Source organism: Trebonia kvetii (assembly GCF_007827045.1).
GTDB lineage: Bacteria > Actinomycetota > Actinomycetes > Streptosporangiales > Streptosporangiaceae > Trebonia > Trebonia kvetii.
In genome coordinates this window covers 111800-169470 of the sequence record NZ_RPFW01000012.1, presented here as the reverse complement: position 1 = coordinate 169470, position 57671 = coordinate 111800, and the positions used below count along the sequence as shown (strand labels likewise).

General features: G+C 69.1%; 48 protein-coding genes and 1 tRNA gene (1 of these 49 cut by a window edge). 29 read left to right on the top strand and 20 right to left on the bottom strand.

The window, feature by feature from the left end; all coding sequences use genetic code 11:
* Both EAS64_RS41575 and EAS64_RS41570 read right to left on the bottom strand, forming a co-directional pair.
* On the bottom strand, window positions 1-240 hold the start of the coding sequence (locus tag EAS64_RS41575; protein WP_145862217.1) for a class I SAM-dependent methyltransferase. 522 nt of this gene lie to the left of the window's left edge; only the first 240 of its 762 coding nucleotides appear in the window; the start codon lies at window positions 238-240; its stop codon lies off the left edge, out of view.
* A 35-nt stretch (window positions 241-275) separates the two neighbouring features.
* On the bottom strand, window positions 276-1475 hold the full coding sequence (locus EAS64_RS41570) for a glycosyltransferase family 4 protein (protein WP_222850011.1): 1200 nt from the start codon (window positions 1473-1475) through the stop codon (window positions 276-278).
* Window positions 1476-1746: 271 nt separating this feature from the next.
* Here EAS64_RS41570 and EAS64_RS41565 point away from each other — a divergent pair, with 271 nt between their 5' ends.
* Complete coding sequence (locus EAS64_RS41565; protein WP_222850010.1) at window positions 1747-3732, top strand: alginate lyase family protein; 1986 nt, start codon at window positions 1747-1749, stop codon at window positions 3730-3732.
* On the opposite strand, the gene EAS64_RS41560 is transcribed toward EAS64_RS41565, so the two are convergent.
* Together EAS64_RS41560 and EAS64_RS41555 are read right to left on the bottom strand one after the other, a co-directional pair.
* Entirely contained in the window at window positions 3628-4284 is a 657-nt protein-coding gene (locus tag EAS64_RS41560; protein ID WP_145862214.1) for a dTDP-4-dehydrorhamnose 3,5-epimerase family protein, read from the bottom strand. The genes EAS64_RS41565 and EAS64_RS41560 overlap by 105 nt on opposite strands.
* Before the next feature lie 73 nt (window positions 4285-4357).
* Window positions 4358-4930 carry a YdcF family protein gene (locus tag EAS64_RS41555; RefSeq protein ID WP_145862213.1) on the bottom strand — a complete coding sequence of 191 codons (573 nt, stop codon included), beginning with the start codon at window positions 4928-4930 and terminating at the stop codon, window positions 4358-4360.
* Between the two features lie 205 nt (window positions 4931-5135).
* On the opposite strand from EAS64_RS41555, the gene eno reads away from it, so the two are divergent.
* The 6 genes from eno (at window position 5136) to EAS64_RS41525 (ending at window position 9398) form a co-directional block, all read left to right on the top strand.
* Entirely contained in the window at window positions 5136-6416 is a 1281-nt protein-coding gene (gene eno / locus EAS64_RS41550) for a phosphopyruvate hydratase (RefSeq protein ID WP_145862212.1), read from the top strand.
* Between the two features lie 17 nt (window positions 6417-6433).
* Window positions 6434-6886: a septum formation initiator family protein gene (locus EAS64_RS41545; protein ID WP_145862211.1), complete on the top strand. Its 453-nt coding sequence runs from the start codon at window positions 6434-6436 to the stop codon at window positions 6884-6886.
* A 6-nt stretch (window positions 6887-6892) separates the two neighbouring features.
* Complete coding sequence (locus EAS64_RS41540; RefSeq protein WP_145862210.1) at window positions 6893-7402, top strand: DUF501 domain-containing protein; 510 nt, start codon at window positions 6893-6895, stop codon at window positions 7400-7402.
* The gene (locus EAS64_RS41535; protein ID WP_145862209.1) at window positions 7399-8394 is read left to right on the top strand and encodes a Ppx/GppA phosphatase family protein; all 996 of its coding nucleotides are present in this window, start codon (window positions 7399-7401) and stop codon (window positions 8392-8394) included. The genes EAS64_RS41540 and EAS64_RS41535 overlap by 4 nt, the downstream gene beginning before the upstream one ends.
* A gap of 206 nt (window positions 8395-8600) precedes the next feature.
* Window positions 8601-9278 carry a uracil-DNA glycosylase gene (locus EAS64_RS41530; RefSeq protein ID WP_281283396.1) on the top strand — a complete coding sequence of 226 codons (678 nt, stop codon included), beginning with the start codon at window positions 8601-8603 and terminating at the stop codon, window positions 9276-9278.
* Window positions 9279-9325: 47 nt separating this feature from the next.
* A tRNA-Leu gene (locus tag EAS64_RS41525) sits at window positions 9326-9398 on the top strand.
* Window positions 9399-9423: 25 nt separating this feature from the next.
* Here EAS64_RS41525 and EAS64_RS41520 read toward each other — a convergent pair.
* On the bottom strand, window positions 9424-9657 hold the full coding sequence (locus EAS64_RS41520) for a DUF4287 domain-containing protein (RefSeq protein ID WP_145862207.1): 234 nt from the start codon (window positions 9655-9657) through the stop codon (window positions 9424-9426).
* 190 nt (window positions 9658-9847) lie between these two features.
* A complete protein-coding gene (locus tag EAS64_RS41515) occupies window positions 9848-11065 on the bottom strand; it encodes an acetyl-CoA C-acetyltransferase (protein WP_145862206.1) in 1218 nt (405 codons plus the stop codon).
* 119 nt (window positions 11066-11184) lie between these two features.
* Between EAS64_RS41515 and EAS64_RS41510 the strand changes: the two genes are divergently transcribed.
* Window positions 11185-12567 carry a cystathionine beta-synthase gene (locus EAS64_RS41510; RefSeq protein ID WP_145862205.1) on the top strand — a complete coding sequence of 461 codons (1383 nt, stop codon included), beginning with the start codon at window positions 11185-11187 and terminating at the stop codon, window positions 12565-12567.
* Window positions 12564-13715: a cystathionine gamma-synthase gene (locus tag EAS64_RS41505; RefSeq protein ID WP_145862204.1), complete on the top strand. Its 1152-nt coding sequence runs from the start codon at window positions 12564-12566 to the stop codon at window positions 13713-13715. The genes EAS64_RS41510 and EAS64_RS41505 overlap by 4 nt, the downstream gene beginning before the upstream one ends.
* Here the strand turns inward: EAS64_RS41505 and EAS64_RS41500 are convergent.
* From EAS64_RS41500 to EAS64_RS41490, 3 genes are all read right to left on the bottom strand, one after another.
* Window positions 13712-14281, bottom strand: coding sequence for a DUF2269 family protein (locus EAS64_RS41500; protein ID WP_145862203.1), 570 nt, complete (start codon window positions 14279-14281; stop codon window positions 13712-13714). The two genes, EAS64_RS41505 and EAS64_RS41500, sit on opposite strands and share 4 nt — an antisense overlap.
* 28 nt (window positions 14282-14309) lie before the next feature.
* On the bottom strand, window positions 14310-16277 hold the full coding sequence (locus tag EAS64_RS41495; RefSeq protein WP_145862238.1) for a vWA domain-containing protein: 1968 nt from the start codon (window positions 16275-16277) through the stop codon (window positions 14310-14312).
* 124 nt (window positions 16278-16401) lie between these two features.
* On the bottom strand, window positions 16402-17853 hold the full coding sequence (locus EAS64_RS41490; RefSeq protein WP_439333643.1) for a sigma 54-interacting transcriptional regulator: 1452 nt from the start codon (window positions 17851-17853) through the stop codon (window positions 16402-16404).
* Window positions 17854-17927: 74 nt separating this feature from the next.
* Here EAS64_RS41490 and ilvA point away from each other — a divergent pair, with 74 nt between their 5' ends.
* Complete coding sequence (gene ilvA / locus EAS64_RS41485; protein ID WP_246116132.1) at window positions 17928-19148, top strand: threonine ammonia-lyase; 1221 nt, start codon at window positions 17928-17930, stop codon at window positions 19146-19148.
* 32 nt (window positions 19149-19180) lie between these two features.
* Here ilvA and EAS64_RS41480 read toward each other — a convergent pair whose 3' ends face one another.
* Both EAS64_RS41480 and EAS64_RS47025 read right to left on the bottom strand, forming a co-directional pair.
* Window positions 19181-20383 carry a nucleotide sugar dehydrogenase gene (locus EAS64_RS41480; protein WP_145862201.1) on the bottom strand — a complete coding sequence of 401 codons (1203 nt, stop codon included), beginning with the start codon at window positions 20381-20383 and terminating at the stop codon, window positions 19181-19183.
* A 142-nt stretch (window positions 20384-20525) separates the two neighbouring features.
* Complete coding sequence (locus tag EAS64_RS47025) at window positions 20526-21110, bottom strand: TetR/AcrR family transcriptional regulator (protein WP_342782120.1); 585 nt, start codon at window positions 21108-21110, stop codon at window positions 20526-20528.
* Between the two features lie 283 nt (window positions 21111-21393).
* Here EAS64_RS47025 and EAS64_RS41470 point away from each other — a divergent pair, with 283 nt between their 5' ends.
* Entirely contained in the window at window positions 21394-23016 is a 1623-nt protein-coding gene (locus tag EAS64_RS41470; protein WP_222850009.1) for an MDR family MFS transporter, read from the top strand.
* A 64-nt stretch (window positions 23017-23080) separates the two neighbouring features.
* Here the strand turns inward: EAS64_RS41470 and greA are convergent, their stop codons facing one another.
* Window positions 23081-23581 carry a transcription elongation factor GreA gene (gene greA, locus EAS64_RS41465; protein ID WP_145862199.1) on the bottom strand — a complete coding sequence of 167 codons (501 nt, stop codon included), beginning with the start codon at window positions 23579-23581 and terminating at the stop codon, window positions 23081-23083.
* Between the two features lie 358 nt (window positions 23582-23939).
* Here greA and mca point away from each other — a divergent pair, with 358 nt between their 5' ends.
* A complete protein-coding gene (mca, locus tag EAS64_RS41460) occupies window positions 23940-24821 on the top strand; it encodes a mycothiol conjugate amidase Mca (protein ID WP_145862235.1) in 882 nt (293 codons plus the stop codon).
* Window positions 24818-25117, top strand: a complete 300-nt coding sequence (locus EAS64_RS41455; protein ID WP_187366551.1) for a hypothetical protein — start codon at window positions 24818-24820, stop codon at window positions 25115-25117. The genes mca and EAS64_RS41455 overlap by 4 nt, the downstream gene beginning before the upstream one ends.
* Before the next feature lie 62 nt (window positions 25118-25179).
* Here EAS64_RS41455 and EAS64_RS41450 read toward each other — a convergent pair whose 3' ends face one another.
* Complete coding sequence (locus tag EAS64_RS41450; protein WP_246116131.1) at window positions 25180-26472, bottom strand: hypothetical protein; 1293 nt, start codon at window positions 26470-26472, stop codon at window positions 25180-25182.
* A 67-nt stretch (window positions 26473-26539) separates the two neighbouring features.
* Window positions 26540-27802 carry a serine--tRNA ligase gene (serS, locus tag EAS64_RS41445; protein ID WP_145862198.1) on the bottom strand — a complete coding sequence of 421 codons (1263 nt, stop codon included), beginning with the start codon at window positions 27800-27802 and terminating at the stop codon, window positions 26540-26542.
* Window positions 27803-27868: 66 nt separating this feature from the next.
* Here serS and EAS64_RS41440 point away from each other — a divergent pair, with 66 nt between their 5' ends.
* On the top strand, window positions 27869-28315 hold the full coding sequence (locus tag EAS64_RS41440) for a hypothetical protein (RefSeq protein WP_145862197.1): 447 nt from the start codon (window positions 27869-27871) through the stop codon (window positions 28313-28315).
* On the opposite strand, the gene EAS64_RS41435 is transcribed toward EAS64_RS41440, so the two are convergent.
* Window positions 28302-29105, bottom strand: a complete 804-nt coding sequence (locus tag EAS64_RS41435) for a TetR/AcrR family transcriptional regulator (protein WP_246116130.1) — start codon at window positions 29103-29105, stop codon at window positions 28302-28304. The two genes, EAS64_RS41440 and EAS64_RS41435, sit on opposite strands and share 14 nt — an antisense overlap.
* 170 nt (window positions 29106-29275) lie before the next feature.
* Between EAS64_RS41435 and EAS64_RS41430 the strand changes: the two genes are divergently transcribed.
* Complete coding sequence (locus tag EAS64_RS41430) at window positions 29276-31531, top strand: MMPL family transporter (RefSeq protein ID WP_145862232.1); 2256 nt, start codon at window positions 29276-29278, stop codon at window positions 31529-31531.
* 124 nt (window positions 31532-31655) lie between these two features.
* Here the strand turns inward: EAS64_RS41430 and EAS64_RS41425 are convergent, their stop codons facing one another.
* Window positions 31656-33122 (bottom strand): DUF4389 domain-containing protein, encoded by a 1467-nt coding sequence (locus EAS64_RS41425; RefSeq protein ID WP_145862196.1) that lies wholly within the window; start codon window positions 33120-33122, stop codon window positions 31656-31658.
* A 193-nt stretch (window positions 33123-33315) separates the two neighbouring features.
* On the opposite strand from EAS64_RS41425, the gene EAS64_RS41420 reads away from it, so the two are divergent.
* Complete coding sequence (locus EAS64_RS41420; RefSeq protein WP_145862231.1) at window positions 33316-33621, top strand: rhodanese-like domain-containing protein; 306 nt, start codon at window positions 33316-33318, stop codon at window positions 33619-33621.
* 13 nt (window positions 33622-33634) lie between these two features.
* Here the strand turns inward: EAS64_RS41420 and EAS64_RS41415 are convergent, their stop codons facing one another.
* On the bottom strand, window positions 33635-35773 hold the full coding sequence (locus tag EAS64_RS41415; RefSeq protein WP_145862195.1) for a RecQ family ATP-dependent DNA helicase: 2139 nt from the start codon (window positions 35771-35773) through the stop codon (window positions 33635-33637).
* 23 nt (window positions 35774-35796) lie between these two features.
* Here EAS64_RS41415 and folB point away from each other — a divergent pair, with 23 nt between their 5' ends.
* A complete protein-coding gene (gene folB, locus EAS64_RS41410) occupies window positions 35797-36165 on the top strand; it encodes a dihydroneopterin aldolase (RefSeq protein WP_145862194.1) in 369 nt (122 codons plus the stop codon).
* 100 nt (window positions 36166-36265) lie between these two features.
* Window positions 36266-38680 (top strand): endopeptidase La, encoded by a 2415-nt coding sequence (lon, locus tag EAS64_RS41405; RefSeq protein ID WP_145862193.1) that lies wholly within the window; start codon window positions 36266-36268, stop codon window positions 38678-38680.
* Between the two features lie 111 nt (window positions 38681-38791).
* Here lon and EAS64_RS41400 read toward each other — a convergent pair whose 3' ends face one another.
* The 3 genes from EAS64_RS41400 to EAS64_RS41390 form a co-directional block, all read right to left on the bottom strand.
* The gene (locus tag EAS64_RS41400) at window positions 38792-40990 is read right to left on the bottom strand and encodes a putative Ig domain-containing protein (RefSeq protein ID WP_145862192.1); all 2199 of its coding nucleotides are present in this window, start codon (window positions 40988-40990) and stop codon (window positions 38792-38794) included.
* An 85-nt stretch (window positions 40991-41075) separates the two neighbouring features.
* Window positions 41076-43337: a putative Ig domain-containing protein gene (locus EAS64_RS41395; RefSeq protein ID WP_145862191.1), complete on the bottom strand. Its 2262-nt coding sequence runs from the start codon at window positions 43335-43337 to the stop codon at window positions 41076-41078.
* A 136-nt stretch (window positions 43338-43473) separates the two neighbouring features.
* Window positions 43474-43890 (bottom strand): Fur family transcriptional regulator, encoded by a 417-nt coding sequence (locus EAS64_RS41390; protein WP_222850007.1) that lies wholly within the window; start codon window positions 43888-43890, stop codon window positions 43474-43476.
* 74 nt (window positions 43891-43964) lie between these two features.
* Here EAS64_RS41390 and EAS64_RS41385 point away from each other — a divergent pair, with 74 nt between their 5' ends.
* The 11 genes from EAS64_RS41385 (at window position 43965) to EAS64_RS41335 (ending at window position 57600) form a co-directional block, all read left to right on the top strand.
* The gene (locus EAS64_RS41385; RefSeq protein WP_145862189.1) at window positions 43965-44876 is read left to right on the top strand and encodes a metal ABC transporter solute-binding protein, Zn/Mn family; all 912 of its coding nucleotides are present in this window, start codon (window positions 43965-43967) and stop codon (window positions 44874-44876) included.
* Entirely contained in the window at window positions 44869-45648 is a 780-nt protein-coding gene (locus EAS64_RS41380; RefSeq protein ID WP_145862188.1) for a metal ABC transporter ATP-binding protein, read from the top strand. The genes EAS64_RS41385 and EAS64_RS41380 overlap by 8 nt, the downstream gene beginning before the upstream one ends.
* A gap of 1 nt (window position 45649) precedes the next feature.
* Complete coding sequence (locus EAS64_RS41375) at window positions 45650-46579, top strand: metal ABC transporter permease (RefSeq protein WP_145862187.1); 930 nt, start codon at window positions 45650-45652, stop codon at window positions 46577-46579.
* Window positions 46580-46586: 7 nt separating this feature from the next.
* A complete protein-coding gene (locus EAS64_RS41370; protein ID WP_222850006.1) occupies window positions 46587-47399 on the top strand; it encodes a metal ABC transporter permease in 813 nt (270 codons plus the stop codon).
* A 38-nt stretch (window positions 47400-47437) separates the two neighbouring features.
* Window positions 47438-49447, top strand: a complete 2010-nt coding sequence (locus EAS64_RS41365; RefSeq protein ID WP_145862185.1) for a thioredoxin domain-containing protein — start codon at window positions 47438-47440, stop codon at window positions 49445-49447.
* A gap of 182 nt (window positions 49448-49629) precedes the next feature.
* On the top strand, window positions 49630-50946 hold the full coding sequence (locus EAS64_RS41360) for a C40 family peptidase (RefSeq protein ID WP_145862184.1): 1317 nt from the start codon (window positions 49630-49632) through the stop codon (window positions 50944-50946).
* Window positions 50947-51146: 200 nt separating this feature from the next.
* Entirely contained in the window at window positions 51147-53180 is a 2034-nt protein-coding gene (locus EAS64_RS41355; RefSeq protein WP_145862183.1) for a hypothetical protein, read from the top strand.
* Between the two features lie 93 nt (window positions 53181-53273).
* On the top strand, window positions 53274-53774 hold the full coding sequence (gene abmR / locus EAS64_RS41350) for an ATP-binding transcription factor AbmR (RefSeq protein ID WP_145862182.1): 501 nt from the start codon (window positions 53274-53276) through the stop codon (window positions 53772-53774).
* 178 nt (window positions 53775-53952) lie between these two features.
* Complete coding sequence (locus tag EAS64_RS41345; RefSeq protein WP_145862181.1) at window positions 53953-54714, top strand: isoprenyl transferase; 762 nt, start codon at window positions 53953-53955, stop codon at window positions 54712-54714.
* Window positions 54715-55000: 286 nt separating this feature from the next.
* Complete coding sequence (gene phoH2, locus EAS64_RS41340) at window positions 55001-56305, top strand: RNA 5'-3' helicase PhoH2 (RefSeq protein WP_145862180.1); 1305 nt, start codon at window positions 55001-55003, stop codon at window positions 56303-56305.
* A gap of 173 nt (window positions 56306-56478) precedes the next feature.
* Window positions 56479-57600: a glycosyltransferase family 2 protein gene (locus EAS64_RS41335; protein WP_342782119.1), complete on the top strand. Its 1122-nt coding sequence runs from the start codon at window positions 56479-56481 to the stop codon at window positions 57598-57600.
* Window positions 57601-57671 lie beyond the last annotated feature (71 nt).

Sequence of the window (57671 nt, the reverse complement as noted above, 5' to 3'; positions counted from 1 at the left end):
CTGCAACTCGAAGTCCGAGAAATCTGCACGTGAAGTCATGGCAGGATCCCACTGCGCGGCCACATCAACCCCAATGACCGGTCCACCGAGTTCCTTACGGATGAACAGCGCCTCATGGCCTTGGCCGCAGCCCGCCACTAGCACCCTCGGCCGCGGCCCGAGATTACTGACCGATGGGATCAAACGGCAGAAGTGTTGTGCCCCGGCGTGGGATTCGTCCTTCAACATGGCGTGTGTCATGTTCGTGCGCTCCTAATCCGGCGATGGGCGCCATTTCAGCTCTGGGCCTGGCCAGTAGCGGTCAGGTCGCGGTAGACGCCGAGATAGGCGGGCCGCTGGCGGCTCCAGGCCAGTTCCTGCTCGACCCGGGCGCGTCCCAGCTTGGCCATCCGGGCCCGCGCCGACTCGTTGTCAATGAGCGCTACGACCGCCTTGGCATACTCGTGCACGTCGTTGGGCGTGACATACACGGCGGCATCGCCGGCCGAGACGCGAGTCTCGTGAAGATCAAAAGCGACAACCGGAAGCTCGTAGGCCATGTATTCCATGGTCTTGTTCATGGTCGACACGTCGTTGAGCGGATTCTTCGGGTCTGGCGACAGGCCCACGTCCGCGGTGGACATGACCTGCGTGACCAGCTCATCGGGCACCCGTCCGGTGAACTCCACATGGCCGGCCAGGCCCAGCTCGTCGCGCATTCGCACCAGGTCGTCGAAGCAGTCGCCAGAACCGATCAGCGTGAATGCGATGTCATCACGGCCGAACTCGTGAACCACGATGTCGGCAGCGCGCACAACAATATCCACGCCGTCCTGCGGCCCCATGACGCCGATGTAGGCGGCGAGGAACCGGCGGCCGCGGCGCAACTGGGGGTGGGCCTGGCCGCGCTTCAGCCGATCCGGATCCGGGCCACTCCTGACAACCGTTACCTTGCTGGCCGGCTTGCCGCTTCGCTTTACGGCGACGTCCCGGTAGGACTCGTTGGTGGAAATCACGTGGTCCGCGGTCCGGTGAGTCCTGCGCTCCATGGCCCGCAGCATTCTGTAGGGCAGCTTCGGGCCGCCGGAGAAACGGGACTCGTAGAGCTCAGGACACAGGTCGTGATGGTCGAACACGAACCGCGTGCGGTCGAGAGCGCGAAGGGCCATCCCGATCGGCCAGAAGATATCCGGCGGGTTGCATGCCTGCATTACCCCGAACCGGCCGGATCGTCGTGCCTTGAAGGTCAGCCATGCCGTGGCGAGGAAGGAGTACGCGTACTCCGTAATGAAGCTGACTTTGCTGCCACCCGGCGCGTAAGGCCGGTACTTGTACACCTCCACCGTGTCGATCACCTCATAGGCGGGATCATCACGGCCCTTGGGGCAGACAACGGCGACCTGATGACCGTCAGAAATGAGCGCCTGGCACTCAAGCCACACCCGCCGGTCAAACGGCACCGGAAGGTTCTGGACGATGATGAGGACGCGCGTCACCAGCTGTGCCTCTCTGGGCCCGTAAACAAGTGCACCTTGCCGGTCATGTGCCTACCTCTTCTGGTCTAGTCGCAGAAGGATCGTGCATAGGAACGCCGAGCGGGCTGCCTTGATACGGCTCGATGAATCTGGTAGCCGTGGCGGGCCATCCTCGCGCTCTCGGATGTATCAAGACAGAGCCGCCATAGGTCTGGTGTTGCGCATGGCTGTCTGGTTGCCAATCAGGCGGTTTGTCGCGGTCCACGCGACCGCCGAGGATCAGGAGACGAGGGTGACCAGCACCGCCAAGCTCGGCTGGTACGTACGGCGGCTGGGCCGGATGTCGGCCGCCGAGATCGCTTGGCGGGCCCGTGAGCAGGCGATCAGGCGAGCCTGGTCGCGCCGTCAGGTGCGTCAGGGGCAGATCGCTTCCGGCGCCCTGTCGGTCGCCGCGGACCGGCCATTCACCGCGGTCCTGCCGGCCGACGCCGCGCAGCGTGTTCCCGGTCATGCCAGGGACGCCATCATTGCGGACTCGGACCGGCTGCTCAAGGGCGAATGGGAGATGCTCGGCGTCGTCCGGACCGACATGAAGCAACCCGACTGGTTCTACGACCCTTTGACGGGCCGCCGGTCCGCGCCGGACACGTACGCGTTCCAGATCAACCAGCGCTCCGAGGAACAAACCGGCAACGTGAAGCAGGTCTGGGAACTCAGCCGCCTCCAGCACCTGACGCTGCTGGCAACCGCCTGGTTCCTCACCCATGAAGAGGGCTACGCGCAGCGTGTGGCGGATCAGCTGCGGTCCTGGTGGCTGGAAAACCCCTTCCTCTCCGGCGTGAACTGGACAAGCGGCATAGAGATCGGCATCCGCCTCATCAACTTCGCCTGGATCCGGCGCCTGCTAGACAGCTGGCCCGGAGCGGCGGACCTCTTCGAGCACAGTGACCTCGCGCTGCGTCAGGTCCACTGGCACCAGCAGTACCTCGCCGCCTTCGAGAGCCGCGGATCGTCCGCGAACAATCACGTCATCGCCGAGGCGGCTGGGCAGCTCGCGGCCAGCTGCGCGTTTCCGTGGTTCACAGAAAGCGCCCGGTGGCGCGTCCGTTCCGCGCAGCTGCTCGAGCGCGAGCTTGCCCGCAACACCTTTACTTCCGGGATCAACCGCGAGCTCGCCTCGGACTACCACGGCTTCGTGGCCGAACTCGGGTTTTTCGCCGCGGTCGAGGCTGACGCCGCGGGTACACCGCTCAGCGCCGAGACGTGGCGGCTGCTGTGCGCGATGGCGGACAGCATGGCGGCCCTCGTCGACGAACGGATGCAGGCTCCCCGGCAGGGTGATTCCGACGAAGGGCGCGTGGTGCTCCTTGACGCACCCGGGCACAATCGCTGGCCAATGCTGCTCTCGCTCGGTGACGCGCTCTTCGGGCGGCTCGACTGGTGGCCTGCCACCCTTCCCGGCGCGGGCAGCGCGCTGCTCGGTGCGATGCTGGGCAGCAAACGCGAGATCCCAGGAAGGCCCGGTCAGCGCCCGTCCCATTTCAAGGATGCCGGGATCACGATCCTCCGAACGGCGCGGGGCAACTCTCCCGAGATATGGTGCCGCTGCGACGGGGGACCACATGGCTTCCTTAGCATCGCCGCGCACGCGCACGCCGACGCCCTATCGGTGGAAGTGCGTCACGGAGGCGTGGACATCCTCGCCGACCCGGGCACCTACTGCTATCACGGTGAGCCTCAATGGCGTTCCTATTTCCGGTCGACGATCGCCCATAACACCGTCGAGCTCGCCGGGCGCAACCAGTCCATCGAGGGTGGTCCGTTCATGTGGCTGCGCCACGCGCGGGCAAGGGAGATTCAGGTCGCCGACCTGAGCTGGACCGCCGAGCACGACGGCTACGTATCGCTCAGGCCGCCGGTCAGGCACCGCCGGTCGGTGCGGCTTGATCCGGAGGCAGCCTGCCTTGAGATCACCGACGTGGTCACCGGCGACTCGGACGATATGCGTCTCGCCTTCCACCTCGGCCCGGATGTGCGCGCGGAGCTGGCGGACGACTGTGCCCTGCTTGAGTGGACCTCCGCTGGCAGTACATACGCGGCGCGGCTTGAGCTGGCGCACGGGCTGCGGTGGAGCCTGCACCGGGGCGAGACCGTTCCCATACTCGGCTGGTATTCACCGGGTCTCGGGCGTCGTGTTCCGGCTGTCTCCCTCATCGGGGAAGGGCGCTGTCGTCAGCGCACATCGCTGGTGACCACGCTGAATTTCGCCGCATCCTAAGCTTCGGCTCACCTGCTTCAGCACGGTCGCGAGCGGCAGCGCGGCCCGGTCCCGCGGTGACATGGCGGTGACCGGAAGTGGCCAGGGGATCGCGAGATCCGGGTCGTTGAAGATGATCGATATATCTTCGGCGGGATCGTGGGCGCGGTCGATACGGTACGAGACATCCGCCGGCTCTGTCAGGGCCTGGAACCCGTGCGCGCACCCGGCAGGGATGTACAGCGAAACCTGCTCCGTGTCGCGCAAGTCGAAGCTCTCCCAGTTGCGGTAGGTAGGAGAGGCCGGGCGCAGGTCGATTATCACGTCGAAGATGGCACCGTAGGAGCAGCGGACGAGCTTGGCCTCGCCGGCGCCGCCGCGGAGATGCAGCCCGCGCACCACGCCGCGCGCCGACCGGGACAGGCTGTCCTGGGCGAAGCCGCACGGGTCGAGCCCAGCCTCCCTGGCCACCTCTGCATCGAAGGTGCGGGAGAAGAAGCCGCGCTCATCCACGTGCGGGGTCGGCTGAAAGAGCAGCGCGCCTGCGACGCGCTCGACGACAGTTATCTTCACAAGGGATGTGACACCGGGAGGGCGGCGTCTGATACCGGTCGGGGGTGCGGCCGCGAGCGTCAGCCGCGAGTAGTCAGCAACTGCGTTGCAGGGTCTGCGCCTTAATGGTTGCCCCCCACTGGTACGCGACCTTATAGGGCCACTGGGTCCAGTTGAGCGGCGTCGTCAGTGAATAGATCTTGCCTGTGTAGCAGCGCCGCACGTAAAGAGCGGCGCGCCATGCCTGATCCGGCGTGGTGACGAGCAGGACAGACGCCCAGTGGTGCTGCCGTGCCATGCGGCCGACGAATTCCGCCTCGCCCTTGGTATTTACCGGCTTGGGATTCCAGCAGATGACTGTGAACGAGCCATGGTGCTGCTCGCACAGGGCCGTCGGCACGAAGGGCAAGCCCTCGGAGAGCAGCAGGTAGGGCGCGTGGCCCTGCTGTGCCAGTTGCAGCCCCAAGCCGAGCCGGTTCCCTGGCCCGCCAAGGACGACAATGGCGTCTACCCGCGCGGGCATGCCCGTGGTGGGCAGGACGAACAAGCGCAGGGTCAGGCCACAGAAAAGCACGATCAAGGTCAGCAGCGTCGCGGCGATCACACGCCAGCGCCTTCGCATACGGAATCTGCTCACCCGACGGCCGGCGGCCGTCTGCTCGATCATGTTCACTCCGTAACTAGGCGCGCGGTCGAGTCTCGTACCCCAGTGCCCGAACCCGCATCAAGACGAGCATGGAACGACGGGCGCAGATACCCCGTCAAGACTCTTGTCTACCCATACAGTCGGCGTGCCCCGTGCGCCGGGCCGTAGCCACTCCGTTAGGCTCCATACCGGAACCTAAAGACAGTAGGACAAGCGAGGAGCCGACGTGGCGTCGATTGAAGCGGTGCATGCCAGGCAGATCCTGGACTCCAGGGGTAACCCGACCGTGGAGGTCGAGGTCGTACTTGATGACGGGTCTGTCGGCCGGGCCGGCGTGCCGAGCGGTGCGTCCACCGGCGCGTTCGAGGCGGTTGAGCTGCGGGATGGCGGCAGCGAGTTCGGCGGCAAGGGCGTTACCAAGGCTGTCGACGCGGTGACCGAGGAGATCCAGGACGAGCTGCTCGGCCACGAGGCCGACGACCAGCGGCTCGTCGACCAGGCGCTGATCGACCTTGACCGGACGCCGGGCAAGTCACGGCTGGGCGCCAACGCCATCATCGGTGTGTCGATGGCAGTGGCGCGCGCTGCCGCCGACTCGAGCGGACTCCAACTGTTCCGTTACCTTGGCGGACCGAATGCGCACGTGCTGCCCGTCCCGATGATGAACATACTCAACGGCGGCGCGCACGCCGACTCCAACGTGGACGTGCAGGAGTTCATGATCGCGCCGATCGGCGCGCCGACCTTCGCCGAGGCGCTGCGCTGGGGGGCCGAGACGTACCACGCGCTCAAGTCGGTGCTCAAGCAGCGCGGCCTGTCCACCGGCGTGGGCGACGAGGGCGGCTTCGCGCCCGACCTAGAGCACAACAGGGCCGCGCTCGACTTCATCGTCGAGGCGATCGGCAAGGCGGGCTTCACCCCGGGCCGCGACATCGCGCTCGCGCTCGACGTCGCGGCGACCGAGCTCTACAAGGACGGGGCCTACCTCTTCGAGGGCAAGGCGCAGACCGCCGAGGAGATGTCCGCGATCTACGCCGACTGGATCGGCGCCTACCCGATCGTGTCGGTCGAGGACCCGCTGTCCGAGGACGACTGGGCCGGCTGGGCGACGTTCACCGCCGCGGTCGGCGACCAGGTGCAGGTGGTCGGCGACGACCTGTTCGTCACCAACCCGGAGCGGCTCCGCCGGGGCATCGCGGAGAAGTCGGCCAACGCGCTGCTGGTCAAGGTGAACCAGATCGGCACCGTCAGCGAGACCTTCGACGCGGTCAGCCTGGCGCACCGCGCCGGGTTCGCCTGCATGATCAGCCACCGCTCCGGCGAGACCGATGACACCTTCATCGCCGATCTCGCCGTCGCCACCAACGCCGGCCAGATCAAGACCGGTGCGCCGGCCCGCGGTGAGCGGGTCGCCAAGTACAACCAGCTGCTGCGGATCGAGGAGCACCTCGCCGACGCGGCCAGCTACGCGGGCGCCTCGGCGTTCCCGAGGTTCACCACCGCCTGAGGGAACACAGTCTGACCATGCCGACGCAGGCCGCACCGGCGCAACCGCCGCCACAGCCGTCCCCCGCGCAGGCCGCCGCCATGGCGGCGGCCTCGCGGTCTACCAGGCTGACCGGGCGCGCCGCGCTGCTGGCCGTGGTCATCTGCGCGATCGCGCTGAGCCTCGCCTATCCGGTGCGCGAGTACATCGCGCAGCGGCAGCAGATCGACCAGCTGCTCGCCGAGCAGCAGACCGTCGCCGCCCAGGTCCAGGCGCTGCGCGAGGAGAACGTCAAGCTGTCGCAGTCCTGGTACATCGAGCAGCAGGCCGAGGACCAGCTGCACATGTGCTTCCCGCAGCAGCAGTGCTACGAGGTGATATCCGGCCAGCCGGCGAAGCCGGGTGCCGCCAAGCCGCAGACGATGGCAGACCCGTGGTACGACAAGCTCTGGCAGTCGGTGCAGAAGGCCGACGCCCCGAGCGCACGGTAAGGCGCGATGATCTCGCACTCGGACGAGGAGGTCGTTGCCGCGCAGCTCGGCCGCGCGCCGCGCGGGCTGCGGTCGGTGGCGCACCGCTGCCCCTGCGGGCTGCCCGATGTCGTGGAGACCGCACCCCGGCTGCCCGATGGCACTCCGTTCCCGACGCTGTACTACCTCACTTGCCCGCGGGCCACCGCGGCGATGAGCGGCCTCGAGGCGTCCGGCCTGATGCGCGAGATGACCGTGCGGCTCGCGGCGGACCCGCAGCTCAAAGCCGAGTATGAGGCGGCGCACCGCGACTACGTGTCCCGCAGGGACGCGGTCGCCGTAGACGCCGGGGTCGCGCCGTTGCCGCCAGGCACCCAGTCGGCAGGCGGCATGCCGGACCGGGTCAAGTGCCTGCACGCGCTCGCCGCCCACGAGCTCGCGGTTCCCGGTAGCAACCCGTTCGGCGGCGAGGCGGTGGCGGCGGCCGGCCCGTGGTGGTCACGCGGCCCCTGCGTTATCCCCGAGGAGACCACGTGACCACGCGCGTCGCCGCGATCGACTGCGGCACGAACTCGATCAGGCTGCTCATCGCGGACATCAAGTCAAAGGATGATGATCCCGAACGGGTGCCAGGTGACTCTGGTCCCGCACCGCGATCCGCTAACCCCCTGGCAGACGTTCGCAGGGAGATGCGCATCGTCCGGCTCGGCGAGGGCGTGGACAGGACGGGACGGCTGTCCGAGGCGGCTCTCGATCGCACCATGATCGCGCTGCGGGAGTATGCGGGGATGATCGCCGAGGCCCGGCCCGTGGCCGTCAGGATGGTGGCGACGAGCGCCACGCGTGACGCGGCGAACGCGCAGGAGTTCACCAGCCAGGTCAGGGACATCCTCGGCATCGAGCCCGAGGTCATCTCGGGCGAAGAGGAGGCGTGGCTGTCGTTCACCGGGGCGACCCGCGAGCTCGCGGGTACCGGCCTCGCCGCCGACTGCGCGCCGCCGTACCTGGTGACCGACATCGGCGGCGGCTCGACCGAGTTCATACTCGGCGGACCTGAGGGAGTCGAGGGAGAGCGCTCGGTGAACATCGGGTGCGTCCGGCTGACCGAGCGGCACCTGCACAGTGATCCACCCGCACAGGCTGAAGTCCTGGCCACCATCGTCGACATCGAGGCGGCGCTCGACCAGGTAGCCGACGCGCTCGACGTGGCGAAGGCGCGGACCCTGGCCGGCCTGGCCGGCTCGGTCACCACAGTCGCCGCGATCGCGCTCGGGCTGGACGCGTACGACTCGGAACGGATTCACCACGCGCGGATTCCTGCCGAGCGGGTGAGTGAGATAGCTGTCGATCTGCTCGCCATGACCCGTAAGGACCGGGCCGCGATCGCGGTCATGCACCCAGGCCGGGTGGACGTGATCGGGGCGGGCGCGCTCATACTCGACCGGATCATGGCGCGTTTCGGATTCGCCGAAGTCCTCGTCAGCGAGCACGACATACTCGACGGCATCGCGTGGTCGATGGTCCCGTAGTGCCGGGAACGAGCTCGCCGGGTCCTGTCCCGCCCGGCACCGGCTGGCCCGGCGACCCTGCCACCGCGACGACCCCCGTCGCCGGAAGCGCCGCGGAGGTCACCGGGCTGGCGGGCAGCGCACCCGGCCTTGCAGAGCTGACCGCCAGGCAGTCGGTGTGCCGTGCCTGCCCCCGCCTTGTCGCCTGGCGGGAAGACGTCGCCGCCGTGCGGCGCAAGTCATTCCGCGACGAGCCCTACTGGGGACGCCCCATTGCGGGCTGGGGGGATAACGCGCCGGGCATCTTGATTGTCGGCCTGGCACCCGCGGCCCACGGCGGCAACAGGACAGGCCGGGTGTTCACCGGCGACAGGAGCGGCGATTTCCTCTTCGCGTCGCTGCACAGATGCGGGCTCGCCACCCAGCCCACAAGCGTGTCAGCCGGAGATGGCCAGCGGCTGATTGGCGCCCGCATTGTCGCCGCGGTCCGGTGCGCTCCGCCGGAGAACAAGCCGACGCCGGATGAGCGCGATACGTGCGCGCCCTGGCTGGCGGCCGAACTGGGAATGATCTCGGACACGCTGCGCGTGATCGTCTGTCTCGGCGGTTTCGCGTGGCAGGCGCTATGGCCGGTGCTCGCGGCCGCGGGGTATCTGCAACCGCGGCCGCGACCTGCCTTCGGTCATGGCGCCGAACTCGAACTGCGCCGTGCCGACGGCGCGGGAAACGCGGTGCACCTGCTCGGCTGCTATCACCCGAGCCAGCAGAACACCTTCACGGGCCGGGTTACCCCGCAGATGCTCGACCAAGTGTTCCGGCGCGCTCAACTTATTAATGCCGAAATTGGCGCGGAAGTGATGACCTTTGAAGATGATCATCACGAAAAGGATCATGGAGGTATATGAAAAGCTCGATAACCGGACAGATTCGGATTTCGGGGTATTATTGGTCCGCCCCCGTAGCCCAAGGGAAGAGGCCGGCCCCCTAAAAGGGCCCTAGTGTCGGTTCGAACCCGACCGGGGGTACCTTGATTTGTACGGTCGCCTATTTCTAAGCGCCAAAGAGCCTGAGTCGGCGTCGGATTTCGTACTCGCGAACGATCGCTGTGGCGTAACGGTCGCAGATGCCGTGCTCGTCGGCGAGCCAGTTCGCTCGCTCGTCGCGGCGGAGGAAGGCGGGCCCGGATTCCAGGTGGCTGAACCACTCGGATAGCTCATGTCCCGTTACGAACGGGATGCGTGCGATGAGGCTTTTGTGCGTGGCCGGGGTGTGCGTCAGCGACATAGGCACCTCCGAGTTGGAAGCCGCTTTTAGTCGAGACTGCCTCACCGGTCGGCCCCTGGCAAGACCCAGTCGCAACCTTCCTGCAATGTCCTGTTTGTCGGATCGAGATGATCTTGACACCTAGCAGGTCACGTCGCACGCGGCGGCCAGAACGCGACGCCGCGAGCGCGTCCTGGCCGCCGCGGCGGCATTAGCTCAGCCGTTCGAAGATCATCGCCATTCCCTGGCCGCCGCCGACGCACATCGTCTCGAGGCCCATCGTCTTGTCGTGGAACTGGAGGCTGTTGATCAGGGTGGTCGCGATCCGCGCTCCGGTCATGCCGAACGGGTGGCCGACCGCGATCGCGCCGCCGTTCACGTTCAGCCGCGCCAGGTCGATGCCGAGATCGCGGTAGGACGGGATGACCTGCGCGGCGAACGCCTCGTTTATTTCCACGAGGTCGATGTCGCTGATCGCCATCCCGGCTCGCCGTACCGCCTGGCGCGACGCCTCCACCGGGCCGAGTCCCATGATCTCCGGCGACAGCGCGCTGACGCCGGTCGAGACGATCCGCGCCAGCGGGGTGATGCCGAGTTCCGCGGCCTTGACGTCGCTCATCACGACAAGCGCGGCCGCGCCGTCGTTGAGCGGGCAGCAGTTCCCCGCCGTCACCGTGCCGTGCTCGCGGAAGACCGGCTTGAGCGTGGCGACCTTGTCGAGCGTGGTTCCCGCTCGCGGGCCGTCGTCAGCGGACACCACCGAACCGTCGGGCAGGGTCACCGGGGTGATCTCCCGCTGCCAGAAGCCGTCGGCGAGCGCCTTCTCCGCCATGTTCTGCGACCGGACGCCGAATTCGTCCTGCTCCGCCCGGGTGATGCCGCGCAGCGCCGCGACGTTTTCCGCGGTCTGGCCCATCGCGATGTAGACGTCGGGGACCTGCCCGTCCTCGCGCGGGTCGTGCCAGGGCGACTCGGCGGCCGCGGTGGCATCGGCTCGCGCCTGAGCCGGCGCGAACAGCGGGTTCTTCGTGTCAGGCAGGCTGTCGCTCGACCCCTTCGCGAACCGGGAGACGCACTCCACGCCCGCGGTGATGAACACGTCGCCCTCGCCCGCCTTGATCGCGTGGAAGGCCATCCTCGTGGCCTGCAGTGATGACGAGCAGTAGCGGTTGACCGTGGTGCCGGGCACGCCGTCGAGACCGAGCAGCACCGCGGTGACCCTGGCGATGTTGAACCCCTGCTCACCGCCGGGCAGCCCGCAGCCCACGATCATGTCCTCGACCAGTGCCGGGTCGAGCTGAGGTACCTTGGCAAGCACTGTGGTCACGACCTGAGCGAGCAGGTCATCTGGCCTGATCGAGCTAAGTGACCCCTTGAACGCCCGGCCGATGGGTGAACGAGCGGTCCCGACAATGACTGCCTCGGGCATAACGACGCCTCCTGTAGAAACATGACTCGTATTCAAGTTAACAGTCGCGTCCGGCCGGTGGGCGATAGCGTCTGCCCATATACAGGCCGTGAGCAGCCGAGTGCGTAGAGGAGTATCAGGTGGAGGTGCACGACTCACTGACCGAGGTGATGGGCAACACGCCCCTCATCCGGCTCAAGTCAGTGACGAAAGGCATGGCGCGAACGGCCAACGTGCTCGCGAAGGTTGAGTACCTCAACCCGGGCGGCTCGGTGAAGGACCGGATAGCGCTGCGCATGGTAGAGACCGCGGAACAGCAGGGAAAGATCCGCAAGGGCGGCGTGATCATCGAGCCCACCTCCGGCAACACGGGGGTCGGCCTGGCGATCGTGGCGCAGGAGCGCGGCTACCGTTGCGTGTTCACCTGCCCGGACAAGGTCGCCGCCGACAAGGTCGCCGTGCTGCGCGCCTATGGCGCCGAGGTCATCGTCTGCCCGACGAGCGTGCCGCCGGAGCACCCCGACTCCTACTACAGCGTCGCTCGCAGGCTCGCGCGTGAGACACCAGACGGCTGGCAGCCCGACCAGTACGCCAACCCGGACAATCCCGCCGCGCACTACCACTGGACGGGCCCGGAGATCTGGCGGCAGACCGCGGGGAGACTCACCCACTTCGTGGCAGGCATCGGCACCGGCGGCACCATCTCGGGCACCGGCCGCTACCTCAAGGAGGTGTCGGGCGGCGCGGTGCGGATCATCGGCGCCGACCCGGAGGGCTCGGTCTACTCCGGGGGGTCCGGCCGTCCCTACCTGGTCGAGGGGGTGGGGGAGGACATCTGGCCCGACACCTTCGACAGGAAGATCGCCGATGAGGTGATCGCCGTAAGCGACGCGGACTCCTTCGCGATGACCAGGAGGCTCGCACGCGAGGAGGGCCTGCTCGTCGGGGGCTCCTCCGGCCTCGCCGTCGCGGCCGCTGTGCAGGTCGCGGCAACGGCGGGTCCCGAGGACGTGATCGTCGTCCTGCTGCCCGACGGAGGCCGCGGCTACCTGTCGAAGATCTTCAACGACGCCTGGATGTCCGACTACGGGTTCCTGCGCGGGCAGACCACCGAGGCGACCGTCGCCGATCTGCTCGCCGCCAGGGACTCGGGCCTCCCCGCCCTTGTCCACGTGCACCCGGATGAGACCGTGGCGCAGGCGATCGCACTGCTGCGCGAGTACGACGTCTCGCAACTCCCGGTGGTTCAGGAGGAACCGCCGCTGATGGCCGCGGAGGTGGCCGGCTCGGTTGCTGAGCGCGACCTCCTCGACGCCATGGTCAGCGGCAAGGCAAGCCCGCAGGACCCGATCAGCCAGCACATGTCGCCCCCGTTGCCGGTGCTCGGCCAGGGAGAGCCGGTCAGCCGCGCCGCCGCGGTGCTTGAGAAGTCGGGCGCCGCGCTCGTGCACGTGAACGGCAAGCCCGCGGCGGTGCTCAGCCGCGCGGACCTGCTCGCCTACTACGCGGGAGGCGGCCAGTGAACCGCGACGAGTACGGCTTCGAGACCCTGGCGATCCACGCGGGACAGGATCCCGACGCGCTGACCGGCGCCGTGGTCCCGCCCATCTACCAGACCTCGACCTACAAGCAGGACGGCGTCGGCGGCACGCGAGGCGGCTACGAGTACTCACGCACCGCGAACCCCACCCGAACGGCGCTCGAGCAGTGCCTGGCCGCGCTGGAGAACGGCGCGCGCGCGTTCGCCTTCGCGTCCGGCATGGCCGCCGAGGACTGCCTCATCAGGACGCTGTGCCGGCCCGGTGACCGCGTGCTGATCCCCGGTGACGCGTACGGCGGGACGTTCCGGCTGTTCGACAAGGTGCTGACCACGTGGGGGGTGCAGCACGCACCCGTCATGCAGACCGATCTCGAAGCCGTCGCCAGGGCGGCGGAGGCGCAGCGGCCGCGGCTGATCTGGGCGGAGACCCCGACCAATCCGCTGCTTTCCATCGTCGACATCCGTGCGCTCGCCGCGATCGCTCACGAGCACGGCGCGCTGCTCGTGGTGGACAACACGTTCGCCTCGCCCTACCTGCAGCGGCCGCTCGACCTCGGCGCGGATTTCATCGTCCACTCCACCACCAAATACCTCGGCGGCCACTCCGATGTCGTGGGCGGCGCGGTGGTCATCAAAGACCCGTCGCACGCTGAGGCGCTTGCCTTCACCCAGAACGCCACCGGGGCGGTGGCCGGTCCCTTCGACGCCTGGCTGACGCTGCGCGGGATCAGGACGCTCGCGGTGCGGATGGACCGGCACTGCGCCAACGCCGCCCGCATCGCACATGCGCTCGCGGAACACCCGGCCGTCGCGTCCGTGCTCTACCCGGGGCTGCCCGGCCATCCCGGCCATGAGCTGGCCAAGGCGCAGATGCGCGACTTCGGCGGCATGGTCTCCTTCCGGGTGGCGGCAGGCGAGGCCGCGGCGGTCGAACTGTGCGCCAAGACCAGGCTGTTCACGCTCGGCGAGTCGCTCGGCGGCGTCGAGTCGCTGATCGAGCACCCGGCGCGGATGACGCACGCGTCCACCGCCGGGTCACCGCTCGAGGTGCCCGCGGACCTGGTGCGGCTCTCCGTCGGCATCGAAGACCCGGACGACCTGATCGCGGACCTTTCGCAGGCAGTCGCCTAGTGCCACACCATCAGCACCAGGATTACCAGCCATATCAGTGCCGTCACCCCGCCAAGCGACACGATCCGTCCCCGTTCGACGGCCGCCTTGATATCGGACCGGGCGGACGGCGCAGGCTCGACGCGCGGCGCCGCAGTCGGTGGCTGGTCGGCGTCCGCCGGATCCGCCCCCCGCGCTGGCTTGTCGTCCTCCGATGAACGGATCGTGACTTCGACTGGCCCGGCTCCCAGTGTCCCCTCGGCCGCGGTTAGCGCGGCGAGGGCCTTCCTCTGGTCGCGAAGGATTATCACCAGCAGCACGACAGCGACGACGAACAGCGTGAGAGACACGGAGATCCACCATTGACTGAATTTGTGCGTCATCCCGGTCAGGATGAGGCCAAAGACCAGTACAAGCAGGGAACCGACAGAGTAAATCCGCGTGGTGCGCAGCAGGAAACCGACTACCACGGGGTTGCGGGCACGGATGTACCTGGGGGTGGACATGATCGCGGCCGTTCCCGGCCCGATCGTGAAAATCGCCGCCGTGACATGCAGCCACAGGATTGCGCGGTCGCCAAATGACATGGTGCGATCCTAGAGGATCGGATACGCACTACCGCTGCCGTCGCGCTCCCCGCGTCCGCAGGAAGTCGCTAACCACGTATTCTCCGAGACGTTCCGGTGTGGCCCGCAGGACCCGGCCGCCATTGCGTTTTGCGACGTTATCGACAAACGCGGCAAGCCGCTCGTCGTCGGCGAGCATGAAGATGTTCAGCGCCGCGTGCCGCCTCGTCATCTTGTCCACCTCGGCCAGCGTCAATTCGATCGTCTCCGGTGCGGGCGGCCAGTCGAACCACGCCCTGCCGTCCCGCATCAGGTGCGCCGTCGGCTCCCCGTCGGTGACGATCAGCACCACCGGATCGTGCTCCGGGTGCTTGTCCAGGTGACGGCCGGCGATCATCAGCGCGTGGTGCAGGTTGGTGCCCTGGACCATGTCCCAGCCGAGTCCGGCCAGTTCCGTCTCGTGCAGTTCCCTCGCATAGTTGGAGAACCCGACGACCTGGATGGCGTCCTGCGGGTACTTGGTCCGCAGCAGCGCGTGCAGCGCGAGCGCGGTCTGCTTCGCCACCGCCCAGGTGCCGCGCAGCGCCATCGAGTAGGACAGGTCGACAAGCAGGCAGACGGCCGCCGCCGAGCGCCGTTCGGTCTCCGCCACCCGGAAGTCACCGGCGGTGAGCCGAACGGAAGAGCTCCCTCCGTTTTCCGCCGCCGATCGCAGCAGGGCGGAGCGGACCGTCGCGGGCACGTCGATCGGCTGCTCGTCGCCGAACACCCATTCCCTGGTCGACCCGGTCAGGTCGCCTGCCTGCCCGGCGTCGTGCCTGTCGTGGTCGCCGCCACGCATCCCGCTCTCGAGCCCGGCGAACACCTGGCGAAGCGCGGTGTCGCCGAGCCTGCGTACCGCCTTCGGCGTCAGCTCGAGGTTGCCGCCATCGTTCGTCAGGTAGCCCTGCCGCTGCAGTTCGCGCTCGAGGCGGCGCAGCGCCTGAAGGTCATCGACGGCCTGCCTGCCGAGCGCGCGTCGCACCGCTTCCTCGTCGACGTCCTCGAGGCTTGCCCCCGGGTACTCCTGGCCGAGCGCGGATTCGAGGTCCGCCAGGTCCGCGAGGTCGGCGACCGCCGTCGTCGCATCGCCCAGGCCGAGCGGCTGGCCGCCGGACATTCGCACGCCGCGCTGCGGCCTGCCAAGCTCGGGCCGCCTCGCGCGCAGCGCGTCGCCGAGGGCGGACAGCTCAGCGGCGAGGCCGGCGTCCTCCATCGCCTGGGCCATCAGGTTCGCCAGCTCCTCGCGCTGCTCGTCGGACAGCGAGTCCAGCAGCCGCTCCGCGGCCATCATCCGGCGCACCAGCGAGTCGACGAGTTCTTCCAGGTTGGCAGGGTTGTCCGGGAACATGTCGCCGTAGTTGGCCATGAAGTCGTCGAAGTCCTGCTGCGTATGCTCGCCGCGCGTGTCGGCGTCGAGCATCTGGCGCAGCTCGGCCAGCATGTCCTTGACCCGCTGCATGGCCGCGGGGTCGGGGTTTTCCAGCGCCTGCTTCATCCCCTTGAACTGGCTGTCGAGCACCTCCCTGCGTAGCAGGTCGCGCAGCTCCTCGAACCGCTGCCGTGCCTCGGGCGACCGCCAGTTGTAGTCCGCGAGCTGGCGGATGGCCCGCGCGGTGTCCCGCGGCAGCGAGTCGAGCTCCGCCTCAGCCAGGCGCGCGTCGTCGCTCGGGTCGGGGAACAGCGCGCCGCGCTCGGCCTCGAGCGCCTCGTCAAGCAGTTCGCGTGCCTGATCGAGCATCCCGTCGAGCCGGCCTGCGTTGCGCAGCTCGCGCGACCGCTCGCGGACCCGGCGCATCAGGTCTTCCAGGCCGCGCCGGTCCCGCCAGCCGCGCCGCAGCAGGTCGCGCAGGGCGTCCCGCGGGTTGTCGCCGCCGAGAATCCGCTCGCCCATCTCGTCGAGCGCTTCCCGGACGTCGTACGGCGGCGCGAGCGGGTCGGGACCGTCGTCGTACGCTCCATAGCGATAGTTAGACATCATCTGCTCCCGGAGTCAGCCGCACCCGTTCGGAATGGCCCTTATGTCGTTGTGTCCGATAGCCGAGCTAGACGTCATCTGCTTCCAGAGTCAGCCGCACCCGTTCGGACAGGCCTTTATCTGTTTATGTCCGGTACGTGGCCGTTCCATCGCTGCTGTCCTTGGACAGGCGGCGGATCAGGTAGAGCCCCTCGAGGACGAACTCGATGGCGGCCGCCGCCTCGCCGAACGACTCCCTGCCCTCCATGCCGAGCCGCGCCATGATCTTGGCGAGGCCAGGGACCTCGCCGGTGCGGCGGAGCAGTTCTGAGGCCGAGACGAGCTCGCCGGACTCGATCGAGCCGCCGTCCTCGAACTTGGCGAGCAGCCCGGACAGGTCGGCGCCGCCGAGCCTGGCGCGAAACGTCTCCGCGATGGCGCGGCGCAGCAGGTGGTCGAGGATTTCCTCTTCCCGGCCCTCCTCGCTGACCTCGAACTCGACCTTGCCGCGCAGCGTCGGCACGATGCCTGGCAGGTCGGCCACCCGGGCGACAGGCACCTCGTCGCGGGCTTCCGCGACTAGCGCTGTCCTGCGCACCGCCGCCGCGGCGGCGGACTCCGCCGCCGCGATCGCGAACCGCGCGGACACGCCGGAGCGGCCGTCGACCGCGGGGGACTCGCGGACCAGGCGGGTGAACCGCGCGATCACCTCGGTGAGGTGCACGGGCAGTTCGGCTCCCGGATCGCTGGCCTCCCAGGAGACCTCCGCCTCCTGGTTGATCAGGTCAAGCTCGTCCTCGAGTGAGAGCGGATAGTGGGTGCGGATCTCCGCGCCGAAGCGGTCCTTCAGCGGGGTGATGATCCGGCCCCTGTTGGTGTAGTCCTCGGGGTTCGCGCTCGCGACGAGCACGATGTCGAGCGGCAGCCGCAGCGAGTAGCCGCGGACCCCGATGTCACGCTCCTCGAGCACGTTGAGCAGCGCGACCTGGATGCGCTCGGCGAGGTCGGGCAGCTCGTTCAGGCTGAACACGCCGCGGTTGGTCCGCGGCACCAGGCCGAAGTGGATGGTCTCGGGGTCGCCGAGGGTCCGGCCCTCGGCCACCTTCACCGGGTCGATGTCGCCGATCAGGTCGCCGACGCTCGTGTCTGGCGTCGCGAGCTTCTCGCCGTAGCGGTCGGCCCGGTGCCGCCACGTGACGGGCAGGTCATCGCCGAGCTCCGCGGCGAGCCGCCGGCAGCGGGCGCAGGCCGGCGCGTAGGGGTGGTCGTTGATCTCGCAGCCGGCGACGGCCGGCGTCCACTCGTCAAGCAGGCCGGCCAGGGTGCGGATCAGCCGTGTCTTCCCCTGGCCCCGCTCGCCGAGCAGGATGATGTCGTGCCCCGCGAGCAGCGCTCGCTCGACGTGGGGAAGCACAGTCTGGTCGAAGCCGACGATGCCTGGAAACCGGTCCTGCCCGGCGCGCATGCGCGCCAGCAGGTTCTCTCTGATCTCTTGCTTCACGGTGCGGTAAGGGTGTCCGCTCGCCTTGAGGGCGCCCAGCGTCGCTGGCCGGCCGTCCGGAGCGCTTGCGTTGAATTCCTCGCTGCTGTGCTGCACCCTTCCGACACTATGTCGGCTCACCGCGTGCTCGCATCTTTGTCGTGGGGGCAGCGGGGATAATGTTCGTTGCTGTGGCAACGATTTCTCCGCTGGTCCAGCCCGATGACGTGGTGGCCGCGCGCGAGCTCCTGCTCGACGTCATCTCGCCGACGCCGATGCTTCACTCCCGCGTGCTGTCCGAGATGGTGGACGGGCCGGTCTACCTGAAGTGCGAGAACCTGCAGCGAACGGGCTCGTTCAAGGTGCGCGGCGCGTACACGCGGATCGCCAGGCTGTCGGATGCCGAGCGCTCCCGCGGCGTGGTCGCCGCGAGCGCGGGCAATCACGCCCAGGGGGTGGCGTTCGCCGCCGGGCTGCTCGGCACCTCGGCCACCGTGGTGATGCCGGAGCGGGCGCCGCTGCCCAAGGTGGCGGCCACCCGTGCCTACGGCGCGTCAGTGATCCTGCACGGTACGACCGTGGAGGACGCGCTCGATGAGGCGCTGCGGTTCGCCGAGCAGACCGGCGCCGTGTTCATCCACCCGTTCGACCATGCGGACATCGTGGCTGGCCAGGGCACGCTCGGATTCGAGATCATCGAGCAGTGCCCCGGGGTCCGCACGGTCGTCGTCCCCGTCGGCGGCGGTGGGCTCGCGGCGGGGATCACGGTGGCGATGCGCTCGCTCGATCCCGAGATCCGGGTGGTCGGCGTGCAGGCGGAGGCGGTGCCCGGCCTCGTCGCCTCGGTCGCGGCTGGCGAGCCGGTCCAGGTCGTCGGTGCGCCCACGATGGCCGACGGAATCGCCGTCCAGCGGCCAGGCGATATCGCGTTCGGCATACTCGCCGCCGCCGGCGGCCGGATCGTGGCGGTGTCCGAGGCGGCGCTCGCGCGGGCGCTGCTGATCTGCCTCGAGCGGGCCAAGCAGGTGGTCGAGCCCGCCGGAGCGGCGGGCGTGGCGGCGCTGCTCGAGGGTGCCGCGGACATAGAGCCGCCCGTCGTGGTGGTGCTGTCCGGCGGGAACATCGACCCGCTGCTGCTGTCCAAGCTGCTGCGGCACGGCCTGTCCGCGGCCGGACGGTTCCTCGGCTTCCACTGCCGCGTTCCCGACTACCCGGGCTCGCTCGCAGCGCTGCTCGGGCTGCTTGCCGGGCTCGGCGCCAACGTGCTCGAGGTAAGCCACGAACGCCTCGCCCCCACCCTGCGCGTCGACGAGGTCGAGGTGGTCCTCCAGGTCGAGACCAGGGGGCCAGAGCACTGCCAGCTTGTCACGGAGAGGCTGCGCGAGGCCGGCTACGACCCGATGTTCAGCTAGCGTGTGTCCGGCCGCGCGCCAAGCGTGGCCGGTCAGACAAGTACGCCGTTACTGAGGACGTTCCAGATGTCGGCGACCGGCTTGTCGATGACCATGTGCCGGTAGTCCGGATGCGGCGCGGCGATGATCAGCAGGTCTGACCTGGCGACCACCTCGTCGTGCGGCAGCAGGTTCTCGTCGACCTTGACGTAGGGGTCGGCGCAGAGCACCTCGTCCGCCTTGAACTCAAGTATCCGCTTGAGCTTGTAGGACAGGCTCGACCTGATGTCGTCCGAGCCGCCCTTGAACGCCATTCCCAGGATGCCCACGGTCATCGACCCCAGGTCGAACTTCTGCTCGAGACGGTGCACCAGGTACAGCGGCAGGCCCTCGTTGATCGTCATCGCCGTGTGGCCGAGCGTGAAGTTGTTGTTGTTGAACGCCGCGAGCTGCATGGTGTCCTTGAACAGGCACGGCCCGGCGGCGAACCCGGCACCCGGCATGTCCGCGGCCCGCGGGTAGTCCTTGATCAGCCCCTGGCGGATGCGCTCGAAGTCGAGCCCCCGGTCGTTGGCCATCATGTAGAACTGGTTGGCCGCCGCGAACTTGATGTACCGCCACACGTTCGTGAACAGCTTGGCGAGCTCGGCCTCCTCCGGCGTCAGCTCCACGATGTTGTCGGTGAGCAGCGAGAACAGCGCCGACGCGCGCTTAAGCCCGTGCGGCGAGCGGGCCGACACGATCTGCGGCAGCTCGAACAGTTCGGTCATCGCCTTGCCTTCGGCGATCCGCTCGGGGCAGAACGCCACCTCGATGTGCGTGCCGAGGCTCGCGATCATCTTCTCCACCAGGGCCGTGACGCCGGGGAAGACGGTGGACCGCAGCACGAGCAGCTGGCCGTCGCGCAGGAACGGGGCGAAGCCGGTCAGCGCCTTGGGTATGGCGGTCTGGTTCGGGTTGAGGTGCTCGTCGACCGGGGTGCCGATCACCACGATCACGTGCTCGGCGGTGCCGACGACGGCCGGGTCGGCTGAGGCGCTCAGCCGGCCCCCCGCCACGGCCCGCTCGAGCAGCGGCCCGGCGCCAGGCTCATCGAACGGTAGCCTGGCCGCGTTCACCTGCGCGACGGACGGCTCGCTGACGTCGTAAATCACCACGCGCGAGCCACGATCCGCGAAAGCGATCGCCAGTGGCAGGCCAACATGACCACAGCCACCGACGATGACGACATCACTATCGAATTGCGACCAGTCCATTACCTGCCCTCGCTCCGTGTCGGCTCGCCCGCCGTTATGAGTAGCCTGCCGCTATAAGGAGACAACGCGGGGTGTGCATAAATACCGCGCATGAAGAGGCGATGTGAACGGGCCGGGCGCGCTGCCAGGTAGGAGATCTCGTTCAGCTAGCGGAGACCACGTCGCTGGTCAGCTGGGTGGCGATCTCAAGCACGATCTTGTGCAGCTCGTCCTGGCCCGGGTGACACGGCAGCACGCCGTCGGGCTCGGCCTCCGGCGTGTCCCTCATGAAGAACATGCACGACGTGCTCACGGCGAAAAGGGCCGCGGCCGCGCGGATCCGGGAGCGCGGCGGCGCGGCGGGCCCGGCGATGATGTCGATGAGGGCGGCGAGCCTGGGACGGAACTGCGTGAAGCGGTGCTTGCCGTCCTCGGTTCCGTGGACGGTCGCCTGGTTGCGCTCGAGGAACCGGAAGACCTCGCCGCTGTCCATCACGATCCCGATGTAGCGGTCAAGCAGTTCCTGCGCCGTCAGCGCCGAGGGCGGCTGCTCCCTGCCCCATGCGATCAGCGCGTCGATTCGGGCGAAGTGGTCCTCGGTGAAGCTGCGGACGATGTCTTCCTTGGACTTGAAGTGGTAGTACAGCGCGGCCTTGGTGACGCCGAGGCGCTCCGCGATCTCCCGCAGGGAGGTCCGCTCGTAGCCCTGGTCAGCGAAAAGCTCAAGCGCGACCTGCTGGATGCGCACGCGGGTGTCTCCGCGTCTGCCAGCGTGCTCGTGCCCGTCCATCGTCGTGCCGTGCCTCCAGGTAACTGCGACGATGCGCTGCCGTAAGCCAGCCTGTCCGCCGCCACCGGCCGCCGCCCGCGACGCGGAATCTACTTGACGGCCGGTTAGTCAGGAATATAGCGTAACAGCGAAGCTGAAACTAGCCGGGCGGCAAGTAAGTTAGCGCCCGGAGTGACCGGCAGGCCAGGGGTTGCCTGCCGGCCAGTGCCGTGTCCGGGGATGGCGTGTCTGAGGAGAAGAAGTGAGTGAGGCAACGGGCGTGAGCGTCCCGGAATCAGCAGGCGACGGCGAGCCGGCCGGGACGGCCAGCGACGCGTCCGGCGGGGCGGGCACCACCTTCCTGAGCCACAGGCAGATCATGATCCTGCTGCCCGGCCTGCTGCTGGCCATGCTGCTCGCCATGCTCGACCAGCTGGTGGTGGGCACCGCACTGCCGCGCATCGTGGGTGACCTCGGCGGGGCCACTCACCTGTCCTGGGTGGTCACCGCCTACGTGCTCGCCTCCACGATCACCACGCCGTTCTACGGCAAGCTCGGCGACATGTACGGCAGAAAGAAGCTCTTCATCTTCGCGATCGCCGTCTTCCTCGCCGGGTCGGCGCTGTCCGGCCTGTCGCAGTCGATGGCGGAGCTGATCACCTTCCGCGCCATCCAGGGCATTGGCGCAGGCGGTCTTGTCGTCGGTGCGATGGCCACGCTAGGTGAGATCGTCCCGCCCCGCGAGCGCGGCAAGTACATGAGCTACTTCATGGTCGTGATGATGACGGCCACGATCGGCGGCCCGCTCGTCGGCGGCTGGATCACCACGGCGATCTCCTGGCGCTGGATCTTCTACATCAACCTGCCGCTCGGCGGCGCCGCGCTCGTCTACCTGATCGCCGTCATGAAGCTGCCCGCCCGCCGGGTCGAGCACAAGATCGACTACCTGGGCGGCATCCTGCTCGGCGTGGTCTCCACCTCGGTCATCCTGCTCGCGACCTGGGGTGGCACCGAGTACCAGTGGGGCTCGTGGGAGATCATCGGGCTGATCGCGCTGGCCGTCGCCGGGCTCGCCTGGTTCCTCATGACCGAGCGGCGGGCCGCCGAGCCGATGCTGCCGCTGCACGTGTTCAGGAGCAGGAACTTCTCGGTCACGATGGTGACGACCACGTTCGTGGGCCTTGGCCTGTTCGGCGCGATGACGTTCCTGCCGTTCTACCAGCAGACAATCCAGGGGGCATCGCCGACCGTGAGCGGCCTGCTGATGACGCCGATGATGGTCGGGTCCATGGTCACCTCGGTGCTCGCCGGCACGCTGACCACCAAGACAGGCAAGTACCGCATCTTCCCGATCGTCGGCGGCATCCTCATGGCGGTCGGCATGTACCTGCTCAGCCGGATCGGCGTGGGGACGTCGCGCTGGGAAACTGCCATCGACTATGTCGTGCTCGGCCTCGGCATCGGCTTCCTCATGCAGCTGCTGTCGCTGATCGCGCAGAACAGCGTCGAGCTCAAGGACATGGGCGTGGCGACCAGCTCCCGGATGTTCTTCCAGCAGATGGGCGGCTCGCTCGGCGTGGCGGCGTTCGGCGCGATCTTCGCGCACAAGCTGACCTCGTCGATGAGCAGCCTCGCGGCCGGCGGCAAGCTGCCGATCAGCGGCACTTCGCTTGACCCGTCGCAGGTGAGCAACCTGCAAGGTCCGGTCAAGGAGGCGGTGTTCGCGGGCATCGCACAGGCGGTGCACACCGTGTTCCTCTGGGCCGTCCCGTTCACGGTGCTCGTCTTCGTGCTGGCACTGTTCATCAAGGAAGTGCCGCTGCGCGGCCGGGTAACGCCCGGCGAGCAGCAGCCGGCCGCCGAGGCCGAGGCGCTGATCGGATAACGCTGTCACGGAAACGGGCGCCCCGCGGCGAAACCGCCGCGGGGCGCCCGTTTCTTCGCGTATCTCAGGCTCCGCCGTAGGGGACCGCCTCGAGGATCTCGACGGTCGTCGAGCGGCCGTTAGGGAGCGAGAACGTCGCCTGCTCACCGATCTTCTTGCCGCTGATGGCCGAGCCGAGAGGCGACTTCGGCGAGTAGACGTCGATCGGCGCACCGCTCTCCTCGCGGGAAGCGAGCAGGAACGTGACTTCTTCGTCGTCGCGGACAAAACGGACTGTCACCGTCATGCCGGGGCCGACCACGCCATCGGTGCGCGGCGGCTCGCCCACTCGCGCGTTCTCAAGGATGTGCTGCAGCTGGAGGATCCGGCCCTCCTGCTTGCCCTGCTCCTCCTTGGCCGCGTGGTAACCGCCGTTCTCGCGCAGGTCACCTTCCTCGCGGGCCGCCTCGATCTTCTTCGCGATGTCGATGCGTCCCTGTCCGGAGAGGTAATCGAATTCGGCCTTAAGCCGGTCATACGCCTCCTGGGTGAGCCAGGTGACGCTTTCGTTGCGCGTCTCGGTCACGGGTGCACTCCTCAGTACAGCGCAGGGCTTGCTTGCCGCTGCGTGCTGGCCGTATCAGGGCGCAAGACGTTGCCGCCCTGCGCCGAGGAGCCAGTTGGTCTCCGGGGGTAATCTTCTGAGGCTAACAAGGTTCGGCCACCGGCGCGAACTAGTCAAGTGCGTCCCGTCGGGCGGCGTGGCGTTCTCGAAGGCCTCCGGGCCAGCGTTCCCTGCGGGAATGCGGCTAAACCGTACGGGTGTTGCGCTATTGGAACCGACGATAGACGGAGGGTCAGCGTTGTCATCCAGCGCGGCAGGGCAGATTCAGGCAGATGGTACGGGGGCGCAGGATCAGCCCGGCGAAGTGCGGCTCCGCCTGATGGCGGTGCACGCGCATCCCGACGACGAGTCGAGCAAGGGCGCCGCGACGATGGCGCGGTACGTGCGCGAGGGCGCCGAGGTTCTGGTCGCGACGCTGACCGGCGGCGAGCGCGGCAGCATACTGAATCCGGCGATGGACCGGCCAGAGGTGCTCGCGAACCTGGCGGCCATCAGGCGCGACGAGATGGCGCGTGCGCGCGCGATACTCGGCGTGGAGCAGCGCTTTCTCGGCTTCACCGACTCCGGCCTCCCGGAGGGCGACCCGAAGCCGCCGCTGCCCGAGGGCAGCTTCGCCCTGGTGCCGCTGCACGAGGCGGCGGCGCCGCTCGTCCGGCTGGTCCGCGACTTCCGCCCGCACGTGATCCTCACCTACGACGAGACCGGCGGCTACCCGCACCCGGACCACATCAAGACGCACCAGGTAGCGGTGGAGGCGTTCGAAGCGGCCGCGGACCCCGACCAGTACCGCGAAGCCGGGGGTGAGCCATGGCAGCCGCTGAAGATGTACTACTTCGTCTCATTCCACCAGGCGAAGTACGTCGCGCTGCACGAGGAGATCGTGCGCCGCGGTCTCGAATCGCCCTACGCGGAGATCTTCGCCGAATGGGAGGAGCGGTCGCGCAAGCGCCTCGAGCGCGGTGACCGGCCGCTGGAGATCACCAGCCGGGTCAACGCCGCCGACTACTTCGGCATCCGCGACGACGCGCTGCGCGCGCATGAGACGCAGATCGACCCGAACAGTTCCTGGTTCGCCTGCCCGCGCGACGTCGAGCGCATGGCGTGGCCGACCGAGGACTATCATCTTGCTAGGTCGCTCGTCGATACCGAGCTGCCGGAAGATGACCTTTTCGCAGGTGTCAGGGAGAGTGTGACCCTTTGATCCTCCTACTGGCGGCAGGCAGCACGTCCTCCTCGCTCAGCGACGTTGAGCCGGGGCTGCTCGGCTTCCTCGTCGTGGCCGGGCTCGCGGTCGCGCTCGTCTTCCTGCTCCGGTCGATGAACAAGCAGTTCCGCAAGATCGGCCCGGGCCCCGAGGACACCGAGGACACGGCTGCGGCGACCGCGGACGAGGCGCGCGACGGCGAGGACACGGCCGGGGTCGCGCACGATGTGTCCGCCACGCAGGACGCCCCGCGGAAGTCCGCCGAACAGGATGCGGGCACCACCGCCCCGTAACGGCGACCCAGGCAGCACCACCGCAGCCGTGCAGAAAAGCACGGCCGGCCGCCGCCTGCTGCTCAGCTCGTCCAGGCGCGTCGCATGGCCTCGGGGAGTCCCCACCAGCCGAGCGGTGTCAGCCTGTCATCCTCATCGATCGCGCCGAGAACCGACCACATCGCGGTGACGTGCAGGAACAGTCCCTCGATGCTGAGCTCGTCGAAGTCGTCATCGTCCGCGAGTTCGTCATCGAAGTCCGGGTCGCCGTACTCCGCATCCTCGTCGTCTTCGACGTCCTCGTCGCCTGCGTCGCGCGCCACCTCGAGGCCGATGACCTCGTCGGGGTCGAAGTCCCTGACGTACCTGGCCAGGTCGGCCGCCGAGGCAGGGGTTCCGGGGCCGCCGGTTACCAGGGAAGACATGACCGCGAGCCAGTCGAAGTGGTCGAGTGCGCAAACCGCGGCGATCGCCGCGGACAGTTCGTCGGGTTCGTCGTCTTCGGCATGCCCGTTGACGTCGGCGCCGAAGTCGAGATCCTCGTCCTCGGCCCATTCCATGGCCCTGGCGAACTCTCTGTCCTCCTCGGACAGCGGGTCGCCCTGCGGTGAGGCGACCGAGGTGGCCAGGGTCAGCCACAGCTCATCGTCTTCCGCGGGCAGCGCGTCCGCGGTCCGCCCGCTGAAGGAAACAAGCATCTGGCCGGGCCAGCCCGGCCGCGCGATGTCATTGCGCAGCCTGCGCGCCGCGGTCCGCAGCTCGGCGACGGGAACCGGGCGGTCGCCCACCCGGTCGAGCACGGACTGGAGCGCGGCCCGAGCTTCGGCGTCGGCCGCCGCCCAGTCGGCGAGGAAGGCCTCGTCCTGCTCGTCGAGCAGCACCGTCATCGGTACCCGGCCGTCGGGCAGCGGCGTGGTCATCCATTGCTCCTGAAGCGTCACGTACGCCTGGCGTGCCGCCTCGTCGCCCGTGGCCAGCCGGTCGGGGTCGATCTCCCCGGCGGTAAGCCGCTCCTCGAGGAAGCCGACCAGGCGGGCGTGCATCTCCTCCTGGAGCGGGCTGCGCGCCGACGGCTCCTCCCACACGTGCAGCCCGATGATCCCCGTCGGCTCGGTACCCGTGGCCTCGAGCCACCCGTGCACATCACCGAAGGTCGCGTCGTGCTCGGCGATCTTGTGCAGGATCGCCTCCGCCGACTGCCAGAACGGCGCGGACAACGGGTTGCCCGCGGCGAGCAGGCCGCGCCTGATCACCGGCAGCGAGGCGAGCGCGTCCTCGGACGGAACGCTCAGCAGCGCGATCGCGACGTCGCGCCGCCGCAGTGCGGCGACGGGGCGGTGGGCCATCTCGGCGACGCGGTCAGCTTGGAGTTCCACGCCTCGCAGCGTACGACGCTCGCGTCCCACGGTGCACGGACCTCCCGGTCTTCCTAGTGCGGGCGTACTACAGCTCGGTCCGGCCGCCGAGGTACGGCTGAAGCACCTGCGGCACCCGGACCTTGCGGTCTTCCGTCTGGTAATTCTCCACCACCGCCGCGAGCAGCCGGGGCGTCGCGATCGCGGTGTTGTTCAGCGTGTACGCGAACTTCACCGTCCCGTCGGTGTCGCGGTACCGGATGCTCGCCCGCCGCGCCTGCCAGTCGTGCAGCGAGGAGCAGCTGTGCGTCTCGCGGAACCGGCCGAGCGACGGGAACCACGTGTTCACGTCGTTCATCCGGTACTTGCCCGCACCCATGTCGCCCGTCGCGCACTCGACGACCTCGTAGTGCAGTCCCAGGCCTTGGAGCAGGTGCTCGGCCGCGCCGAGCAGCTCCGCGTGCCAGCGGTCCGACTCCTCGTCGTCCGCCGCGCAGATGATGAACTGCTCGACCTTCTCGAACTGGTGCACCCGGAGCAGGCCGCGGACGTCGCGGCCCGCGCTGCCCGCCTCGCGGCGGAAGCAGGGCGAGATGCCCGCGTACCGGATCGGCAGTGCCTTGGCGTCGAGGATCTCACCGGAATGCAGGCCGACGAGCGCGACCTCCGCGGTACCCGCGAGGTACAGGTCATCGGCGGGCAGCGCGTAGGTTTCCTCGCGGTGCGAGGGGAACTGCCCCGTGCCGACCAGGGCGTCCTCCCTGACCATCACCGGGACGGAGATCACCGTCGAGCCACTCGAGACCAGGTAGTCGAGGGCGTAAGAGAGCAGCGCACGCTCGAGCAGCACCATGTCCCCGGTGAGCGCATAGGCGCGCTCACCCGCGACCTTCCTCGCCCTGGCGAACTCCGCCCACCCCCGGCTCTCCAGCAGGTCGACGTGGTCCCTGACCTCGAAGTCGAAGACGGGCTTGTCTCCCCAGACCTTGATCGTCACGTTCGCCGAGTCGTCGGCGCCGACCGGCGCGCCCTGCCACGGAATGGTCGGCGTGAGCAGCAGCAGCGCCTGGAGGTCCTGGTTGACCTTGAGAAGCCGGTCGCGGACCTCCTTCAGGTGGAGATCCTGCTCGTCGTGCTCGACCTTGAGCCTGGTCCGCGTCGCCTCGTCGGCCCTGGCGAACTCCTTGGCGAACGCCTTGGCCCTGGTCTGAGCCGCGTCGAGCTCGCGCTGAAGCTCCCGGCTGGACTGGTCAAGGCTGAGCAGTTCGTCCACGTCGAGGTCGATGCCCTTAACCCGGACGGCGTCCTTCACAGCCTCCGGGTTGTCCCTGATGAATCGTCTGTCCAGCATGGTGGAAACGCTACCAGGCGTGGCGGGTCACGTGCTGAGGACGCCGAACCGGGTTAGGTTAAAGGCATGCTGGTGACCAATCACGTGCTGTCCGGTGCGGTGATCGGCGCAGCGACACGCCGCCCCGTTTCCGCTTTCGCCCTCGGGGTCGTCTCGCACTTCGTCCTCGACGCGGTGCCGCACTGGGGGAAATGGCGGGCGCATGACCAGTTCATGCGGGTGGCGGTGGTGGACGGACTGACCGGCCTCGCGGTCATGGGTGCCATGGCAGCGATCGCGCCCGGCGACACGCGTGTTGCCGTGCTCGCGGGCATGGCGGGCGCGGCGCTACCCGACATCGGGAAACCGTCCGTCGAGTTTTTCGGACGCTCGCCGTTTCCGCGCCGCGTGGACGAGTTCCACAGGCGGATTCAGCAGGAGGCGCCGCACCGCTTTCCCCAGGAGGCGGCGACGGGCGTTGTCCTCCTGGCCGCCACGATCACGCTGCTCCGCGCTCGCGTCAGGCGCCGGTGACGGGGTAATCAAGCCCCACCAGGCGGGCCAGGTCGGCCAGCGTGAATTCGAACATCGGGGCCGGGTCGTCGAGCGCGAACCCTAGGTGGCCGAAGACCTCCATCGAGACCGCGCCGTAGAGAAGCACCCAGCAGCGCAGGAACACCAGGACCGCGCCGTCTGGCACGTCCGTGCCCAGGGCGGCGCGGAACCGGCCGAGCTGCGCGCGCAGCGCCTTGTCGATCGCCCCCGGAGCAGGAACAGGAAAGTGAGTGAAGCTCCACAGCTCGATGAACAGGCCGTAGAACGTCCCGGCGAACTCCATGGCGCACTCCTGGGCGACGTCAAACCTGCCGTCGTCGAACCCCGGCAGCGGAACGCCGAACAGCAGCGTGAACTCGTCCTTGTGGCTTAGGCCCCAGCGGCGGAATTCGCGGCACGCAGCCACCAGCTTCAGCGCGAGGTGCCGCTGGATCTCGTCAGGCGCGGCCTCGCCGCGGGCGAAGGCCACGCCGCCGGAACTCAGCCCGACTTCGTCGATCGCGCGGTGGATGTCGCGGGAGAGCTCGGTGAACATCGTCGCGATCACGTGCCTGAGCAGTTCCTCTCGGCTGCTGTAGTACCGGTAGAGCCCGGGCGCGGTCATCCCCATCTCGCGGGCAATGGCCCGCAGCGACGCCGCCTCCGGTCCCTGCTCCACGAGCAGCCGGCGGGCCGTCGCCGTGATCTCCTCCATCGTCGCCGCGCGCAACCTGTCCCGGCGAGTTGGCGGAGCCGGTGAGGCGGGTGAGTCGGGTACTGCCTGCGTCACGCGTAACCTCCTGACTCTGTTTTACCTGTCCCCGGCAGTCGGCGGAAGAACTTTTGGCGAACACTCTTGACGCTAGTAAACGGTGTATGCAAAGTTAGCAATGTAATCAGTTTACGGTGTTCACTCGAATAACCGGCGTGGGACGAACCCATCATGGCCCGGGAGGCGTGATGTTCGAAGCATGGGGACGGCGGATATACCGGGCGCGACGGCTGACGCTTGTCGCCTGCCTGCTCTTCGTGATCGCCGCTGGCGTCTGGGGAACCGGAGTCTTCGGCAAGCTCACCTCGGGAAACACCTTCACGCCGCCGGGCAGCCAGAGCAGCGTGGAATCGGCCCGCGCCGACAGCGTGTTCGGCCGTGACGGCGCGGACGTGGTGGTGCTGTTCCGCAGCGCCACCCGGACCGTCGCCGATCCCGCCTACCGCCGGGCGGTGACGGCCTACCTGGCCGCCCTCCCTGGCAGCCAGGTCACCGGGTCCGTCACCTACTGGACGAGCGGCCAGCGGGACCTGGTCTCGGCCGACCGCCACTCGACCTACGCCGCCCTGCGCCTCGCGGGCGGCACCGACCAGCAGCGCGAGGCCACCTACAAGTCGATCAAGGCGGACTTCGCCACTCGGGCGGGCGACGGCATCACGGCCCAAACCGGCGGCGGCGTTCCTGCCGAGGTCGCGATCAACAGCGAGGTCAGCGCCAACATCGCGCGAGCCGAGGCCATCTCGTTCCCCGTGCTGCTCATCCTGCTCGTCATCATCTTCGGCAGTGTCGTCGCGGCCATCACGCCGCTCGCCATCGGCGGCCTGGCGATCCTCGGCTCGTTCACAGTGCTCCGGCTGCTCACCATGACCACCACGGTCGCCGTCTACTCGGTGAACATCACCACGATCCTGGGGCTGGGCCTTGGCATCGACTACGGCCTGTTCATCGTGAACAGGTTCCGCGAGGAACTGCGCCGTCAGCCCACGGTGGATGCCGCGGTGGCGCGGACGGTGGCCACGGCTGGCCGCACGGTCCTCGTCTCCGGGGTTACGGTGGCACTCGCGCTGAGCAGCCTGATGCTGTTCCAGCCGGTCTTCCTGCGCTCCATGGGTTACGGCGGTGTCGCCACCGTCGCGGTCGACGTCATCGCCGCGCTTACCGTGCTGCCCGCGATGCTCGGCGTCCTCGGGCACCGGGTCAACGCCCTCGCCGTCAGGAAGAGCGTCCGGGCCGACGTGCCGCGGTCAGCCGAGACGACGGGCGGCTGGTACCGCCTCGCGCACCGCGTCATGCGCCGTCCGGTCGCCGTCGCCGCGGTGATCGTGATCGCCCTGCTCGCGCTGGGCACGCCGTTCCTGCGCGCCTCCTGGGGCGGCACGGACGCGCGAGTGCTGCCGGCCGGCAATACCGTCAGGCAGGTACAGGAGACGCTGAGCAGCGAGTTCCCCGCCAACTCGACGAATCCGATCGAGGCCGTGGTCAGCGGCGTCGCCAGCCCGGCCGCACTGGCCGGCTACACGAGCAGGATCGACGCGATCCCCGGTGTCACCGGCACCCGGGTCACCGGGCAGCAGGGTACGGATGTCAGGCTCGCTATCGGCTACCGGCCGCTGCCCGACTCTCCGCAGGCCAGGCAGATCGTGACCGAGGTCCGCGCCATCGCGCCGCCAGCGCACGCCACGGTGCTGGTCGGCGGCGAGACCGCGATGCTCGTCGACGAACTGTCCAGCCTCGGCGGCACGCTGCCGTGGATGGCGCTGCTCACCGCGGCCGCCACGTTCGTGCTGCTGTTCCTCGCCTTCGGTTCGGTTGTTCTGCCGGTCAAGGCAATCGTGATGAACATCCTGTCGCTGTCCGCGACGTTCGGCGTGATCGTCTGGGTGTTTCAGTGGGGGCACCTGTCCGGCCTGCTCTCGTTCACCGCGACAGGGACGATCGACCCGACGATGCCGATCCTGCTGCTCGTCATCGTCTTCGGGCTGTCCATGGACTACGAGGTGTTCCTGCTGTCGCGCATCAGGGAGCGCTATGACGAGACCGGCGACAATGCGGACGCCGTGGCCGTGGGCCTGCAGCGGACCGGCGGGCTGATCACCAGCCTCGCGCTGCTCCTGGTCATCGTGGTCGGCCTGTTCTCCGCCTCCGGCGTCATGTTCCTGAAACTGCTCGGCGTCGGCATGATCGTCGCGCTCATCGTGGACGCGACCGTCGTCCGCGTCCTGCTCGTGCCCGCGACAATGCGCCTGCTTGGCCAGGCCAACTGGTGGGCGCCTGCTCCGCTGCGCCGCCTCTATGCCCGCTACGGCATCGCCGAGACCGAGCCTGAGCCGCGGCGCCAGGCGAGCACCACGGCCACGCCCACGGCGACGCTGAGCGCCAGGCCAGCCGTCACCTCCGCGTACACGGCCGGGGCGAAGGACGACCAGGACAGCACGCCGAAATGATCGGCGAGCCACCGCGCCGCCGGCTCGAGGACGAGCGGCAGGGTGGCGAGCAGCGCGGTGCGGGAGCTGGTGAGCCTCATCGGCGGCCGCCTCCTCGTGGAACCGCAGCTTCCGGCCCAGCTTCTCAGTACGTTCGGAGCTTGTCGACCAGCGCCTGGTAGTCCTGGTTGAACGCGTTCAGCTGCTGCTGCAGCCCGGTGCTCGCGAACGTCTCCTCGTACCCGGCCGTGGTCGTGGACTTGCTCAGCCGGGTGAAGTCGTGCGACAGCGTCCTGGCGTCCGCGATGAGTCTGTCCTGGTCAGCGGCGGCGCCGCGCGGCACCAGCGGGTCGTACATCTGGTCAGCGAACGTGTTGAAGCCACGGGAGGCCTTGGCGTCCTGCTTGGTCACGCAGGTGAGGTTGTGCTCGCAGTCCGTGGTGGCACTCTCCCAGGAGGTCATGGTGCGGTTCAGGGCCGAGTACGACGTGCTGAGCTGGCCGCGGTCGATGCTTCCCCGGATGGAGTCCAAGCCGTGGAAGCCGTGTAGGCCGTTCGTGATGTTGACAACGTTGAGTGCTGTCTGGCCGACCATGAACAGCGCCCCGATCACGATGAACGCGGTGACCCAGCGCCGTGCGCCCGACGTCAGCCGCAGCAGCCAGGTGGCCGGCTGGAAGGCGGGGCGGCCATATCCCGGGGTGCCATAGCCATAACCGGGAACTCCATACCCGGGAACTCCATACCCGGGAACTCCGTACCCGGGAACTCCGTAGCCGGGAGCTTCGTAGCCCGGAGCCCCGTACCCGGGCGTGCCCCAGCCGCCCGGCTGGCTGCCGGCAGGCGTGTCGAAGACTGGCCCCGGCGTTCCGTAGGGCGATGCCGGCGCACCGTACACCGATTCCTGGGTACCGTAGCCCGGGCTTGGCGGGGCGGAGTCCGGCGCGTCCGGCGGCGCGTCCGCCCAAGTCGCTGTCGCCTGGCCGTCGCCGTAGAGGCCGCCGGGGTAGGCGGGGGTCAGCAGCAGCCAGCCGTAGCCGTAGAACCGTGCCTGGTACCGCACCACCGCCAGGTACGCGACGTGCAGCGATCGGGGCAGCCTGCCGGTGATGAGGGTGATCAGCCACGCGACGAACCCGATCGGCGTGATGGCATTGCCGATCAGCGTGGCCAGGAACCAGGCGGGAATGACGAGGATGCACCGGAAGAACACGGCACCCCGGTTCAACCGCTGCGGCGCCGGGATCGCGACACGGACCGGGTAGCCGGGGTCGTCGTCGAACGAGAACGGCGGCCAGGCGTCGGTGAGCAGGCACAGGTAGCTGTAGAACCGGGTCATCCAGCGCAGGTAGCCGCTTTGGTACGTGACGGCGAACTCGGGCAGCCGCCCGGTGAACAGCGCGCCCCACCAGCCGACGAAGGCGATGACCATCGCGGCGATGGACAGCGCCTCCAGCACGATCATGTGCGGCACGGCGAGGATGAGGCGCAGCAGCACCGTCCACCTGCGCTGCGGCGCCGGGTCTGCCGCCGCCACAAGGATGGGCGGCGGCGCGACCGCGTACTGAGGCTCGGCGCCGGGATAGGGCTGGTACGACGGGAACGCGGTCACGTTGGATCCTCAATCAAGTGATTGGGGTGAGAGGGGGACCACGATCCTAGCGGGGGGCTGTTGCCGGGCGGAAGAGCGGTACGCTAGCTCGCACAATATGCCAATGCTGCGATGGTGCTACGCTGCCAGGTTCTGCTCCCCTGCGGCAAGGAGAACGAACGTGTTCCACTCCGACGATGACAATCCCTCGGTCATGTCGACAGACCTGCCGGCCGGCTCGTACCTCCTCGATGTGCGTGAGGACGACGAGTGGGCGGCCGGGCACGCCCCGGAGGCCGTGCACATCCCTGTCGGCGCGCTCGCCGAGCGCGCCGCGGAGATTCCGCAAGACCGCGAGGTGTTCGTGATCTGCCGGTCGGGCGCGCGCTCGGCCTACGCCACCCAGGCCCTCGCGGGTGCCGGGTGGAAGACGGTCAACGTGGCCGACGGCATGACCGGCTGGGCCGTCGCGGGCCGTCCCATGATCAGCGAGACCGGCTCAGAGCCGTACGTCGCCTGATCGGCGGCCGAGCTCAGCCGGTAGTCGCCGCCAGCGCCAGGGGGAGCACGGCGGTGGCGCCGGCGTCGCGCAGCAGGGCCGCGGCGACGGTCATGGTCCAGCCGGTGTCGATCTGGTCGTCGACGAGCAGGACCGGGCCGTCCCCGGCGGCCGCGATCGCGGCGTGCAGTTCTGGCGGCACCGTCAGGGCCCGCCACACGGTGCTCAGCCGCTGCGCGCTGTTGTGCCGCCGCGGGCCAGGGCCGTCGGGCGTGGCGTAGCCGAGCGAGCCGAGGTACCCTAGCCTGCCGATGGCGGCGATCCTTTCGCCGAGGCTGGAGACGAGCACGGGCCGCGACCGGGACGGCAGCGTCACCACGGAGGCTGGCCGCCGCGCCCAGTCCCACGCCGCGAGCACCTGCACCATGGCGTCGGTGAGCTGCGCAGTGACCGGCTCGTCAGGTGCGCCGTCGGCGAACAGGGCGCGCAGCGTGCCGCCCCAGCCGACGTCGGTGAGCCGGCCGAGCGCCCGGCCGGGCTCGGCCACCCGCGCGGCCGGAATCTTGCCCGACGCGTCGTCGATGCCGAGATCGCGCATCCCCGTCGGCCACATCTTCCGCGGTTCCACCGTCACGCCGGGGCGGAGCAGCCGCTGCCTGGCGGCCTCCGCTCCGTCCTGCGGCACCTCGGACTGCCACGGGCGGCCGGTGCAGTTGTCGCAGCGGCCGCAGGGCCCGGCCTCTGGGTCGTCAAGCTCGCGGCGCAGGAACTCCATCCGGCACCCGTCCGTCGCCTGGTAGGCGAGCATGGCCTGCTGCTCGCGGCTGCGCTCGCGGGCCACCCGCTCGTAGCGCTCGCCGTCGTAGGCCCAGGGCATGCCGGTGGCGGCCCAGCCGCCCGTGGTGCGGGTCACCGCGCCGTCCACGTCGAGCACCTTAAGCATCGACTCGAGCCGCCCGCGCGACAGGTCGACGTGCGTCTCGAGCGCGGCGGTCGACAGCGGCCGCCCGGCCTCCGCCAGCGACTGCAGCGTGGCGCGGACCTGTCGCTCCGGCGGGAAGGCGAGCGAGGCGAAGTAGGCCCAGATGTCGCGGTCCTCCCGGCCGGGCAGCAGCACCACGTCGGCGCGCTCCACGCCACGGCCCGCGCGGCCGATCTGCTGGTAATAGGCGACAGGCGACTGCGGCGCGCCGAGGTGCACGACGAAGCCGAGATCCGGCTTGTCGAAGCCCATGCCGAGCGCGCTGGTCGCGACCAGGGCCTTGACCCGGTTGGCGAGCAGGTCCTCCTCGGCCGCGAGCCGCTGCGCCTGGTCGTCCTTGCCGCTGTAGGCGGTTACCTCGATGCCCTGCTCGCGCAGGAAGGCAGCGGTCTCGTAGGCGGCGGCGACCGTGAGCGTGTAGATGATCCCGGAGCCGGCCAGCGCGCCGCCGCGCAGGTTAGCCGCCAGCCAGGCCAGCCGCATGGCCGCGGTGGGCAGTGAGACCACGGCGAGCCGGAGCGAGTCACGGTCGAGCGACCCCCTCAGCACGAGCACATCGCTCTCGCCGGTGGACATCTGCTCCGCTACGTCAAGCGTGACCCGCGAGTTCGCCGTCGCGGTGGTGGCGAGCACTGGAATCCCGGCCGGCAGGGTGTCAAGCAGCGTCTTGATCCGCCGGTAGTCGGGCCGGAAGTCGTGGCCCCAGTCGGAGATGCAGTGCGCCTCGTCGATCACGATGAGGCCAGCTGTTCCTGTCAGTCGCGGCAGCACGTTGTCACGGAATCCCGGGTTGTTCAGCCGCTCCGGGCTGACGAGCAGGACGTCCACCGCACCCTCGCGGATCTCGGCGTGTATCTGCTCCCAGTCCTCCAGGTTCGCCGAGTTGATGGTGCGCGCGTGGATGCCGGCCCGCACCGCGGCGTCGACCTGGTTGCGCATCAGCGCGAGCAGCGGCGAGACGATGACGGTCGGCCCGGCGCCGTCGGCGCGCAGCAGTGCGGTCGCGACGAAGTACACCGCCGACTTGCCCCAGCCGGTGCGCTGCACCACCAGCGCGCGCCGCTTCTCGGCGACCAGGGCGCGAATCGCCGTCCACTGGTCGTCACGCAGCCGCGCCCCGTCGCCCGCGAGCGCCCGCAGGTGCCCCTCAGCCGCCGCACGTAGGTCAGAGCCGGAGTCGGAATCAGTCATGGGTCCACAACTACCATCGAAGGGTGACGGACACAGTATCGATCAGGGACCTGCGGGTCTCCACGGTCATCGGGGTATACGACTGGGAACGCGAGATCGAGCAGGCGCTGATCTTCTCGGTGGACATGTCAGCCGACGTGGCCAAGGCGGCCGCCAGGGACGACATCACGGACACGCTCGACTACTCGGCGGTGGCCCAGGCGATCAAGACGGTGGTGATCGAGGGCAGGTTCCAGCTCATCGAGACGGCCGCGGAACGGGTCGCCGAGCGGCTCATCGCCGACTACGGCGTGGACTGGGTGCGCGTCGAGGTGGTCAAGCCGATCCCGAGCGAGGGCTACACGGCCGCGATCGCCATCGAACGCCCCGTCCGCAGGGCGAAGCTGGTGTAAACGAGCGCAAATCCTGATCGCTGTGAGCGGACAGCTGCCGGGGAACAACACCGGGCTCCAGAAGATTGAGTGTAGTTGACTCAACCTTTAGGAGGGACTGATGAGCGAAAGGCTCACGCTGCCGGTGCTGCCAATCGATGACGATGTGGTGCTGCCGGGCATGGTCGTCCCCATCGAGCTCACAGACAACGAGGTCCGCGGCGCGATCGACGCGGCTAGGAATAGCAAGGAATTCGGACGCGGACCCGGAATCCGTTCCGAGGAGAAGTCCCAGGTCCTCATCGTCCCGAGGATCGGTGACCGGGGTCTCGCGGGCACCGGCACGCTCGCCGTCATCGAGCAGGTCGGCCGGCTGCCAGGCGGTGAGCCTGGCGCGGTGCTGCGCGCGCTCTCGCGGGTGAAGATCGGCCAGGGCACGACCGGAACCGGCGCCGCGCTGTGGGTCGAGGGCACCCTCATCGAGGAGACCGGCCAGGGGCCGAAGGCCACCGAGTTGGCCAAGGAGTACAAGTCCCTGGTCATCGCGACGCTGCAGAAGCGCGGCGCGTGGCAGGTCGTGGACATGATCCAGCAGCTCGACGACCCGTCGATGATCGCGGACCGTGCCGGGTACTCCAGCTACCTGACCGCCACGCAGAAGCTGCAGCTGCTTGAGACCGCCGACATCGCGGAGCGGCTCGAGACGGCGATCCGCTGGGCCAAGGACCACCTGGCCGAGCTGGACGTCGCCGAGTCCATCCGCAAGGACGTGGCCGAGGGCATGGAGAAGCAGCAGAAGGAATTCCTGCTTCGCCAGCAGCTCGCCGCGGTCCGCAAGGAGCTCAACGAGCTGTCGGGCGACGGCAAGGGCACCGAAGAGGACGACTACCGGACCAGGGTCGAAGAGGCCGACCTCCCGGAGGCGGTCAAGACGGCCGCGCTGCGCGAGGTCGACAAGCTCGAGCGGACCTCTGACCAGTCGCCGGAAGTCGGCTGGATCCGCACTTGGCTCGACACCATCCTCGACATCCCCTGGAACGAGCGGACCGAGGACGCCTACGACATCGCGGGCGCGCGGCAGATACTCGACGAGGACCACACCGGCCTTGACGACGTGAAGGACCGGATCATCGAGTACCTGGCGGTGCGCAAGCGGCGCCAGGACCGCGGCCTCGGCGTTATCGGCGGCCGGCGATCCGGCGCCGTGCTCGCGCTGGTCGGCCCGCCCGGCGTCGGCAAGACGTCGCTCGGCGAGTCGGTCGCCCGCGCGATGGACCGCAAGTTCGTGCGGGTCGCGCTCGGCGGCGTGCGGGACGAGGCGGAGATCCGCGGTCACCGGCGCACCTACGTTGGCGCGCTGCCCGGCCGGATCGTCCGCGCCATCCGCGAGGCGGGCACGATGAACCCGGTCGTGCTGCTCGACGAGGTGGACAAGATCGGCAGTGACTTCCGCGGCGACCCCGCGGCGGCGCTGCTCGAGGTGCTCGACCCGGCGCAGAACCACACCTTCAGGGACCACTACCTGGAGGTCGACCTTGACCTGTCCGACGTGGTCTTCCTGGCCACGGCGAACGTGCTCGACTCGATCCCCAGCCCGCTGCTCGACCGCATGGAGCTGGTCCAGCTCGACGGTTACACCGAGGACGAGAAGGTCGCGATCGCCCGTGACCACCTGCTGCCGAGGCAGCTGTCGAAGGCGGGCATCAACGCCGACGAGGTGAGTGTCGAGGACGACGCGCTGCGGCTCATCGCGGCCGAGTACACCCGCGAGGCGGGCGTCAGGTCGCTGGAGCGGGCGATCGCCCGGGTGCTGCGCAAGGTCGCGGCCAAGGAGGCCCTGGAGGAAGGCACGCTGCCGATCACGGTCAGCCCTGCCAACCTGAAGGACTACCTCGGCCGTCCCCGGTTCACCCCGGAGACGAAGCTGACGTCGAGCGACCGCCGCACGGCGGTGCCCGGCGTGGCGACCGGCCTCGCGGTGACCGGCGCGGGCGGCGACGTGCTCTACATCGAGGCGTCCCTGGCGGACGCGGAGACGGGTGCGTCAGGCGTCACGCTCACCGGCCAGCTCGGCGACGTGATGAAGGAGTCGGCGCAGATCGCGCTGTCCTACCTGCGCTCGCACGGCGCGGAGCTGGAGATCCAGGTCACCGGCATGAAGGACCGCGGCGTGCACGTCCACGTGCCGGCCGGCGCGGTCCCGAAGGACGGGCCGTCCGCGGGCGTCACCATGACGACCGCGCTCGCGTCCCTGCTCACCGGCCGCCCGGTCCGCTCCGACGTGGCGATGACCGGCGAGGTCTCCCTCACCGGCCGGGTGCTGCCGATCGGCGGGGTGAAGCAGAAGCTGCTCGCCGCGCACCGCGCGGGGATCACCACCGTGCTGATCCCGCAGCGCAACGAGCCGGACCTAGACGACGTGCCCGCGGAGGTGCTCGCGAAGCTCGACGTCCACCCGGTGAGCGACGTGCGCGAGGTGCTGAACCTGGCGCTCGAGCCCGCCTCGGTCGCCGCGACGGCAATGACCGCCGCGTAAGGCGGGCGCAAGGCAAACGGCAGTCGACGGAAGCGGCGGCCGGTCCGAATTAGGGCCGGCCGCCGCTTCCGTTTTTGCTGATCCCGAACGGGTTCGTGGCTCCGCCTCTGGCTACCAGACGTCCCACAGGTCGCGCGGGTCGCCGGGGGTGCAGGCCGCGGTGACGAGCTGGGACGTGTCGGCGGCGGTCATGCTCGGGATGGCGACGCAGACGCCGTCGATCGTGACCCAGCTGCCGAGGCCGCCCCGGTGCACGAGGATCACCTTCTGTCCCTTGTCACCGTTGGCGCAAGACCACAGGACGATCTTGACGCCTGGCGTGCCGAGCTTGCCCGGGTCGGTGATGCACTTGTTGCCGAACATCCGCACCGTGAAATCCGGCTTTACCGTCCACGACTGTGATGCCGTGCCGTTGCAGCCGAACATGTCGATCACGTTGCCGTTCCCGCCGCCGCTGTGCAGGTCGTCCGCGCACTTGCTGGCCCGCGCCGAGCGCAGTTGCGCGCCGGGCACCAGCCATACCTGTGCGCCGGTGACCCGGCACGCGACCATCGTCGGGCGGTACCCGTTCGCCGTGCTGCCGCCCGCGTCACCGAGGCACAGCCCGGACGCCGGGTTGACCAGCTCGCCCGCGGTGCCCACGGTCCAGGTCTTGCGGGACGCCCCGCCGGAGCAGTGCCACATGCGCACGCCCTGTCCCAGGTACGCGACGCTGCCCTCGATGTCCAGGCAGGCGCCCCTGGCGCGGATGGTGCCGTCGGTGGCCAGCGTCCACTGCTGCGCCGAGCCGGGCTGGCAGGTCCACAGGGCCGCCTTGTTCGCCAGGTCGTCGAGGCACCGGCCGCCGAGGTCGAGCCGGATCTGGCCGGTGGGGCCGCCGCCCGACGCGGGCTTGACCGCCAGGTCGAACGTCATCGACTGGCTGTCGCCAAGCGAGCCGGCCGCGGTCACCGTCGCCGGATAGGTTCCCGGCTTGGTCACCCAGCCGAAGATCGTCGCCGGATGCGCCTCGAAGGTCAGGCCTGGCGGCAGGCCGTGCACGGACAGCGTCACGCTGTCATGCGGGACGGCGTCGGCGTAGCCGATCGGCAGGGTCAGCGCGACGCCCGCCGTGACCGGCACCGTGCCCAGGTGCGCGATGCTGATCGCGTCGCCGACCGTCCAGGTCACGGAGGCGGTGCCGGACGAGCCGGTGCCGTCGATGGCGGCGACCGTGACCGCGGCCTGGCCGGTCTTGGCAGGCGTGCCGGAGATGACCCCGGTCGCCGGGTCGATCGCCAGGCCGGCCGGCAGCCCGGACGCGGCGTAGCTGAGCTTCTGCGCCGCGTCGGAGTCCGTCGCCTTGACCGCTACGCTCACCGGGATGCCAGCCCAGGACCGCTCGGTGGCCGGCGTGTGCACCGTGACCAGGTTCCCGATCGTCCAGCTGATCGGCGCGGAGCCGGCCGCGCCGGTGCCGTCCTTCGCGGTGACGGTGACGGCGTAATGCGCCGCCTTTCCTGTGGGGATTCCCGCGATGATGCCCGTCTTGGCGTTGATCGCCAGGCCGGGCGGCAGGCCGGCGGCGCTGTAGCTGAAGGTTTGCCCAGACGCCGAATCGGTCGCGGTGACCTTGACCGGCGCGATCGCCACGGAGACAGTGGACTGCTCGGTGCCCGGAGCGGAGACCGCGACCAGGTCCCCGACCTTCCAGGTGAACGAGACCTTCGCCGAGGAGGAGGTCTTGTCTGTCACCTTGACCGTGACCGCGTACGTGCCGTTGAGAGTCGGCTCGCCAGTGATGATCCCGCTCGCGGCGCCGATCACGAGCCCCGCGGGCAGTCCTGAGGCCGTCCAGGTCAGCGTGGTCGCCTTGTCGTCGTCCGCGGCGGCCACGGCGACGGAGACCGGGTTGCCGACGGTGGTGACCTGTGTGCCCGGGTTGCCGACGACGATCGTGTTCTTCGCCGTCCAGGTGAAGGACGCGGACCCCGCCGCATTGGTCGCGTCGGTGACGGTGACCTTGACGGTCCCAGTGGATGCCTTCGTGACGGTCCCGGAGATGAGGCCGGTGGTCTTGCCGATGGTCAGCCCGGCGGGCAGGGCCGCCGCGCTGTAGCTCAGCGCGGACTTGGCCGGGTCGGTCGCCTTAATCTGCAGGCTGACCTTGGCCGACAGCGGATTGGTTGTCTGCGTGCCAGGGTTGGTGACGGTGATCTTGTTAGCCGCGACGGCGGGCACCGCAAGCGCGGTGAGCGCGGATCCGACGGCGAGGACGCCGACGGCGACCGCGAGGATCCGGGTCGCCGCCGTGCGCCTGGCTATGTTCATGAGGGTCCCTCAGGAGGATGTGCATTTACCGGCCTCCTGAAGAGCGTCCGGGACGGGCATTCCGTTTCCGTCCCACGTCATCGGGTTACCAGATGTGCCACAGGTCCAGCGGGTTGGACGCGCTGCACTTGGTGGTGACGAGCTGGGTCATGTCGCTGGCGGTGAGCTTCGGCATGGCCAGGCACACGCTGCCCACCTTGAGCTCGACGCCGAGGCCGCCGGCCCGGATCACGGACCACAGCTGGCTCGCGTTGCCAGTCGCGCAGCGATACAGCGCGATCTTGGTCCCGTGCTGGGTCAGGCAGTCGGCAGGGTACTGGCCGCCCCTGATCATGCCGTTCGTGGCGAAGGACCAGGACTGCGCGATGGTGTTGTTGCAGGTGAACTTGTCCACGATGGCGCCGTTGCTGCCGACGCTGTGCAGGTCGTCGACGCAGCCGCCGAGCGGGGTCAGGATCTGGTGCGCGGGCATCGTCCACTGCTCGGCGGACTTGGCGCTGCAGCCGCCCATCACTGGCGCCACCCCGTTGCGCCTGCTCGCGCCGGGGTCAGTGAGGCAGAGACCGGAGGCCGGGCTGAGCAGCTCACCCTTGGAGCCCACGGTCCACTGCTGGCGCGGGCCGGCGTTGCAGGACTGCAGTTGGGCCGCCTTGTCCTGGTAGCCGCTGGTACCCGAGACGTTCAGGCACCGGCCGTTGATCCGGATCGTGCCGTCGGCGGCGAACTTCCACTTTTCTGTGCTGCCCGAGACGCAGTTGGTGATCTGCACCCGGGCGCCGTTGGCCGTGTTGTTGCCCGGGTCTTGGAGGCACTTGCCGTCAAGGGCCAGGCGGATCTGGCCGGCCGCGCCCGTGGCGGGAGTGCCCGTCACGTGCAGCGGGATGGCGACCGAGTCGCTGGTGCCGAGTGATCCCTTCTCGTGGAGTTGGATGGTGTACTTGCCCGGCTTCGTCGGCCATCCGTAGAGCATGAAGGGCGAGGTGCTCAGGTGCACGCCCGCGGGCAGTGTGGCGGAAAACTTCTGCTTGTCGCCCTTTACCGCGTCGGTGTCCTTGAGCGCCAGGCCGAAGCCGAGGCCCGCGGGGTGGGTGGCCGTCTTCCAGTTGGGCGCGATGATGGCCAGCGTGACCGGCGCCTTCACCGTGAAGGTGATCGTCGCGAACCCGGAGGAGCCGGTGCTGTCGGTGGCGGTGACGGTCGTCTTCACCGTCTGAACCTTGCCGGGCCTGCCGCTGATGGTGCCGGTCGCCGTGTTGAACGTCAGGCCCTTGGGAAGCCCGGTGGCCGACCAGGTCAGCGAGGCTTGCTCGGCCGCGACGGCATCTGTCGCGCTGAGCTTCACCGAGGTCGCGACGCCGACATAGGCGGTCTTTGCCGCGGGCGCGCCGCTAATGGTGATCTTGTTCTCCGCGCCGACGGTCCAGTTGATCACGCCGGTGCCGATCGACCCGATGCCGTCGGCCGCCATGATGTGCACGACGAACGTGCCCGACTTGGTCGGCTTACCGGAGATCACCCCCGTCGTGTGTGCGATCGCGAGGCCGGTCGGCAGGTCGGGCGAGGACCAGGTCAGGATCTGCGAGGGCGTGGTGTCGGTCGCGGTCGCCGTGATCGGCGTGATGGCGCCACCGAACGGGGACTGTTCGGTGGCCGGCACGGTCACCGTGACCACGTTGAGTACCTTCCAGGTGAACTTGGCGGTCCCCGTCCCGCCCTCAGCGTCGTTCACCGTGATCGTCACGGGATAGGTGCCCGCCGTGGCCGGCGTGCCGCTGATGGCGCCGCTGGCCGGGTCGATTGCCAGACCGGGCGGAAGCGTGCCGCCGTCGCCGAAAGTGAGCGTGGCCGCCGTGTCGTTGTCGGCCGCGGTGATCGTGGGCAGCGGCGCGCCGAGCGGCAAGCCGATGGTGCTTGTCTCCGCGGTGGGACCGGTCACGGTGACCTTGTTGGCCGCCTTCAGCGTGAACGTGACCGGTGCTGAGGTCGCCGTTCCGTCCGTGGCGGTGACCGTGACGGTGCCGGTGTAGGCCGCCGTGACGGTGCCGGTGATGTTGACGGTCGCGTTGCCCGCGGCCGTGGGCTGTGCGGCGATCCCGACTCCCGCGGGCAGCGCGGGAACGCCCGTCGCGGTGAAGGTCAGCTTCTGCGTCGTATCGGTCTCGGTGGCCGACAGGCCAATGGTGACTGCGGTGTCGAGGGGGGTCGTCGTGGCAGGGGGGACGGTCACCGTGATCACGTTGCCGGCGGCGCTCGCCATCGTCGCCGGTATGGTCGCGGCAGCGAGTGCGGCGCCGGCGAGCACGATGCCCGCGGCTGCGCCTAGAGCCCAGCCACGGCCGGCCCTCATCGATTTGCGCATGTATGTCCCCAGTTGTCGACGCAAGCGAACAAAGTAAAACAGATCAGACGAGCGGCATCGTCATATAACTACAGATGCGCCAGACCCCGATCGGGTTTACTGGGAAAATAGCCCTAGTTCTGCGTCATGCCGCCGGGGAGTGCTCGGGGCAGAGGCCGACGAGTTCGAAGGTGTGGTCGACGGCCGTGAACCCGGCCTCCGCCGCCACCTTCTCCGCCCACTGCTCGACGACCCGTCCCTCGACCTCCACGCTGCGGCCGCACTCGCGGCACCGCAGGTGGTGGTGGTGGCTGGTGGAGGCGCACTGGCGGTAAAGCGCCTCGCCGGACGGGTCGATGATCTTGTCGATCGCGCGCTGCTCGCTCAGCACCTCCAGGTGCCGGTAGACCGTGGTCAGGCCGACGGTCTCGCCCTGACGGAGCAGCTCGGCGTAGATCTCCTTCGCGCTGCGGAAGCCGGACATGGCGGCAAGCGCGGCCGCGACGGCCGACGACTGCCTGGTGCCCCGCACCCGGGTGCCGCGCGGTTGATCCGATGTCACACCTTGCAAAGTTAGCCGGCCTTCCCGCGGAGATCCATTTGTTAATGATAACCGTTTCTATTATCGTTAGCGTCATGAAGCGTCCGGTGGGCATCTTGCTGCTCGCGATCGTGGCCGCGGTCATCGCCACGGCCGCCGCGGCATGGCCGAGCGGCGCGACCGGCGCACCCGGCGGCGGCAAGATCGTCGCGGTCGGCGCGCAGAGCCAGTACGCCGACGTGATCGCCCAGGTAGGCGGCAAGTACGTCCAGGCCAGCGCCATCATGTCCAACCCGAATACCGACCCGCACAGCTTCGAGGCGTCCATCGCGATCGCCAGGGAGGTCGGCGACGCGCGGCTCGTCGTGCAGAACGGCCTCGGCTACGACTCGTTCATGGACTCGATAGAGTCCGCGACGCCGAGCAGCGGCCGCACGGTGATCAGCGTGCAGCGGCTGCTGAAGCTGCCGGACTCCACGCCCAACCCGCACCTGTGGTACGACCCGGCCACGATGCCGAAGGTGGCCGTCGCGGTCGCCGCGAGCCTGTCCGTCATCCAGCCGGCGCACGCCGCCTACTTCAAGGCCAACGCCGCGGCCTTCACGGCCAGCATGAAGCGGGTCGACGCCGCGATCGCGAGTTTCAGGTCCGCCCACTCCGGCGTGCCCGTCGCCGTCTCTGAGCCAGTCGCCGACTACCTGCTGACCGCGCTCGGGGCGGACAACAAGACGCCGTGGACCTTCCAGTCAGACGTCATGAACGGCGTCGATCCCTCGCCGCAGAACGTGGCCGCCCAGCGGTCCCTGTTCACCGAGCGCAAGGTCCGGGTGTTCCTCTACAACCAGCAGGTTACGGACGCCCTGACCGGGTCATTCATTACGCTTGCGCGGCAAAACCACATCCCGGTCGTCGGCGTGAACGAGACCATGCCCGCGCCGGGATACGACTACCAGACCTGGATGCTGAGCGTGGTGCGGGACCTCCGGCTGGCGGTGGCGCATGGCTGAATCCGGTTACCCCGATGTGCTCGCGCTCGACGGCGTCGGCGTGCGGCTCGGCGGCCGCCAGGTGCTCTGCGACGTGACCTTCTCGCTCGGCAAGGGCGAGTTCACCGGCATCATTGGGCAGAACGGCGCGGGCAAGACCACCCTGCTCCGGGTGATACTCGGCCTGCTCGAGCCGTCGGGCGGGCGTGTGCTCATCGACGGCGAGCCGCTCGGCGGCAAGAACAAGGCGAGCATCGGCTACGTGCCGCAGAAGCTGGTCATCGACCCGGACATGCCGCTGCGCGCCCGCGACGTGGTCTCGCTCGGCCTCGACGGCTACAAGCTCGGCTTCGGGTTCCCGTCGCGGCAGCGGCGTGAGCTCGTCGAGCGGGCGCTGGCCGACGTCGGCGCGGCGGGCTACGCCGACGCACGGGTCGGCGAGCTGTCCGGCGGCGAGCAGCAGCGGGTGCTGATCGCGCACGCGCTCATCTCCCGGCCGAAGCTGCTGCTGCTCGATGAGCCGCTCGCCAACCTCGACCTGCGTAGCGAGCAGGAGATCGTCGCGGTGCTCGGCAAGCTGGCACGCGAGCACGAGATCTCGGTGCTGCTCTCCGCGCACGATATGAACCCGCTGCTCGGCGTCATGGACAAGATCGTCTACATCGCCGGCGGCCGTGCCGCGTCCGGCGCCACCCACGAGGTGGTCACCAGCGAGGGCCTCACCGCGCTCTACGGCCACCCGGTGGAGGTGGTCCGGGTGCACGGCCGGATCCTCGTCGTAGCAGGCGACTAGGGTGCATTTCCTCTTCGAGCCAGGACTGCTGAGCAGCGGCCCGGTCAGGACCGCCCTCCTGGTCGGCGCCGTCGTCGCCATCACGTCCGGTGTCATCGGCGTGTTCACCGTGCTGCGCGGGCAGTCGTTCGCCGGGCACTCGCTTGCCGACGTGGCAACCACCGGGGGGTCTGGCGCGTTCCTCATCGGCATCAACCAGTTCTGGGGCTTCCTTGCCGCGGGCATCACCGCCGCGGCGCTGATGGAGGCCATCGGCGTGCAACGCCGCCGTGGCCGCGACGTCGCGACCGGCGTGGTGCTCGGCGCGGCTCTTGGCCTCGCCGCGCTCTTCCTCTACCTGGGTACGCTGCGGACCGCGACCACGGGCGCGTCGTTCACCGTGCTGTTCGGATCCATCTTCGTGATCAGCCCGGATACGGTTCCCGCGCTGATCGGGTCCGGCGCCGTCGCGCTCGTCACGGTCGCCGTCCTGTCCCGGGTGCTGCTGCTCACCTCCGTCTCGCCGGACCTGGCGCGGGCCCGCGGCGTCAACGTCCGGCTCGTCGGCATGGTGTACCTCGCGGCGCTGGCGGTCTCCGTGTCGCTGGCGGCGGTGGCGATCGGCGCGGTGCTGTCGACCGCGCTGCTGATCGGCCCGCCCGCGACCGCGCTGCGGCTGACCAAGACCCCGGGCCGGGCCATGGTGGTCTCGGCGCTGACCGGCCTCGCCGCGACCTGGCTGAGCATCGTCCTCGCCTACGACTCCTACTACTGGCCGCCGCACGGCCACGGCTGGCCGGTGTCCTTCTTCGTGGTGGTCCTCGTGCTGCTTGGCTACCTGCTCAGCTACCTGCGGCCAAGGCAGCGGTGGATACCGCGCTCGCCGCACGAGGAAGCCGAGTGCGGCCCGACGGTCGGCGGCCCGGAGACAACGGTGAGCGCTCGTGTTTAGCCCGCTGATGATGAACACTTGGATCGCGGGGTCGGTGGTCGCGGTGATCGCGGGGATCACCGGCTTCTTCGCGGTGCTTCGCGGTTCCACGTTCGCCGCGCACGCCATACCGAACGGCGCGTTCGCCGGCGCGGCCGGCGCCGGCCTGCTCGGCATCAACGTGCTGTGGGGCCTCGCGGTCTTCGCGGTGGGCGGCGCGCTCGGCATCGGCCTGCTCGGCTCGGAGGGACGCGGCCGCAAGGGCCGCCACGACGTGGTGACCGCGCTCACGCTCGTGGTCATGCTCGGCCTTGGCGCCCTGTTCGTCAGCGTGAGCACCCAGTACGCGGAGGAGACCTACTCGCTGCTGTTCGGCGAGGTGTTCGGGGTCAGCAGGACCGAGGTGCTGCCCATCGTCGGCCTGGGCATCGCGGCGGCCATCGCGATCGGGGTGGCATTCCGCCCGCTCATGCTCACCAGCGCGCTGCCCGAGGTGGCCGAGGCCCGCGGCGTATCCAACCGGCGGGTCGAGCTGTACTTCCTGATCGTCATGGCTCTTGCCACGTCCATGACCGTGCCGGTGGTCGGCGCGCTGCTGATGTTCAGCCTGATGATCGGGCCGGCCGCGGCGGCCCGCTCGGTCACCGCGCGGCCCGGCGCCGCCATGGCGCTGTCCGTGGCGATCGCGCTGGCCACCGTCTGGCTCTCGATCGCCCTTTCCTACCGGACCAACTGGCCGCTCGGCTTCTTCGTCGGCGTCATCGGCGCCGCCTTTTACCTCGTCGGACTCGGCGCCCGCGCCCTGGCCGGCCACTCCGTGCGCGGCGCGGTGGGGGCCTAGAGTACGCCGCACCCGTTCCGTATTAAAGAATTGAAGCCATGAACCGGCTGAAGACCGCGACAAGCCCGTACCTGCTCCAGCATGCCGACAATCCGGTTGACTGGTGGCCCTGGTCAGCTGAGGCGTTCGCCGAGGCGCGGCGGCGTGATGTGCCCGTGCTGCTCTCGGTGGGGTACGCGGCCTGCCACTGGTGTCACGTAATGGCACACGAGTCCTTTGAGGACCAGGCGACCGCCGCGGTGGTCAACGACCGCGTGGTCGCCATCAAGGTGGACCGCGAGGAACGGCCGGACATCGACGCGGTCTACATGTCGGCCACCCAGGCGATGACCGGCCAGGGCGGCTGGCCGATGACGGTGTTCATGACGCCGGACGGGGAGCCGTTCCTTTGCGGCACCTACTTCCCGCGCGCCAGGTTCACGCAGCTGGTGACCGCGGTGTCGGAGGCCTGGCAGCAGAACAAGGCACAGATAAAGTCCGAGTCGGAACGGATCTCGGCTGCGCTGGCCGAGAACGCCTCCGCCTTGGCGGGACTCGGCGGCAAGGCGGGCGAGCTCAGCCTCGGCGAGGTGACCGACGCCGCGGTGGCCGGCCTGGCCACGGGCTTCGACAGCCAGCACGCCGGCTTCGGCGGCGCGCCGAAGTTCCCGCCGTCTATGGCCCTGGAGTTCCTGCTCAGGTACCACGAGCGGACGGGAACCGAGGCGGCTCTCGCGATGGCCGAGTCGACGTGCGACGCGATGGCGCGCGGCGGCATGTACGACCAGCTTGGCGGCGGCTTCGCCAGGTACTCGGTGGACGCCACCTGGACCGTGCCGCACTTCGAGAAGATGCTCTACGACAACGCGCTGCTCGCCGCGGTCTACACGCACCTGTGGCGCAGGACCGGTTCTGCGCTCGCCCGCCGGGTGGCGGAGGAGACCTGCGACTTCATGGTCCGCGAGCTCGGCACCCGCGAGGGCGGTCTCGCCGCGTCGCTCGACGCGGACAGCGACGGGACCGAGGGCGCGTTCTATGTGTGGACACCGGACCAGCTGCGCGAGGTGCTCGGCGAGGGGGATGGCGACTTCGCGGCCGTGGCCTTCGGGGTTACCGCGGCTGGCACCTTCGAGCACGGCGCCTCAGTGCTGCAGCGGCCCGCCGAGCCGCGCGAGCACGAGCGGTTCGACCGGATTCGCGGCATCCTGCTGACCGCCCGCGAGGGACGAAACCGTCCAGGCCGCGATGACAAGGTGGTCGCGGCGTGGAACGGCATGGCAATCACCGCGCTCGCCAACGCGGGCGCGCTGTTCGGCAGGCCGGACCTGGTGGCCGCCGCGGAGAACGCGGCTCGCCTGCTGGTGTCCGTGCATTACCGCGACGGGCGGATCGTCAGGACGTCACGGGACGGTGCAGCCGGGCCGAGCGCGGGACTGCTTGAGGACTACGCCTGCGTGGCCGCTGGCCTGCTGACGCTGTCCGGGGTGACCGGGCGGCACGACTGGGTGCCCGTCGCCGGCGCGCTGCTCGACACGGTCCTCGCTGCCTTCCCCGACGGTAACGGCGGCTTCTACGACACGGCCGCCGACGGCGAGCGGCTGATCTTCCGCCCGGCCGACCCGACCGACAACGCAACCCCGTCAGGCGCGTTCGCCGCGGCGGACGCGCTGGTCAGTTACGCCGCGCTGACCGGCGACGAGCGGTACCGGGAGGCGGGCGCCGCGGCGCTCGCGGTGCTGCCGCCGATCGCGGCCAAGTACCCGCGAGCGGGCGGCATGGGGCTTTCGGTGGCCGAGGCACTGCTCTCCGGGCCAGCCGAGATCGCGATCGTCGGCCCAGACGATGACCCGCGCACCGGCGACCTCGTCCGCGCCGCGCTGCACGCCGCGCCGCCCGGTGCGGTGCTCGCCCTCGGCTCCGGTTCCAGTACTGACGGCGCGGCGATTCCGCTGCTCGAGAGCCGTCCGCTGGTGTCCGGCGGGCCCGCCGCCTACGTGTGCAGGAATTTCACCTGCCAGGCTCCGGTCACCACGCCCGCGGCGCTGCGGGAAACCCTCGCCCGCGCATGATCGTGACGGTGGACGTTTGGGTACATCCGCGTGTACCTAAACGTCCACCATCGTGATGCGTCGCCAGGCCTGACAACCTCCGAGCCGGGGTATTCGTCTTCCTGGTGAACAGTCAGCGCCCGTCGGCTGAACGGGGCGAGCGTGGCTGGACTTATGACCGTTTATTACGGCAAGGTGGCGATGTGCTGACCGAGGGGGGCCGGCGACTAGCGCGGGCAATCAGGCGTGGCGGCCGGCGGCGGATGCTGTCGGCCGGCATCGCCGTGCTCGCGGCGGCAGGCACGGTCACCGGCGGCCTTGTCGCCGTGCTCAGCGGCCCGCCGCACGGGGATTTCGCGGCTACGGGCACGCCGCTTAATCTGCCCAGGGTGCGGCCGTCGACCGGCAGCGCGCCCGTCATAGCGGGAGTGCCGCTCACGCTCATGTCCGGCGCCCGGCTGCTCGCCGGGTCACCCGTTCCCGTGGTCACGGCGCCGGGGGAGAAGGCGGCCGCGCGGCACGCGGTGGTCGCGCCGCTGCGCCAGACGGTCCAGGCGGACCTGCTCATCGTCGCGCCGTTCTCGCTGCCGCATTCGCTGCTCGGCGCGGTCACCGCGCTGCCCGGCATGGTCGCGGCCGAGCGGATCGAGGCAGTCAGGATGCGGATCAACGGGTCCGACACCGCGGTCGTGGGCGTCGACCCGTCGCAGTTCCGCTCGTTCGCCGCGAAGCCGACAGGTAAGGCAAGCGCCCTGTGGCAGGGCGTGGCCGACGGCGGCATCGCGCTGTCCTACACGATGGGCAGGCTGGACAAGATTCCGCTTGGCGGATCCGTCGTCGCGAGCGGCGCCGTGACGAAGCGGCTGCCCGTGGTGGCCTTCGGCACGCTCGGCATCGGCGGGGTCAACGCGGTGATGTCGGACGCGACCGCCCGCCAGCTTGGCGCGCCGGCCGGCAACGCGATCGTTGTCAGCATGCGGACGGAGAACTTCACCGCCGACGTCGCCGCCATCGGGAAGCTGCTGCCCAAGGGCGCCGGGGTGGAGCAGCTTGTCTCGCTCGTCAGCTCGGGCCAGGCCGGGGCCGGCTCGGTGACCTCGGCCGCGGCGCCCGCGACGGCGATAAACGCCATGCTGAGCGCCGCGATGAGCCGCAAGGGGATGCCGTATGTCTGGGGTGCGGAGGGACCCACGTCCTTCGACTGCTCCGGCTTGGTGCAGTGGTCCTTTGCGCAGGCGGGCATCGACATGCCGCGCGTCGCCGCCGACCAGGCCCTGTCCGGGCCAGCCGTGCCCGTCAGCCAGCTCCAGCCGGGTGACCTGCTCTTCTACCACACTGATCCGACCGCGCCCAATTACATCTCGCACGTTGCCATCTACCTTGGTAACGGCTGGATGATCCAGGCTCCCCAGCCGGGCGAGAACGTCGAAGTGGTGCCCGCCGCCTTCGGCACGGAGTTCGCTGGCGCGATCCGGGTGAGCCCGGCCCGGGCAGCCGCGGTGGCCGGCGGAGTGGCCTGAGCCATCCTGGCGGGACGCCCGGCCAAATTCCCCGCCGTGATGGATTCTTATTATATGTTTCTTGACCGCGCGTATTGCCGGATTATCATTTAGCGTTAATATGGAAATCATAATTTCCTGACCGGGAATGCGGGGCGGGCATGTCCAGGTTTCATTTGAAATTCTGTGTGATTATCTCGTTTATTGTCGCCATCATTACGATGGCGGCACTCCCGGTTGCGGCCAGCGCCGCGACGGCGAGTCCGGCGGCCGTCCCGGTGATGTCCCAGGTCTCAAGGGTTAACCTGCACGCTCAATTTGAGCGGGCGAGCGGTCACGTTACGGCAGGGCCTGAAGCGGGCATCGTCCCCGGCATCGGTGATCACATTCCGGCCCGCGCCACGACCCGGCTCACGGGCAAGGTGAGCAGTCCCGCCGCCGCGTGCGCCGAGCCGGATTGCAACCTGCCGTACCACGGCGGGCCGGTGCAGCACAGCCCGAAGGTGTACGTGGTCTTCTGGGGACCCAGTTGGCAGACCGACACGGGCGAGGAGGCCGCGGCGGCCTACCTGCTCAGCTTCTATCGGGGCCTCGGGACGGGCAGCGACACGTGGTCGACGATCACGTCGCAGTATGGCGACGGCAGCGGGAAGCCAGCGTTCAGCGGTGCGGTACTGGCCGGCTCGGCAATCGACACCAGCACGCCGCCCGCCGACGTGACCCCCGACGACCTCGCCGCCGAGGCGGTCGCCGCCGACGGCACCGTGGACACGGCCAACAGTCAGGTCGTGGTCGCCTCGCAGTCAGGCACCTGCTTCTCCGACGGGTTCGCTGGCAGTTCCTGCCAGCCGGTACCTGCCATGTATTGCGCCTGGCACAGTGCCGCGACGTATTCCGGCGGAGAGCTTTCCTTCACCAATCTGCCCTACCTGCTTGACGCGCCGAACTGCGGTGAGAACTGGATCAACGCGGGCACCGCAGGCACCTACGACGGGTTCGGCACCGTCAGCGGCCACGAATACGCGGAGTCGATCACCGATCCCCAGCCGTATTCCGGATGGATCGACACGGCCGACACCGTGAGCGGCGGTGAGATCGGGGACAAGTGCGCTTGGGGCGGGCAGAACTCATGGGGCGGCAACGAGCCGCGCGGGGACATCACGCTGTCCACCGGAAGCTTCGCCGTGCAGTCCCTGTGGGATAACGCGTCGGGCGCCTGCCAGATGAGTACGGGGACGCCGCCGCCTCCGCCGCCTCCGCCGCCCGCGGCGACCACGGTGACCACCTCCCTCGCAGGCGGCGCCCGGACGGGGACGGCCATCACCGTGCCGTCGGGCACGGCCGTGCAGGATTCGGCGACGCTGGCCGGCGCCAACGCGGCGGCCGCGACAGGGACAGTTACCTACACCGTGTACTCGGACGCCGCGTGCAGCACCGTGGCGGTCGCCCGGGCGGCGCAGGCCATCGGCACGCCGGGCACGCTGCCGCCGTCCGACGCGGTGACCCTCACGGCCGCGGGAACGTATTACTGGAAGGCCTCCTACTCGGGTGACGCGAAGAACGCCGCGTCCGCGAGCACCTGCGGACCGACTGGCGAGGTACAGACGGTGACGGCGGCACCTCCGCCGCCACCACCACCAGCGCCGGGGCCGTCCGTCGACAAGATCGTGAGCGCGCTCGGCAAGACCTCGGTCTCGACCAGTATCTCCACTAAGGCCAAGAGCGACCTGCTTGTCGCCTACGTGGCCGGCAAGGGGCCGCAGCGGAAAGCCCAGCTCGCGGTCGTGTCCACCAGGGGCCTGAAGTGGACGCTCCTGGCTAGGACCGATGCCGGACGGGGCGATGCCGAGGTCTGGTACGCGAGGGTGACCGGCACGGTATCGCGGCTCAAGATCTCCGCGACGGCGAAATACCGCGGCTGGCCGGTGGAGATCACCGTAGTGGCCTATAAGAACGCCTCGGGCGTCGGCAGGCACGCGACGGTGCACTCGAGCAGGGGCGCGCCGGCCGGGTCGCTCCGGACGAGCCGCGCCGGGTCGTGGGTCTTCGCTGTCGGCGACGACTGGGTGAAGACCACACCGAGAACCCCCGGTGCTGGCCAGGTGCTCGTGCACCAGACCGGAGACCGGTCGGGCGACACCTACTGGGTGCAGGCGACCAGAACGGCCACGCAAACGGCCGGGACGAAGGTGACGATCAACGACATCGAGCCAGGCACGGACCCGTACAACCTGGCCCTCATCGAAATCCTCTGACTAAGCCAAGGTAGCTGCCCCCGGCATCCATAGCGCCGGGGGCAGTGCCGTGTCCGGGTTGACGTACGACTGTTACAGAGTAATCATGTAATCATGAGTACAGAGATAGTTTCCTGGTTCCGGGGACGGCTCCCCGATGAATGGTTCACCGAGCCGGCCGAGGTCATCGTGGACCGTGAGGAGATCACGGTGCTCGGTACGCTGGCCGAGCCGGAGTCGGACGACGCGGAGTCGGCGGCTGACGGCAGGATCAAGCGGTTCCGCGAGGACACCCGCGCGCGCCGGATCGAGATCGCCCGCGAGGCGGAGCGCAAGTTCGGCAAGAAGGTCGCCTGGGGCGCGAAGTGCGGCGCGGTGAGTGAGATGTTCACCACGCTGTCCGTCCCCGTCATGACCCGCCTCAGGCAGTCCGAGCGGCGGGTGCTCGACACCCTGGTGGACGCCGGCGTCGCCAGGTCCAGGTCAGACGCGCTCGCCTGGTGCGTCCGGCTGACCGGAGAGCACGCGGACGCCTGGCTGGCCGAGCTTCGCGACGCGCTGCGCCGCGTCGAGGAGGTACGGGCACAGGGCCCCGCTGGAGAGACCAGAATCTGAGCCCGCGTCCGGCAGTCGCCACGGAAAGTCGTCCAGGGAAACGACACGTTAATTACCTCCTCTCTCACCTGCCTCTCAGGCAATGCGGCATGTCACTACGCCAGGGTCGGATACCTTGGCAGGAGACGAACCTCTTTTACTGTGACGATGTTCGCGCTGCCGCGAGGAAGGTCGGTTCATGGGATTCCGCGACCTGGTGTACCGGCTGTACGCGCGGCGGCTTGAGTCATCCCTTGCAGGCAAGGGGATACCCCGGCACGTCGGGGTCATGTGCGACGGAAACCGTCGCTGGGCCAGGTCAGCCGGGCACACCGACGTCAGCAAGGGCCACCGCAAGGGTGCCGACAAGATTTTCGAGCTGCTCCAGTGGTGCAAGGGCGCCGGCGTCGAGGTGGTCACCCTGTGGCTGCTGTCGACCGACAACCTCAGCCGCGAGGAAGAGGAGCTCGGCCCGCTGCTCGCGATCATCGAGGACACCGTCACCGGCCTGGTGGACGAGGGCTGGCACGTGAACCCGGTTGGCGCACTCGACCTGCTGCCCGACCACACCGCCCGCGTGCTCAAGCAGGCCGCCGACGCGACCGCGGGCAACCCTGGCCTGCTGGTCAACGTGGCGGTCGGCTACGGCGGGCGGCGCGAGATCGCGGACGCGGTGCGCAGCCTGCTGATGGAGCACGCGAGCAAGGGCACCACCATCGAGCAGCTCGCCGAGCTGCTCGACGTTGAGCACATCGCCGAGCACCTGTACACGGCCGGCCAGCCGGACCCGGACCTGGTGATCAGGACAAGCGGCGAGCAGCGGCTTGGCGGGTTCCTGCTGTGGCAGTCCACGCATTCCGAGTTTTACTTCTGCGACGCCTACTGGCCCGCCTTCCGCCGGGTCGACTTCCTGCGCGCACTGCGCTCGTATTCTGAGCGCAACCGGCGGTTCGGCGCTTAGTCATTTCTCCCGGGATCTCCCGGGATGGCAACTCCCCGTGCTCGGTCCTGCGGAAGTTGGGACTTTAAAGATCTCCTGATCATGGGTACCTTCGGTAGTGGCGGACGGCTCCCCAGGCCGTCCCCGCGGGAGGCCCCCTGAGATCGCTACGTGCGACGAGAGGGCCGGCGCGGCCCTCGTCTGGGGGGCAGCCCCGGTCCATCCGACACGTTTGTCCCGGAGGACCCGGGGCAACGGTGTCCTGTCCGCGGCGCCGGGTTCCGAGCCGGCGCCCAGGGGAGTTTGAGTGGCCAACTCTGTGCACCGTCGTACGTACGTCCTCGACACCAGCGTCCTGCTCGCTGACCCGGCGTCTTTCACCAGATTCGCCGAACACCACGTCGTCATCCCGGTCGTGGTGATCACCGAGCTCGAAGCCAAGCGTCACCACCCTGAGCTGGGCTACTTCGCCCGTCAGGCCCTCCGTTACCTCGATGACCTCCGCATCACCCACGGCCGGCTTGACGACGAGATCTCAGTCGGGGATCTCGGCGGCACCGCCCGGGTGGAGCTCAACCACATCGACGCGCAGGTGCTCCCGGCCGGCTTCCGGCTCGGGGACAACGACACGCGGATCCTGTCCGTGGCACGCTCCCTCGCCAACGAAGGCCACGACGTGGTCCTCATCAGCAAGGACATGCCGCTGCGGATCAAGGCGGCGTCGATAGGTCTCGAGGTACAGGAGTACCGGGCCGAGCTGCCCGTCGACTCGGGCTGGACCGGCATGGCCGAGCTCGGCGTCAGCTCGGCCGAGGTAGAGGAACTGTACGAACACGGCACACTGGACTGCGCAGCCGCCCGCGATCTACCCTGCCACACCGGGCTCGTGCTGCATACCGGCAGCGCGAGCGCGCTGGCCAGGGTGCGGCCAGACAAGCAGATACAGCTGGTCCGCGGCGACCGGGAGGCGTTCGGCCTGCACGGGCGGTCCGCCGAGCAGCGGGTCGCGCTCGACCTGCTGCTCGACCCCGACATCGGCATCGTGAGCATGGGCGGCCGCGCGGGAACCGGCAAGTCGGCGCTCGCGCTGTGCGCCGGCCTCGAGGCGGTCATGGAGCGCAGGCAGCACCGCAAGGTCATCGTGTTCCGGCCGCTGTACCCGGTCGGCGGCCAGGACCTTGGCTACCTGCCTGGCTCAGAGGCCGAGAAGATGGGCCCGTGGGCGCAGGCGGTCTACGACACGCTCTCGTCGGTCACCACCCAGGACGTGATCGACGAGCTGGTCGCCCGTGACATGTTCGAGGTCCTGCCGCTGACGCACATCCGCGGCCGGAGCCTGCACGACGCGTTCGTCATCGTCGACGAGGCGCAGTCGCTCGAGCGCGGCGTGCTGCTCACCGTGCTGTCACGGATCGGCACCGGCTCCCGGGTCGTGCTCACCCACGACATCGCGCAGCGTGACAACCTGCGCGTCGGCAGGCACGACGGCGTGATAGCGGTGATCGAGAAGCTCAAGGGCCACCCGCTGTTCGCGCACGTCACCCTCACCAGAAGCGAGCGCTCTGCGATCGCCGCCCTCGTCACCGATCTGCTCGAAGACACGCAGTTGTAGCCCGGGGGGACGGACTTCCGGCACGGGGGGCTCCCGCTCCCCGTCCCCCCTGGCCCCCGATGTCCGGCGTGGGCGGGCCGATGGCAAGAAGCGCCATCGTATCGGCCCGCCCCCACCGGACGGAAAGTCTGGGTGCGACCCCCAGTCCGGCATGGCCGCCTAAACTGCTTACCGTGACCGGCGTCATCGGCAGAGATCAAGATCGTCATCCCGAACGGGAGCGGCTGGCTCCCCACGCGGACCATGACTCCGCCGGGGAGCCGGCAGTGCTTCCCGCTGTCTCCGTCGTCATGCCGGTGCTCAACGAGGAGCGGCACCTCGCCGAGTCGGTGGCCGCCGTGCTGGGGCAGGAGTACCCGGGCGGATTCGAGCTGGTACTCGCGCTCGGCCCGTCCAAGGACCGGACCGACGCGATCGCCCGCGAGCTCGCCGCCGACGACGACCGGATCACCGTGGTGCCCAATCCCTCCGGCCAGATCGCCACGGCGATGAACGCGGCGGTGAAGACGGCGCGGCATGACATCATCACCCGCATCGACGCCCACTCGATGCTCCCCGACGGCTATCTGCGGACCGCCGTCCGCGCGCTCATGGAGACCGGCGCGGCCGACGTCGGCGGCTGGATGGCCGCGGAGGGGATCACCCCGTTCCAGCAGGCCGTCGCCTGGGCGATGACCTCGTCGTTCGGGATGGGCGCCGCCGCCAACCACACGAGCGGCGACGCGGGCCCCGCGGACACGGTGTACCTCGGGGTGTACCAGCGGAAGGCGATCGAGCGGGCCGGCGGCTACGACGAGACCATGCTGATCGCGGAGGACTGGGAGCTCAACTACCGGATCCGCGCGGCGGGCGGCCTGATCTGGTTCACCCCCGACCTCAAGGTCACCTACCGGCCGCGGGCCACCCTCGGCACCCTGGCGAAGCAGCAGTTCAGGTACGGCCGCTGGCGGCGGGTCGTGGCGCGCCGGTACCCGGAGACGGTCAACTCCCGCTACCTGGCGCCTGCCGTGGCGACCGCGCTCAACGCCGCCGGCCTGGCCGTCGGGCTCGCGGGAGTCATCGGTGGCGGGGCGGGAGCGCCCGAACCCGTTCGGTACCTGTCTCTCGGGTTCGTCATTCCCGCGGTCTACCTAGCCGGGGTCAGCGGAGTCGCGGCGCTGTTCGCCAGGGACGTGTCGGTCAGCGTGCGGGCGCGGGTGCCGCTCGTCCTCGCCGCGATGCACACCTGCTGGGGCGCCGGGTTCCTGACCAGCCCGAAGCGCCTCGCCCGGCGGCACGCACGCGCCCGGCACTGACACGCTCGTCGGCTTGCGACCTTATCGGCAGGTTGCCCGCCGATAAGATTCGCTCTATTGGCCTGCGGAGG

Coding starts and splice junctions, on each gene's coding strand:
- EAS64_RS41555 (WP_145862213.1), bottom strand. CDS start 4,930: ATGATCGAGCAGACGGCCGCCGGCCGTCGGGTGAGCAGATTCCGTATG.
- EAS64_RS41545 (WP_145862211.1), top strand. CDS start 6,434: ATGCCGACGCAGGCCGCACCGGCGCAACCGCCGCCACAGCCGTCCCCC.
- EAS64_RS41540 (WP_145862210.1), top strand. CDS start 6,893: ATGATCTCGCACTCGGACGAGGAGGTCGTTGCCGCGCAGCTCGGCCGC.
- EAS64_RS41520 (WP_145862207.1), bottom strand. CDS start 9,657: ATGTCGCTGACGCACACCCCGGCCACGCACAAAAGCCTCATCGCACGC.
- EAS64_RS41515 (WP_145862206.1), bottom strand. CDS start 11,065: ATGCCCGAGGCAGTCATTGTCGGGACCGCTCGTTCACCCATCGGCCGG.
- EAS64_RS41500 (WP_145862203.1), bottom strand. CDS start 14,281: ATGTCATTTGGCGACCGCGCAATCCTGTGGCTGCATGTCACGGCGGCG.
- EAS64_RS41495 (WP_145862238.1), bottom strand. CDS start 16,277: ATGTCTAACTATCGCTATGGAGCGTACGACGACGGTCCCGACCCGCTC.
- EAS64_RS41480 (WP_145862201.1), bottom strand. CDS start 20,383: ATGGACTGGTCGCAATTCGATAGTGATGTCGTCATCGTCGGTGGCTGT.
- mca (WP_145862235.1), top strand. CDS start 23,940: ATGGCGGTGCACGCGCATCCCGACGACGAGTCGAGCAAGGGCGCCGCG.
- serS (WP_145862198.1), bottom strand. CDS start 27,802: ATGCTGGACAGACGATTCATCAGGGACAACCCGGAGGCTGTGAAGGAC.
- EAS64_RS41440 (WP_145862197.1), top strand. CDS start 27,869: ATGCTGGTGACCAATCACGTGCTGTCCGGTGCGGTGATCGGCGCAGCG.
- EAS64_RS41430 (WP_145862232.1), top strand. CDS start 29,276: ATGTTCGAAGCATGGGGACGGCGGATATACCGGGCGCGACGGCTGACG.
- EAS64_RS41420 (WP_145862231.1), top strand. CDS start 33,316: ATGTCGACAGACCTGCCGGCCGGCTCGTACCTCCTCGATGTGCGTGAG.
- EAS64_RS41415 (WP_145862195.1), bottom strand. CDS start 35,773: ATGACTGATTCCGACTCCGGCTCTGACCTACGTGCGGCGGCTGAGGGG.
- lon (WP_145862193.1), top strand. CDS start 36,266: ATGAGCGAAAGGCTCACGCTGCCGGTGCTGCCAATCGATGACGATGTG.
- EAS64_RS41400 (WP_145862192.1), bottom strand. CDS start 40,990: ATGAACATAGCCAGGCGCACGGCGGCGACCCGGATCCTCGCGGTCGCC.
- EAS64_RS41395 (WP_145862191.1), bottom strand. CDS start 43,337: ATGAGGGCCGGCCGTGGCTGGGCTCTAGGCGCAGCCGCGGGCATCGTG.
- EAS64_RS41385 (WP_145862189.1), top strand. CDS start 43,965: ATGAAGCGTCCGGTGGGCATCTTGCTGCTCGCGATCGTGGCCGCGGTC.
- EAS64_RS41380 (WP_145862188.1), top strand. CDS start 44,869: ATGGCTGAATCCGGTTACCCCGATGTGCTCGCGCTCGACGGCGTCGGC.
- EAS64_RS41370 (WP_222850006.1), top strand. CDS start 46,587: ATGATGAACACTTGGATCGCGGGGTCGGTGGTCGCGGTGATCGCGGGG.
- EAS64_RS41365 (WP_145862185.1), top strand. CDS start 47,438: ATGAACCGGCTGAAGACCGCGACAAGCCCGTACCTGCTCCAGCATGCC.
- EAS64_RS41355 (WP_145862183.1), top strand. CDS start 51,147: ATGGCGGCACTCCCGGTTGCGGCCAGCGCCGCGACGGCGAGTCCGGCG.
- abmR (WP_145862182.1), top strand. CDS start 53,274: ATGAGTACAGAGATAGTTTCCTGGTTCCGGGGACGGCTCCCCGATGAA.
- EAS64_RS41345 (WP_145862181.1), top strand. CDS start 53,953: ATGGGATTCCGCGACCTGGTGTACCGGCTGTACGCGCGGCGGCTTGAG.